This is a genomic window from Streptomyces sp. NPDC052236 (assembly GCF_044548015.1).
GTDB lineage: Bacteria > Actinomycetota > Actinomycetes > Streptomycetales > Streptomycetaceae > Streptomyces.
Genome location: NZ_JBIUBL010000028.1, coordinates 86,663 through 131,840, shown reverse-complemented (window position 1 = coordinate 131,840; position 45,178 = coordinate 86,663). Strand labels below are relative to the sequence as shown.

The window sequence follows — 45,178 nt, the reverse complement described above, 5'->3', positions numbered from 1 at the left end:
AAGCCGACATGTCTGCTTGAGCCGTGTGCCGTGAAAGTGGCAAGCACGGTTCTGAGGGGGGTCCCGCGCAGCGATGCGCGGGACCTACCCGACCGCGCAGCTCACCGGCACAACAACTGCGTACGAGCCGCACGCCGACGCCGAACGCACCGCGGCCCGGGAAGCCGAGCAGCGCCGACGCCATCAGCTCGCGACCGTGCGGACGAGATCGAGCGCCTCGCCCAAGAGGACCGGCTCGCCGACACCGAGCCCCGCCACGGCGACGAAGCCGTACGCGACGAACTCGCGCGGCGCGGCCACTGGCGTCTGGAGCGAAAACTCGACGGGGTGGCCCCGGGCATCCGCCGCGCCGTCGAAGCCTGGGTTCGCACTCTCCTCGACAGCGGCCCGGGGTCCGAGCCTCGCTCCCGGCACACGACATGGGCCTGCCTGGGTGAGACCCAGCCGGTGCCGCTGGAGTGGTCCAGCCGCTACGACCACCTCACCCGCAAACAGCGCGAGAGCGGATCGTCGCGCTGCGGTCACTGTTCCGGCACACGAAGAAGAACGGCCAGATCTTCCGCGATCCCACGATCCGTGTCCGTGGCCCCCGACAGACCGGCGGCGTCCTCCAGGCTCTCGTCCAGGCGGACATGGACGAGCCCATCCTGGACTGGCTCGACCACCGCCGCAGCAGCGGGCCGTACACGGCCGACCCCCCACCCGCTGCTCTGGACCACCCGGGCCACCCGCTACGCGGACTCCGCCCGCCGGCTCCTCGGACCTGAGCCCGAAACCGACCCGGCGCGTTCGCCATGACCCCGCATGTCCTGGAATCGGTTGCTCAGCCGATCAGAGCCTCGGTGATCTGGCGGGTGGTCTGCGCGGCGACCCGCGGGTTGACGGCGGCGTAGGAGATGTAGGCGTTGAGGGCGGTGGTCAAGGCCCAGCCACGGCCTCGGATCCAGGTGGCGTCGCCGATGCCGAGCCCGCCGAAGTCGATGACCGCGCTGAGTCTGCCGTCGACGGTCAGCAGGTTGCCAGTGTGGAAGTCGCCGTGGAACCAGACCGGAGGGCGATCCCATCCGGGGGCGCTCAGTGCCGCGTTCCACAGTTCGGTCATGGCCGCGGCGTCGAACGCGCCGTCGACCTCGGCGATAGCGGCCCGCGTCGCGTGGTCCCGGTCGGCCAGCGGCCGGACGACGAGGTTCTCGCGGGCATCCTCGAACTGTATGTCCTCGGGAGCGAATTCCTGAAGGGCGCTTACTCGAGCGCGCCCTGGCGGCGAAGGTCACCGAGACCGTGCGCGAGGAGGTCGGTGTTGTCGGCCCATTGATCGATGCCTCCGTAAAGTGGTCGGTTGCGCAGGGCGGGGTCGCTGATCGTCTGTGTCAGTGCCTGGGCGAAACGCTCGGCGTGCAGGACCAGGAAGGGCCGGCTGTGGTACGGGCGGCGGCTCGGGTCCACCGCACTGGCCAGGCCCGTGTCGTTCTGGAGCGTGCCGGCGATCTCGTACGCGTCGCACAGGTGGCGCTCGCGTTCCGGGTAGGCCGTGGCGGCCAAGGCGCCCTGCAGGGACGGGGTCAGCGACTCGGCGGCCGGCAGGCGGGCGAAGGCGCTGCCGAGCCACTTGCTGTACGGCGCGTACCGTCGCTCCATCAGCAGGCAGAGTCGCATCAGGTCCCGTACCAGCCGCCCCGCGACCACGGCTGAGCCGGGGTCGTCCCCGACCTCCGCGCAGCGTCCGACGAACGCCTCCTCCTGGGAGATCCGCTGCCACTGGCAGGCCAGCAGGTACCGCCACACATCGTCCGGGTACCAGGCCAGCCGCTCCCGTACGGCGGTCAGTGTGCCAAGACCGTCGTGGAACACCGCGCCGCCCGTGGTCTCGGCCAGCTTCTGCTGCGGCATCCACAGCCAGTCCCGGACCGTCGGGGCGGCGGTCTCGGTGTGGAGGCCGAGCTGTGTGCCGAGCCAGGCGGCGAGGTCGTCGACGGACACCCGGTGGTCGACCGGGCCTTCCGTCAGTTCCATATGGCCCGAGACCCGGTCCAGTGGATTGTCGTGGTGGCGGAAGTGGGTGGGCCAGCCGCGTACTTGCTTGGGCAGCCGTTCGGCCAGGAGGCGGTGCAGATCGGCCGCCTGCTCGGAGGCCGCGTCCCGGCCGAGGAACAGGTTCAGCCTCGGCCCCCACTCGTGATCCGCCGATCGCGGCGTGTCGAACCCGAGCACCTCCGACCCCGACCCGACACGGGCCGCGGCGTACGCAAGGCCGGGGTACTCCTTGTCGAGAAGCGGCCGCACGGCCTCCTCGTAGAAGATCCGCGACAGCTCAAGGCCCGTAAGGAAGCCAGGGGGTTCGGTATGGTCCGTCGTCATACGGGCACTGTGACGTGATCGTGGCCCGGGTGGCCACCGAGTATCGACTCAGCGCGAGCCTCCCGGACAGGAGCGCCCGGCGTTGAGCAGTCACCCACCGCTCGACCTGGTCGACGGAAAGCTGGTGCCCGCCAGCACCGGCTGCCAGATCTCGATCGCCTCGGCGTCCTGGCCCTTGCGGGCTCGGTGCCGGCCCTGGGTGTTGATCTCGCAGGCATGGCAGTCGCTCATCCGGTCACGCGGAGCCGCGGCCCAGCCCGCCATGGCGCGCTCCACCCGCGGATCGTCGCCTGTCGCGTCGGCGAGATGGAACGCGGCCTGGCGCACCGCTCTTTCGCTGTAGCCGGCCAGCCGGTAACGGCGCTCCATGTCCGCCAGCCACCGGTCCACCGCGGTGAGCGGGAACTCCGGGGACTCGACGATGCGCCCGGCCACCCGCTTGAAGCGTCAGAACAGGTTGTGTGCCTCGTGGGGAGTGAAGAAGGCCGGATCGTGGTCGTACTCAACGAGGTTTCCATGACCCGGCGCGGCCGCTGTAATCGGCATACGTTGCCGGCCCGTGGTGCGGGGGTTTTCCTGCGAGTGAGATACGGGGCGTGGTCGTCCTGCGGCGGCGGGTGCCTGCCTGTCGTTGTGCTGGACGGTAAGAGGGAAGAGCAGGCGGACGGGCACCCGTCCCCCGCCCCGACCGTGTCGGCGCCGGAGCATCCGCCTGGTACGCCGTACGGACGAATCTCCGCCCAGCCGGGAATAGCGGGCGCGGGTCGCTGTTGATCACACCATGACTTCTGAGACGCGCGAGGGATTCGGACGGATCGGCATCTGGAGCAGCGCCCTGCACGGGTCGCGGACGGACGACGCGGGCAAGGGTGCGATCGCGGAGGCGGTCGCCGAGCTTGAAGAGCTGAGGTACGGCACTCTCTGGATCGGGGGCAGCCCCTCGCCCGACGACGCTGCGGCTGTCGTCGCCGCCACCCGCACGGTCACCGTGGCCACCGGCATCCTGAGCATCTGGGACCACACCGCCGAGGAGGTGGCGGCGCGGATCGCGGCGATCGACGCGAGCGCGCGCGGGCGATTCGTCCTCGGCCTGGGCGTCAGCCATGGCCCGATGGTGCCGCAGTACGCGAAGCCGTACAGCGCGATGGTGGCCTACCTCGACGCACTCGACGCCGCCACCCCGCCCGTGGACTCCGGACGTCGGGTCCTGGCGGCGCTCGGCCCGAAAATGCTGAAGCTCGCGACCGACCGGGCGCTGGGCGCACACCCTTATCTCGTCACCACCGAGCACACGGCGGAGGCACGCGAGGCGCTCGGCCCCAACGCGTTGCTCGCCCCGGAGCTGTCGGTAGTGCTCGACACCGACCTCGACCGGGCCCGCACCACTGCGCGGAACATGCTGGGGCGATACCTCCAACTGCCCAACTACACCGACAACCTGCTGCGCCTGGGGTTCGCGGAGAGCGACTTCGAAGGCGGCGGCAGCGTCCGTCTCCTCGACGCCCTCTTCGCCCTGGGCGACGCCGAGCGCGTGAGGGCCCGGACGCGGGAGTACCTCGACGCCGGCGCCGACCACGTCGCCCTCCAGGTGCTCACCGCCGACGAGGGCGGCGTCGGTCTGCCGCGGGCCGAATGGCGTGAGCTGGCCGGGGCGTTCGCCGACGAACTGTAGAGGGCGGCTCGCACGGGCAGGCGGGATTGTCGCCGAACAGATAGGTCACGTAGGTCACGCGTCGGACAGTACGGCGGAGACGAAAAGGATCGCATCAGACTTTTCGGACCCCGGGCATCGACTCGGTGAAGCAACCCGCCGACGGCATCGCCTGAGCCGCACCCGGGCGGGCCGCCTCCGGGGCGTACACCTGCCCCAGCACAGCTCGGTAGTCACCAGTCTGGGAGCGTCCCAGCGACACCTTCTCCGCTGTGACCCGCAGACCCGCAGTCGGCGCATCTGGTGCCGGGTTGATGGCGAGTTGTTCTGTCAGCCAGCGCTGATAGAGGAGGATTTGCCGGTCGACGCGTGGCAGGACACCGCTGTCCATCAGCAGGTCGCGCAGGTGGGTAACGGTTCGCCAGGGCGCTTCCTGGTGCGGTCCTTCGTGGGTGAGCGGGATGGTGCCGGTGGTCAGAGCCCGCAGGAGACGGACGACGTTGGGGATGCGGAGCCAGATCAGGCGGCTCTTGGGCCGGTCCATCTTATTCTCTTCTGCCGCTGACCGACCCAGCTCAACGGCGCTGCCCTGCATGTGATTGGCGCCCCTGTGCCAACCGCTGCGGTGATGCGCGTATCGCATCACCGCACAGCACGCGGATGATGAGTCCCCGGCGGTGGCGGACACGCTTGGCGCGCAGGATGGGATTGGGACAGCAGCCTCCATGTCGACGGCTTGCGTGGGTAGTTGGAAGCCCCCACCCAAAACAAGATCCTTTTTTTTGCATCTGCACGTGCATACCCATAGACCGGGTCGACTCTCTCCATCAAGACACTAACCCGTAAGAGTGAATGATGCGATCTTCAACGCGCACACTCTTCCAGGTGACCCGACAATCACACGGCCGCCCTCCCGAAGAAGAGAAGCCAGAAATTGGGCAATTGGCAGCCGAAAATGACCAGCAAAGTCGCAGGAGCGCGCCCTTCTTTGGCTGACCCTGTTCGCACAAGTCTCGATTGGCTGGAACCCGCTGGTACGGGAGCGGAACCGTTGAGGCGGATTTCCATCGCTCTTGCATGCACCATGTCTTTGCATGGCGACTGCCATCGTGGCGTTGAGTCCGGTGGTCTGGTTAATGTGTCGCCGAAGAACAGAGGGCGGCCGAGACGGCCGGCTTCCCGAACTCGCAAAAGCCCCGGAGCGGTTGGGCCACTCCAGGGCTGCGCGATCAAGAAAAGGAGTACGTCTCCCATGCTTGACCGATTCGACCGAGGTGGCTTCAACTCGCCCTCGGTTCCCCGTGAACGTAGCATTCCCCGCCTGGTCGCTCCATATCCGAGCAGCGTCCGTGCCTGGGATGTCAAGGTGTGCCTGAGCCTGGTCTCTGTGGTGCTCATCGTGGTGTGGGTGACCGTCACCGGAGCTACGCCGGCTGCCCTGGGCGGTATTGCCGGTCTTCTTGTCTGCGCCACCGCCGGACGTTCCATCGTCCAGTACCGGCGAATTCAGCTCAGGTAGCAGAACGGGGGCCACTGGTGAGCCTGGCCGGCCCGTTCCTGCGGGTGCGGGCCGCCCAGGCGGGCAGGGCCCCGAGCTGCTGCCTTTTCGTCCCGGAAAGCGGGACGAAAAAGCGCCGACGGGAGAGAGAATCCGACATGGGAGCATCGCCGCGCTTCGGTCGTTGCGCGTTCTGTCAGCGCCAGTTCCGTCACCGGTCCGGCCCCGGACGCCGCCGCGCCTACTGCGACACCAAATGCCGCCGGCGCGCGCAGCGCCGACGTGACGAGGAACGTGCCCCCGCACCCGTTGCGTCACAGCCGTGGGCGCGTTCGCTCGCGGAGCAGCTGCACGCGCTGTCGGCCCAGCTGGTGGAGGCGGAACTGCAGTCGGCGCCGCTCGGGGTACTGATGGAATTCGCGGAACGGCTGAAGGGTGAGCTGGCCTGCTTTACCGCCGCTGCCGTCCACGATGCGCGGATGGACGGCGCGTCATGGACGGATGTGGCGAAAGCGACGGGGACGGGCGCCGAAAGCGCCCGTGCCCGCTGGAGCACGGACAGGGTGAAACGACTCCTGGAGCGCCGCGCGCGTCAGCAGCCCGTGCAGCTGCCGCGCACCTTCCGGCCTTCGCTGCCCGGGCAGGTCGGGGAGACGGGCGCGCTGCCGTCGGGCAGGCTGGCTGCTGCCTTGTCGTATCTGCAGCGGACGTCACAGATCTCGGTGGCCGAGGCGGCGCGCCAGGCGGACCTGTCCTCCTCGTACGTTTCGCGGATCCTGGCCGGGGACCGCCTGCCGGCTTGGCCTGTCGTGCACATGTTGGCGACGATCTTCGGCGGGGACGCGGGTGATCTGCGGGCGCTGTGGGAGCGCGCGCAGGGGCCGGCCGGCGGTGCGCGGCAGTCGGTTGACTCCGCGGCCGAAAAGCTGCACGGTGCGCTGCGCGGCCTGTACCTGGCGGCGGCCTGTCCCGACCCGGCTGTCCTGTGTGCAGGCACCGGCATGGACCCGGAGACGGCGAGCGCGGTCCTTGGTGGTGAGCAGGTTCCGGACTGGCCCACCACGGCGCGTCTGGTGGCTCAGCTCCAAGCCGCACCCGGCGATATCAGGCCGCTGTGGGAGGACGTCCACTACGCCTTCCTCGCCTCGCAGGATGTCTTCCCCGCAGGTGGTCTTGTCCGTCCTGTGGACGGCTGACCCGCACAGCACCGGCATTTTCGTGCCGACTCGGTGCCATTCGAAAGGACTGGTCGTGTACCCGGCTGTGTCGTTGTCCCCTCTCGCTCAGCTGCTGCTGTCCGGTCCTCGCTGCGGTCGGCCGGTAGCCGCGATGCCGTTGGACTACCGGGCGTTTCGTGAACACGTCCGCCACGCCTACGAGAACTATGCCGTGGAGCGCCTCGGCGACCGGCAGGCGGCGGTGGAAGCTGTTGACGCCGCCTTGCATGATTTGGCCGTGATCTGGTGTGAGGCGCTGCGCAGTGCGCGGCCGGCGGCTCTTGCATGGCACCTGCTGCTCCGGGCCGTGTCTGCCCACGTGTCTGTATCCGGTCATTGTCTTCCGGGCGGGGCGGCCAGTGATGCCGAACTCCTCCATCATCGGCTGGATCTGCCCCTTGAGGAGATCGCCGATCTCATGGGAACCGATGCGTTTGTCGTGCAAGGGCTGCTGTCGGCGGGCGGTGCCCTCCAGGTGTCCCGTGGCGGGCTCGGCGTCTGCGCGGGCTGCCCGCGCGGCGGCGAGCAGCGTTCGCTCTGATCGCCTTGGCTGCCCAGGAGCGACTCTCGTGTCGCACGTGGCGTGCGATGCCCTGATTCTCTCCGTGGCGTGACCCGATTTCTCTCTCTGCACTGTGTTTCGCCCGTTCGTGTTCTAGCCCGGCGGTAACCGGCTGTCTAGCATGTCCAGTCACCGCAGCGACGGGCTCTATATGTCTACGGGCACGGGGGAACGCACATGGTCCGGGAGACGGCATCCACCGGTTCTCACATCATTGACGTCGGCACACCGAGCGTGGCGCGGATGTACGACTGGCTTCTGGGGGGCATCGAGAATTACGAGTCCGACCGGAAGGCGTGCGCGGCGCTGCTGAAGGTGGCTCCGAGCAGCAGGGAGCTGGCGCTGAACAATCGTGCTTTCCTGCGGCGTGTGGTGCGGTACCTGGCCAAGGAGCGGGGGATTCGTCAGTTCCTTGACCACGGTTCGGGCCTGCCGACCCAGGACAATGTGCATCAGATCGCTCAGAGCATCGACCCCGCCTCCCGGGTGGTGTACGTCGACAATGATCCGATCGTTCTCGCGCATGGGCGCACCACGCTGGAGGAAAACGGCCGTACCGCGGTGATCCACGCGGACATGCGCCGTACGGACGACATCTTCGGGCATCCAGACGTCGAGCGTCTGATCTCACGCACTGAGCCGACGGCGGCGTTGTTCGTATCGGTCCTGCACTGTCTTCCCGACGGGGACGACCCCGGGGCGCTGGTGCGCGGCGTGGCCGAACGTCTTGCGGAGGGCAGCTTCCTGGTGGTGTGCCAGCTGGTCAGCGACCGCGCCGATGTGCGCCAGGGAGTTACCGACCTGATGGAGAAGGCCACGCACGGGCGCTGGGGCCGGGTCCGTGAGAAACACGAGGTGGCCGCCTACCTTGCGGGCATGGACATCATCGAGCCGGGGCTGGTGGATGTGACTCAGTGGCGCCCGGACAGCGAGGTGCTGCCGCGCCGGCCCGAGGAGTGGGAAGAGTGGGGCGGAGTAGCCCAGTTGTAGCCTCCGGTGTCCGCCGCCCTCATGGTGTGATCGGTCAAGCCTGCGGGCCTGCGGGCACCATCTTGCGGTAGCGCTTCAGCGCGCCACGCAGCAGCTCCTTGCTCCGCTCGCGCGGGGCGGCGACGTACGCCAGCTGGTTCAGTACGTGCCGGTAGCGCTCGACGTCGGAGGGACGGGTCAGATATATCGCGCTGTCGATGTGCTCCACGTACACGACCTCCGAGGGGCCGCCGTCACTGAAGCGCAGATGCGTGATCGGGTAGGTCGGCGATGCCAGTGCCGACGCCTCGAACTCGACGATGCGGATGTTGATCCCCTGGATGTCTGAGGCCTCCAAGAGGTGCTCGAGCTGGCCGCACATCACCTCATAGCCGCCGACGGGCCGCCGCAGAACGCCTTCGTCGAGAAGCGCGACGACCTGGGGACACTGGTCACAGTGGAGAAGCTCTTGCCGGCCCATCCGCAGCTCGACCCGCCGCTCGTTGCCCGGGGCTTGCGGCAGTGCCGCCTCGACCACCGCGCGTGCGTACTGGGGCGTCTGCAACAGGCCGGGCACGACATGGTTCTCGTAGGTGTAGATCGCGTGCGCGGAGCCTTCGAGACCGATCAGACGCTTCAGGTAGGTGGGCGTCACGTCGCTGTACTGCTTGTACCAGGCGCTGTACTGCGCCTGGCGCAGCAGCGCGTCGATCACTCTTTCCTCTTCGGGGCCGAGCTGGAAGAAACGGACGAGGTCGTAGATGTCTCGTTCCCGCGGCGGGTGCATGCCCCGCTCCAAGCGACTGATCTTGGACGCGGACGCGCGGATGACCTTACCCACGGCCTCCAGTGTCAGATTCCGCTCCAGGCGCAGATGCCGCAGTTCCTCACCCAGAAGACGCGCCGCCGCCTCGGGCTTCGCCTGCTTGGGCAGAGGCGTCACTGAAGCCTCGGGAAAAGGATCTTGCGACACGGGGCCGACGGACATGCGGACTCCTGCGGAAGACGGACACCGCTCTCAGTCTTCCAGAACGGTGCCCGCACGTCCGACGGAACAAGTCATCCCTTCACGCCGGTTCAGCCGACCAGGTGGTCGAACTCCCCAGCCTTGGCGCCCGCGAGGAACGCCGCTGCTTCACTGGCGGTGTACACCAGTGCCGGCCCGTCAGGAAACCGGGAGTTGCGGACCGCGACAGCGCCTTCCTCAAGGCGTGCCACCTCCACACAGTTGCCTTCTCCGATACTGGCGCTGCTCTTGGTCCAGACCACGCCCTGGATGTCGTGTGCAGGGACGCCGTTGTCGTACTGCATGTCGAACCCCTCATTCTTCTCGTACTCCGCTTCACCCACGCCCCGTGCCATGCCTATGCAATGCCATATGCAATTGCATGACGGGGTAGTGAGGAGCTTAGCTACGGAGCTCTGGCAGCGAAGTCCCCCGAAAGGGTTCTCTGCAATGTTTAATTGGGCAGGGGCCCGGGCCCTCAGTATCGGGACAAGCGACGCCCTGACCAGGGCAGGAGCAAGGGAGCCGATGATGGGGGCGCACCGCCGGCCCAGTCAGACCGACTGGGGCCTGGCCATGGGGCTCACCACGCCCTACTTCGCCGCCCAGCGCCTCCCGCCCGCCCTCGGCACCCCGCTCCAGGCACGGAAATTCATCCGCCGCACCCTTGGCTCCTGGGGCGGGCAGATCACGATCCCGGACGTTGTCGCGGTCGCCAACGAGCTCGTCACCAACGCCGTATGCCACGCCTTCGCAGACATCACGAACGGCGAAGACGCCTGGCTCGGCCTGTCCAGCACATCTCGCAGCGTGCTCTGCGCCGTCACCGACCCCTCTCCCACTCCCCCACGGCTCCTGCCCAGCACACCCCTCATACTCCGTGGCCGCGGATTGCGCGTCGTCGACGCCCTCAGCCTCAGTTGGGGCTACACGCCCCTTGTGGACAGGCCAGGGAAAGTTGTCTGGGCCCACGTCCCCAGCCGGTCGGTCTCTCCTCGACACGACGGGCCTCATTAGCCGCCCCACCGAGAGGTGTGTGGGGCCATGATCTGGAAATGAGTTTGGCCCCACCTGGCCGCTGCACGCTGACCCGTCGGCCACTGCGGGCTCGGGGTCTCTTACGCGGACAGAATGCCCTTTTTCGGCTGGTGGCCGTACCCTGCACCACATAGTCACTGACACGAGACAGCCGCGGTGACCTGGACGGAAGGGAATCCCGTGACCACGACAGCCAATACGCCAGAAAGCATTACCGCCACAACAGCGTTCCTGGAGGAGGAACTTCCTCGCCTGGAAGAGCACCAGCAGACGCTCGAGAAGGAACTCGCCTCGGTCACCGACCGGCTGAGTTCGGTGCGCACCGCACTCGCGGCACTGCAGGCTCTGTCCGGCACCGCCCAACTGCGAGTGTCCCTCTCTGACACGGAAACCGTGCCTCCGCCCGCCTCCTCGGCCGATGCCGAGACGGTCAGCGATTCTCCCGCACCGCCGGTAACGGCACAGGAGACCAACGCAACCGACGACACGTCCCCAGCCACGCCTGGACGCTCCGGCACCCGCGCGTCAACCACCCGTCGCAGGGCGCCTGCGAAGAAGGGCGGAGGGCAGAAGCAGAGCAGCCGTCCGGCGAAGAAGGCGGCGTCCGCGAAGCCTGCGAAAGCGCCGAAAACAGCGAAGCCGGTGAAGCCAGTGAAGCCGGTGAAGACCACGGCAGCGAAGAGCACCACAGGCGCTGCGGCCCCGGCGGAGAGCGGAGGTCTGACCGAGCAGGTCATGGCCATTCTCTCGAAATCCGGCGGCAAAGCGGTCCGAGCCCGTGATGTCGCCGAGGCCCTGGGCCGCGACGACACACCCAAGGACATCAACACCGTCCGCAGCACACTCGACCGCCTCGTCGCCACATCACGGGCCCAGCGCGCCGGCCGGGGCCTCTACCAAGCACCCGCCAACTGACCTCGCCCACTCTCCTCATCACGGCGGGTCCGGCAACGACACGCCCGGTAGTGCTCCGTAGCATCTCAGCAACGGGAAAATCCTGGGCGGAGGGAGGTGTTCTTCCCGGCGACCCAATCGGGGACCGACCGCGGTGACCCGGACCCGCCTCGTCCTACGTCGGGAGCCACGAGGGGTCATGGCCGGTCTCGCCGAGGTCAGGCTCGTCAGTGAGGAGTTCGTCGACGATCACTGGGCGACGGTCGGCGTTGTGCTCGGTGTCATCCGCGACCAGCTCCGTCGCGTCCGTCTGGCCTGCGGTAAGACCCTGAACGCGGTGCCACCGTGGTCGTCAAGAAGAAGTCACGCGGCTACGACTCCAAGAAGGTAATCAACGGCATCAACGGCATCAACGGCCAGGAAGCGCCAGCTCGTGGTCGACACCCCGGGCACCCCACTGCCAGGGCTTTGCCGCGTGGTTTCTCGGCTACAGCTCGGGCAACCGGTCATCGGGAGTGGGTGACCGTCTCTCGTCCAGCCAGTAGAGGTAGACCCGCAGGTCAGTTGCAAGCCCACCGGCGATGTAGGACTCGAAGTCGCGCACGGCGCCGGCTATGCCCTGGCCCCGTGCGGGATCGATCTCGTCCCACGCGCTCCTCCGGTCGGACAGGTACTGCGTGATCCGGCCACGGTCGCGCCACCACTCCCGGACCGTATCCACAGTCCATCGTGCGTCGCCGTCACAGCCGTACCCGAGGAGCGGGTCGTCGTCTGCGGCTTCGACCAGCAGGGCCGTCTCCGCAGGCGTTCTGGGCTGACGACAGACGTACTCGGTGAGGTACTGGCCCCCGTAGAGAACATGGGCAGGCGCTGAAAGCCGTCCCGTCCAGCAGGTATCGGTCTCGCCGCCGTAGAAGGGCCCCGGCACGTTGAGCCACAAGCGGTCTTCCCAACGGCCCCGAAAGGCCTCGCGGTCGTTGCCGAGGGTCGTCAGGGGATCGAAGTAGAGCGTCACCCACCGGAGCTTAGGTCTTTCGTTCGAGCTATCGGTCTACCGGGAGGTGAAGATGTCGGTACGGAGAAGTCCGGCACGGCAGACGGTGGCTGCCTTCTCGTCGCGGGTGGCCAGGCCCCGCCATCGGTCGCAGTCATCATCGAGTGGCTATGACCAGCACTCACCACGGCGTCACGCGAGCAAGCCCGCATGGTCGTCTTTGTCAATCACCTTGTAGCCGGGGACGGATGGCCAGCGAACTGTCAGCACAACGGATTCCTCTTCCGCGTGCCAGGAGTGGTCCACGCCCCGGCCCCACACGACGTAGTCCCCCTGCCGCGCCAGAACGACACTGCGCTCCGGGAATTCCACCCGGAAGCGACCGCTGATGAGGACCAACAGGGCTGTACGGTCCTCGCCCGTCACCCACTGCGCGCGCTCGTCGCCTTGTGGATGGACGCCCCATTTGATCTCAACGGCCTCGCTGTGCCGTGGGTCGGAGACGTCCTTGAAATGACCGAGCAGCCATCCCCGGTCCAAGGCGGCGTCCCCACCCGCATTGCCCACATACACGCTGTCGTTCATGCATCCGGAAGGTAGCAGTCGGCCGGACGAAACGCATAAGCAGCATGACCAGCACTTTCCGCCCCCTACTACGGGAACATCCATTACGTGGCCCGGGTGCTGGACCGGCTCATGCGCCATCACCCTGATCTCGTGATCACACCCGCCGGTACCGAACCTGCCCGGCGACAGATCGCACCGGGATCTCGTCCAGCCTGGAGCCCTACCTCCGAGGCTGCCACCAGAACGGATGCCGACGGCAGTGCGGACTGTGCGGCAGCGCGCGCCACCGGGTTCATCGCCGAGCAAACCGTGGCCGAGCGGACCGACGGGCAGTGCTGCGGCGGGGGCCCGGCGAGCCGGGTGAAAGCGCGGCTGTACGCAGACCTCCGGAGGCCTCGGAAGCAGCGTCCGAATGGTCGCACTATTCGAACGCATGCCATGGGCACACTCCCATTCCCCGCGATCAAACATTGAGTGAGCTGTCAGGGCAGGCCAAGGAAGTGTGCGCAGTCCGGGCAGCGTCTCTTGGCGCTCAGTCCAGTGTTGCCTGCCGTGGCCTGTGCCGGCTGACGTTCACTGATCCCTGTCCACTGTCCTGGGGGTGGGTTGGGAATCCATCCCCATGCCGCGTCTTCGGGCGACACCACGTAGTGGATGCAGGCACCTGGGATATGTGCGTAGCCCTGAGGCGAGACCAAGATTCTGTCGAGGATGAAGTCCCTTGGGGCGCGCGGAGCGGCAATCGCCCCGTCTGCCTGTCGAGGACTGCTTCCGTCCGCGGGACAGTCGCACCCTTGCCCGATGATCAGTTCGCATCTGTCGCATCGCTGTAAGGCCATGGCAGCAATGATGGCGCAAGGTTCGATGGCACAGGACACTGGTTGTCCCGTGGCAATAAAGATTAAGGGCGTGCCATCGAACCTTGATCAATCTACGCTTCCGGCGTGACGACGACCCACGTGTCGGACGGAACCCGCATCCACACGCTTGAGGACTTCTGGCAGGTGTACGCCGATGCCTTCGGTGATCCTTACGGCTACTTCGGCCGCAGCCTTGACGCCCTCGCCGATGCTCTCGCCGGCGGCCCAGGCGGTCCGGACACGACTACCGAGTCGAGTGGCGCGATCACGCGACCTCCCGCAGTCGGCTCGGCCACCCAGAAACAGTCCGCCAACTCGAACGTAACCTCGCCCGCTACCACCCGGAGAGCCGCGCTTATATCGCGCGGCAAGGTGGAAGCCGCCCGAGGAGAATACGGCCCCACCGTCTCCAACTGGCTCGTCACGGTCTTCGAGGGCCGAGCCCCTGGAAAACTTCTCCTGTGCTGAGCAGCGGCTCGTTCTCAATGTCCGGTGGCACGGATCCAACCTTGCTGTCACCGGACACCGGTGCAGCCCAACGCGACTGGAACCGCGGTACGAGGAACCGACCGATCAACCGATTCACACCACGGCGCTGCGCCGCCGCCCAGGGCAGCTCTCCTCCCGATCGTCTGGCATCCCATTACTGTCAACAACGTTCGTGATCAATACATCTAGGCCGTGTCCGGGGATCAATGAGATTCCACGCCGCGACGAGGCCTACTGCGATACTGTCCCGCCACTGCTGAGCGGAGGGCGGGAGCGTCATGGGTGGGGTATCAGCCGAAGCGGTGGGCTCCTTAGTGGCCGCCCTGGCGCTGGGTGTGTCCGCGTGGTCCGTGTTCTACCTGGCCAAGCAGACGAAAGCATCGGCGGAGCAGACCCATGCCGCTGCCGATCAAACGCACGCGGCCACCGAGCAGACCAAGATCAGCAATGCGGTAGCTGCCGTCTCAGCGAACGACATGGTGCTCCGCTCGCTGCGTGAGGTGCACATCCTGATGCTCGAACGGCCTGGCATCCGCGGGTACTTCTACGCCGACAAGCCACTGCCCGAACAAGCGGATGAGCGCGACGAAATCATAACCATCGCCGAACTGCTGGCTGACGTTATGAGTAGCGGCGTACACGTCCACGAGAAGGTCCCCGACAGCGCCAGCGCCGCGCCCTGGGCTGACTACTGCCGACATACCGTGGAGAACAGCCCGGTCCTGCGTGACCTGCTGCAGGCACACCCCACATGGTGGCCCCACCTCACCGCCGTGCTTCCGGCGAGCCTGGTCCATGCTGGTTCTGGGGGTGGGGGTCGCACTGCGATCCCCACCCCCGTTGGTGAAGGCTGACGGTGGCCGCGGGGCCCGCGTCCCGTAGGCCAACAGAAACGCGACGATCGCGGAAGGCTCAGACCGGGAGCGGACCGGCTGGGACCATCGCGCCCATCTGCGAGGCGCTGGGCAACCCTGCGCGTAGTAGTGCCGTGCGCGAGACGACCGGCAGGCTCGGGCAGGTCCACTCGATGATGCCGGTCTCGTGGCTGCCGTCGGGGAGTTCGTCGTACTCCTGGCGGCAAGCCGGGCGCGGACGCGCCCATTCGGCGAAATAGGACTCGGTTTTGGCGGCGGCGACAATCTCATGCAGCTCCTCCTCCGTCGCACCACTCTCCTGCGCCCACCAGTGCGGCCCAGATCAGTGTGCTGATGAACCGTTCGCGGCCGTCGAACCCGAAGGGGCCTCACGAGCACGGTCATTGCCGAGCGCATCCGCGGTATCAGCTGGGAGACCATCGGCGAGGCTCACCACATGAGCGCTGCGGAGGCGATCCAGCAGGCCCGAGCCCGGGAAGACACCCAGGAGTGGAGAGAGCAGTACACCCTTCGGGCCGGCGTCGAAGGCACCATTTCCCAAGGAGTCCGAGCCTTCGGGCTGCGGCGTTGCCGATATCGCGGCCTGGCCAAGGCCCGGCTCCAGCATCAGTTCACGGCCACCGCGATGAACTTCCACCGCCTCAACGCCTGGTGGACCAAGCCGGCAGCCCTCCGGCCCCGCCAGTAGGAGCCAAGCGTTGCCGCGGCGCACGGTGGGGCATTAGGGTCGGTCAGGTGACTGCCGGGTCGGCCATAGGCCATACACGAGTGAGGCCCCCGGCCTTGGCGTGAGCGCGAGGCGGGCAAGAGCCCCGCCCACTTCTCCCTGTCTTTCCTCCCAGCGCCCACACGCGGCGCTCCCACAGCGGATCCAAGACTCGGAGACACGTCCACACATGCCACATGATGAGCAGCGCCATCACGACGCTGAGCTGCCGACGATCGCCGTCCAGCTGAACCACACTGCCGTCTACGCTACGGACCGGCACCTGTCGGCCGAGTTCATCGCCGCAATCCTGGGTCTGAAGGTCGGCGCACCCTTCGGGCCGTTCTTGCCCGTCGACTTGGGCAACGGCGTGACACTCGACTACTACGAGAAGCGTGACGAGCCGATCCAGCCGCAGCACTACGCGTTCCTGGTGCCCGACGAGCACTTCGACGCCATGATCGCCCGCCTGAAGGCGGTCGGGGTCACCTACTACGCCGACCCCAGCCACACCGAGCCCGGCCAGATCAACCGCCTCTTCGGCGGTCGCGGCGCGTATTTCGACGACCCGGGCGGCCACAACATGGAAATCATGACTCGGCCCTACGTCCGGCCCTGACAAGGCGCCGAGCGGCTCCCCGACTTCCCGCTCCGAGCCAACGCCCGGAGCGGGAAGCTGGGGAGCCGAGGCGGTCGGAAGGACCGCACGACCAAACGACAGACCCAGTCGATGAACTGTCCGCTGAGCGGGAGGAGGCCGTCACACACAAGACGGCAGAGGGAACCTGGTGAACCCCATGCCTGGCAAGTTCGAGCTGGAGTGACGCCGTTGGCAGGACCTCGGTGCGATGGCCCAGTCCGCGGGGTGATCAGGTTGCCTGTGGCAGGTAGTGCGGGCTGATGTCGCGCCGGGTGGCGGCCGGTGCGGTTCAGGCCTCCACGCAGGAGACGACGCAACCAGGCCCGCAGCACCGCGCTCTTCCAACTCGCCACCGAGATCCCGGCCGCGATCCTCGCCCGCACCCTGGGCATCCACACCGACGTCGCCGTCGCCTGGCAACGTCCCTCCGCGGGCGACTGGGCCACCTACGCCGCCGAAGTCAGCCGACGAACCAAAGAGTCTTGATCACAGCGAGCGTGTCAGACCCTTCTGACACGCTCCTTCTCATGCCGCACGAAAACATCCTCGGCCTCGTCCAAATCACCAATCCGCACGACATCGCCCCCGAACTCCGACAAGAGCTGATCGACTGCTGGATCGCAGTCACCAACACGGGCGGCGCCGCCGGATTCCCGTTCCCACCTGTCGGTGAGGACAACGTCGCGCCTGTCGCAGACAAGCTCCTCGGCCGTCTCAACCCACAGCGGAGCCGACTCCTCATCGCCAAGACCGACGGCATCCTCGCCGGATGGGTCATCCTCAACCGTGACCCCAACCGGCTCGTCGGACACTGGGGCACCGTTCACCGTCTCCAGACCCATCCCAACTGGCGTGGACGAGGCATCGGCGTCGCCCTCGCCCACAAGCTCCGGAAGATCGCCCGAGATGAGCTGGGGCTGGAACAGCTGCATCTCGCCGCCAGGGGAGGCGAGGGGTTGGAGAAATTCTACGGACGGCTCGGATGGCGTGAGATCGGTCGCTGGCCCGAAGCCCTCCGGCTCGCACCCGACGACACCCGCGACGAGGTCCTCATGGTCCTCACCCCACTCTGATCACAGAAGCATTCGGACAGTTCCAGTACCCGACGTCACCATTAGTCACGATGAAACGGAAGCGTGAGGCCGTGCACGATGCGCCTCCATGTGGTGGACCGAGCAGGCGATCCCGCCCCGTTTGCGAGCACGACCGCTTATGAGAGTGCGGAACGTAAGCTCTTGTCCGTTTCGTGGTTGAGGTTGGGGAAGGACCGCTGGTCGCGGATGGGGGGTGGCCCTCATGCGTCGGGGCGGGCAAACAAGCCGGGTTCGGGTTCGATGAGGATGCCCCGGCTGACCAGGCGTTTCAGTTTGGAGCGGATGCCTTCGGTGTTCTTCGGGAGGATCGGCAGGTCGAGGGCCTGACAGAGGTCGCGGGCGCGCATCGGCCGGCCGGCGTCGGCCAGGGCGGTGAGGATCTGCTGGTAGGCGGGGTGGTCCGGGATGTCGGGGCGGTCCGGTCCGGTGGCGGGTGAGGGCAGTGGGAGAGTGAGGAGGGTCTTGCGGGTGATGCGCAGGTTCTCGCTCTCCGCGTCGAGTTCGCCGAGTTGCCGGGTGAGTTCTTCGATGCGGGCCCGGAACTGCCCGGCTTGGTCGGCCAGTTCGCGCTCGCGGGTCTCGATGTGTTCCAGGATGGCTTTGACCTGTGGGTTCTCGCTCATGCGGTCCTCCATGAGGCGATGGTGCGGCCGGTGAGGCGGCGGCTCATGACGGAAGTCATCGCCCACAGAACGCGGGAGCGGGAGGAGGCGGGCCGGTGTTCGTAGTCGCGTACGAGACGGCGGTAGAACATCAGGATCCCGTTCGTCTGCTCCACGATCCACCGCTTGGCCTTCGGAACGAAGCCCTTGTCGTCCGGGTTGCGCTCGACAATCTCGACGTCGATGCCCACCTTCTTGCCGTGCTCGACGACCTTCTTCTTGAAGCCCTGGTCGACCAGGGCCTTTTTCACCGTGTCGCACTGCACGGCGACACCGTCCAGCAGGGCGATGCCGGCGGTGTTCTCGTGCGCGGAGGCGGGCAGGACGACGCAGTCAATGACGAGGCCCAACACGTCCACGGCCAGGCATCTCTTCCTGCCCGGCACCCTTTTCGCGGCATCCCGGCCCGTCGTCGTGGCCGGGACTCCGACGGAGGCGTGGATGCTCTGCGTGTCCAGGACCACCAGGCTCGGGTCGGCTAATCGCTTCCGCTTCTCCCGCAACTGCCAGCGCAGCAGATCGTGAACGTCCTGGTCGGTGCCCTCGTCGCGCCAGAGGTAGAAGTAGTACTTCACCGCTCCGGGCGGGGGCATGTCATGGGGCAGGAACTCCCACTGACAACCCGTGCGGTTCTGGTAGAGGATCGCGTTCACGATCTCCCGCATCGCGTACTTCCCCTGATGCCCGCTGACTGACGGATGCCGGGCCTTCCATGCCGTGATCACGGGTTCGACGAGCTCCCACTGCTCATCTGTGAGATCACTCGGGTACGGCTTGAACATGCTCATGCCACAACCCAAGCGAACCCCGAACTCCTGACCGGCAGCGATGCCCCAACGTCACACCATCGAGCGATGACAAGACCGGCAGAACGCCACATCCCGCACTCTCAGAACTCCGCACCGCCGGATTCTCGCCCTCCGGCCTCACCCTGGCCGTCGCCACCAGCAGCGACCTCACTCTCTGGACCCGCCAGAGGCTCCACTACAACGACTGAGTGCAGCTCCGACACCAAGGGCAGGGAGGGGCAGATGAACCGGGCAGACCTGGCCGAGATGCTCAACGGACAGACCACAGCCTGCGAACCAGCGAAGGCAGCACTTCTCGGCGGAGGCGACTTCGTCATCTGGGACGGCAACGTCCCCGGTCAGCAACTTGCCAACATCTACGCGGCTCGCCACCGGCGCGCAAGGAAACGGGGCACCGAGACACTCGCCCTGTCAGCCACCCTCGGCATCCTCACCCAGTACGGCACGGCGCCGTTGCGAATCGGCTGCATCTTCACGCCAGACAGAACCTGGGCCTTCATGCTCTTCCTCGCCGAGGATGCCAGCGTCGTCCTGGCCTGCACGGGAGTCCGCCAAGTCGGCCGATGACAGTTGTCCTGCTCAAGCGACACCGGTTACATGCCTAACGTCCCTTACGCTGCCAGGTCAACCCGACCTGCAGAGAACGCGCCGCAACCGGAGATAACGACGGTGCGCAGCGCGGTGACGAAGTAGATGATCCGGGTGCCGTCGATGTCATCGGTGAAGTCGGTGTGGTCGGTGTAGTCGCGCAGCAGGATGCCGAGGTCGGGGTTGACGGAGGCTGACGGGTGCGGGACAGGGCAGAATCCTGGGCTGTGATGATCACCGCGCCCGAACTCAACCGAGCCACCCTCAGCCGCCAGCTGCTGCTGGACCGCGAGCCGCTGACCGTCCCCGACGGAGTACGGCGCGTGGTCGCGCTCCAGGCACAGCACCCGGCCTCGCCGTACCTCGCCCTGTGGAACCGGCTCACCGGTTTCGCTCCGGCCGAGCTCGACGTCGCCTTCACCGGACGTTCGGTGGTCAAGGCGACCCTGATGCGGATCACCCTGCACGCCGTGCACGCCGAGGACTACCCGGTCTTCCGCGCGGCGATGCAGCCCACGCTGTACGCCTCCCGGCTCGGCGCCCGCTTCGCCCTCGCGGGGCTGACCCCCGCGGACGCCGACGAGCTGGTGCCGGAGCTGCTGGCCTTCGCCCGTCGGCCGCGGACCTCGGCACAGATGCAGGCGTGGGCCGAGGAGCGGCTCGGCGCCGAGAAGAAGGACGCGGCGTGGTGGGGGCTGAAGGCGTACGCGCCGCTGCTCCACGCCCCGACGGACGCGCCATGGTCCTTCGGCCTCCGGCCGTCCTTCGTCGCAGCCGGAACCGGGCCCGTGCCCGCGGACCGGGCGGTGGAGCCTCAGGCGCTGCGGACCCTGATCCTGCGCTATCTGGCGGGGTTCGGGCCCGCGTCGGTCGCGGACGTGGCGCAGTTCGCCATGGTGCAGCGGGCACCCGTCCGCGCGGCGCTCCGTACTCTGGACGGCACCGTCGAGCAGCTCCAAGGCCCGGACGGCGGCACGCTGTTCGACCTCCCGGGCGCCTCCCGGCCGCCCGCCGAAACCCCCGCCCCTCCCCGGCTCATGGCCATGTGGGACAGCATTCTGCTGGCCTACGCCGACCGCAGCCGGGTAATACCCCCGGCCTACCGCCCTCTGGTGATCCGGCGCAACGGCGACGTACTGCCCACCCTGCTGGTGGACGGCCATGTCGCCGGTGTGTGGCGCCCGGTGGACGGCGGCATCGAGGCCACGGCCTTCCACCCTCTGTCACCCGCCACCTGGGACGGACTCGCCGCGGAGGCCCAGTCCCTGATGACCCTCCTCAGCGACCGCGAGGCCGTGGTCTACAGCCGCTACCACCACTGGTGGGGAAAACTCCCCGAGGCCGAGGTACGGATGCTTTGATCGCCCTGGTCCTACCTGCGCTCTGCGAGGCGTTCAGCCTGTCCGCCCGTCCCGCAGCCAGGGTGTTGTGTGCCGCGTTGTCGTCGCGGTCGTGGACGGCCCCGCAGCCTGGCAGGTCCATTCTCGGACATGGAGGGGTTTGGGTCCGTCCCTGAGGCCGCACACGGAGCGGTTGTGGACTGTTGCCGCAGTCGCTGCAACTCGGAAACGGTTCCGGTACCGATCGCCGTGAAGGCCCAGACCGCTCTCTGCCGGGCCTCGGGTTCGGGGGCTTCAGCAGCGGCCCGTACACCCCCGGATCGGCCGCTTTCGGTCGTACCGGTGCCCACCCGACCCTCCTTGCCACTTCCGGTGAGTCCGCCGACGCGGCTGCCTCTGCCAGCGGGAGGAGAGCGGGCTCCCCGATCCTGCACAGCACGTCCGCCGAGACAGTCCAGTCGACGGGTGACCGCTCGTCACAGAGCACGGCAAACGGCCAGGTCCACGGATCTGTTTCCTGACGTTTTCCGGCCAGGAGTGCTGCTCAATGACCACTGACCTGGCTCTCAACGTAGCGGACATGTTCGCGATGACGCCCGCCCTTCTGCGTCGTTCCACTCGATCGGGCGTCCTCGTCGGTGCGTCGTGCGACCAGCAGACTCCTGAAAGGTGAAGTTCTCCGTGCTCAAGTCCTCGGCCGCTGAAGTCGCGGTCGTCACGGGCCGTGGAGGCTGCGATGAGACCCCAAGTAGCTCTGCGTAGTGGGCGATTTCGCCACGCTGCGATCACGTCACAGGCCCGAAGCCCTTAACTGCACGGCCTTGGCCCTTAGGCGAAGGGCTCCGTGGCATCCGGCCACGGAGCCTCCGCGAAACCCGTTGGCAGACCACGGCGACCACTGCTACTTTTCCGGAGGCCGTGCGAGAGAACCAGGAGGTGGTACCCGTGAACGTATCGACATGGGTGCTCTCCTCCGGGGTCACGGTCGGGCGATAGGTCGTCCGGGAGCGCCGTACATGAGCACTCCCGAAAGGCACGACCATGCAATTCACTTCTGAACAGCACCTCGACGACGGCGTCCTCGAGCGCGAATTCACCCTCGGCGAGATTCCCGGCATCCTGTGGACGCCCGCATCCGCATCCGCACCGGCGCCGCTGATCCTGATCGGCCACCCTCCCCTCGGACTGCGCAAGATGTACCCCCGGCTGGCGGGGCGGGCCCGGTACTACGCGGCGGAGTACGGCTGGGCCGCGGCCACCATCGAGCTCCCCGGGAGCGGTGACCGGCCCCGTTGGGCCGCCGCCGAGCAGGCCCGCGCCGACCTGCGCCGGGCGATGGAGGCCGGCGAGCCGGTAGGCGACGAGATCGTCGACGCCCTCGTCCTCCCGCTGGTCGAAAAGGCGGTCCCGGAATGGCAGGCCGCCCTGGACGCGCTCCTTTCGCTGCCGGAGATCGGCGGCCCGGTCGGGTTCGAGGGGGGAGTGATCTCCATCGGCATCCGCCTTGCGGTGGTCGAGCCGCGCATCGCGGTTGCCGGCTTCTTCGCCGGGAGTTTCGTCCCCGCCGCCATCTTTGAGGAGGCCCGCCAAGTCACCATTCCGCTGCGGGTCCTGTTGCAGTGGGACGACGAAGGGAACGACCGGCAGGCGGCCCTCGACCTGTTCGACGCCTTCGGCTCCAAGGAGAAGTCCCTGCACGCCAACCTCGGCGGGCACACCGGCGTCCCGCGGTCCGAGATGGAGGACGGGACCCGGTTCTTCGCCCGGCACCTGAAGTGAGGCCGGGCCGTCAGGCCGGCAGCAGACGGTAGTGGCTGGGGCGGCGTTCAGCGGCCCCACCAAGGCGACTCCAACTGGCCCCAGTTCGCGGGTGTTTTGTGAAGATCAGGCGTTGTGAAGTGGCTCCGGGTGGCGGCTTGTCTTGGGACCACCGGTCTCCAGATCGGTTGCCGGGACTGGCGCAGTTGTCACCGCGCGAGTCCCGGCTCGCAAACCTCGGCGCCCGGGAGCCACCCGCGAAGCCTGCCCGTCTTTGGCCCTGCGGCTGGCCGTCAGGGCCAAAGACGGGTCCGTTTGCGCGGCCTTCGACGAGCACACAGTCATCGTTTTCCCCGTGAGCGCTCCGTCGACTCACAGTTGATGGCTTTCTCAAGATCCGGGCTAGGAGGAGCCGGGACGCCCACAGGGTGTCGATCCGGCAGACCCGCCAGGAGCCCCCGGGCCCTACCGCCCTCGGGCCTGCTCCAGGTTCGACCGGTGAGGGCCGGAGAGCCAGTCCGCATGCGGCCCCAGACGCGCGTCGACCGGTTCCTCTCCTCGCCGGAGCGCGTCGATGTAGGCATGATCGGCGGCGAGGCGGGCCGCCACCTCGGGACCTTCGGCCACGGCGCCGTGGCCGGGGACCACCACATCGACGTGCCCGGCGGCCTCACCCAGCCGGTCGAGCGCGGCTTCGTAGGCTCCCACCTGATCGTCTTGGCGAAAGTCGAAGAGCGGGATCAGGACGTCGGAGAGCATGTCGCCGGCGAGCAGGACGCCACGGTCCGCGAGGAGGACCGCGGCGTGGCCGACAGCGTGCGCCTGATGCTCGATGATCTCGCCCGGCACCGGTCCGCCGTCCGCGGGCAGCGGGGTGACTAGCGCGACCAGGTCGAGAGGGATGCCGGACGCGCTCTCCGCCGCCATCGCCTGCGCCCGCTCTCGGGCTTGACTGGCAACGTGGGCGGCGGCGGGGGTGGCGTAGCGCGGCACGTCGCCGAACCGGGGATGCCAGAGCAGGTGGTCCCAGTGGGGATGGGTGGAGAACCCGCCGACCACCGGAATGCCGAGCCGGTCCACGTCATCGGCGAGTTGGTTCAACTCGGAGCCATCGATGCCGGGATCGATCAGGATCAACCCATCCTCCCCGCGCACCGCGATGGAATTGGCCCAGACCCACTCGCTCTGCCGGACCCAGACGCCGTCGGCCACCTGATTCAGCTTGCCCATCTCCACTCCAATCGGTTGGTTACAGTGCTGAGACTGCGATCCGCAGCCAAATTCATCGCTTTCAGCGCCCGCTGGGCGCGATGTTGTGGTTGAGGTGAAAGACGTTGTCGCCGACGTTCAGGTCATCCGCTGATCGGCCGTCCGCAGGGCGAGTTGGCCCGGATCTTGCATCAAGGTGACCGCCCCGGCCAGGAGGTAGTCCCGAACGCCGCCTTCGGGTCATGGGCGAGCTGATCGAGGAGGAGCTGATCCACCTCTGCGGCCCGAAGGACAAGCACGACCCGGAGCGAGGCGCGAAGCGCCACGGCGCCCGGCAGGCCAAGGTGGTGCTCCGGGGGGCGCAAGGTCAAGGCCCGTCGGCCCAGGGCCCGGACGACCACGGGCGAGGAGGCGAAGCTCCGCACCTGGGAGCTGTTCGCATCCGAGGACCTGCTCAAGGAGCGGACCGTGGAGACGATGCTCGCCGGACTCTCGACCCGGCGTCACAGTTCCTCCGCACCGACCCGCACGCCAACAAGGCGAACATCACGGCCGCGGTCGGAAAACGAGATCGCGATGCTCGCGGTCACTGGCTCGGCGAACATCGCGAACGGGCACGGGCCCAGCCGGAAAACGGCCGGAACACAGACCCGCACCACCGAGACTGTTCCCATCTGTGGAAACGGCCGCTGTTCCCGTTCCGCAACACCCTCACCACCTTTGAGGCTGGAACCCCCGTACAGCGGGGCAAGGACGACGACCCCGGCGGTCATACGCCACCGTATCCAAGGGGATTGCTGTGAACCGTACGCTGCTGACCACGCGGTCGGCCCTGATTCTCCTGCTCGCCGTCCTGTGCGGCATCGGGGCAGGCATCCTGACCACCTTTGCCGGAGTAGGCCCTGCCGAAGCAGTCCTGTCCGGTGTGACGGCCTTCGGTTTCACCGTTCCGTTCTTCAACACTCTCGTCGACTGACCTCGGAGACCGCCAGGAGACGGGCGGCTGTCTCAGCGAGTGGGAACCTTTGTCATCGAACGATACGAAAATGCAGGAGGAACAGTGGGGAAGCACGGGGCCGGCGGTGGGGAAATGCCCTTCGGCGACGCAGAAGACCTCAAGGGCTTCAAACCCCTGTCGCCCAAACTCTCGCCTGAAGTTCGCGATCTGGCTCTCACGATGCGGGGCCTGTTCCAGGCCACGGGGAGGTCGGCGCACCAGTTCGCCGCTTACCACCACCTCAGCACGGCTTCGATCTCCCGCTACCTCGCGGGTGAGCGCATTCCCCAGAAGCAGTTCCTTGATGTCCTGATGAAGTCTGCCTGCAAGATCCATGGGCTGGAGGTCACCGCCGAACTGCAGGGACATGTCTACCAGCGGCACCGAGAGGCGCTGCTGGCCAAGCAACCCGCGAGGTACCGCGAGCAGATGGCCAGCGACCGCCTGGAGGACGCGATCTTGCAGAGGGAGCAGGCCGAGCTGCAGATTCACGATCTTCGGATCAGTGTTTCCGACCAGAAACGCCGGATGCGTGAACTTGAGGGGTGCATTCAGCAGATCGAGGCAGCCAGCGCACGCGACCGGCAGCGCCTCGGAGTGGAGCTGGAACTGCACCGCCGGCAGAAGGCCGACTTCGAAGAGCAGTACGAGCAACTGCGCAAGACGATCGAGGATCTGGAGGCGGCCCTGGAAGAAGCGGTGCGAGAACGCGACGCCGCGCAGAGTTGCTGTGCGGAACTTGAAGCGGAGCTCGCCGCCGCGCATGAGCTGGCCGCGCGTGAAGAACTGAAGCGGCAGGCCCGCGAAGAACGTCTGCGCATGGCCAAGGCGGCGGACGTCGCCGAGCAGCGCCGCGCGGATCTCGAGCGCGTCCACAGAGAAGCGGAGCAAGTGCGCTTGGCCGCCGACCGGGATGTCGCCGCCCAGCTCGAAGAGGCCGAGGCGAAGGCCATAGAAATCATCAAGGAAGCCACTACCAAGGTGACAAAGATCCGGCCCTCGGTGATGAGGAGGCCGGCGGCACTGCGCCAGTTACGGGACGCGACGCTGGCAGTCGCCGAGGAACAGTTGCCCGAACTGATCGCGCAGCTGTGGCGGACCGGCCTGCCAGACGTCGACACCCGCGTCCAGCCGATCCCCATCAACACCAGCGACGAAATCGGCCAGGTGGCCCGCGCCTTCGACCAGGTCCACCGCCACGCCGTCTGGCTCGCCACCGAGCATGCCATGCTCCGTAAGACGCTCACCACCCTCTCGCGCCGCACCCAGGGGCTCATCGAGCGCCAGCTGACCCTGCTCGCCAACCTGGAGAACAACGAGGCCGACCCGGACCAGCTGGCGAACCTCTTCAAGCTGGACCACCTGGCGACCCGTATGCGCCGCAACGGCGAGAACCTCCTCGCCCTCGCCGGTGAGGAGCCCGGCCGCCGCTGGAACCAGCCGGTACCGCTGGTCGACGTCCTGCGCGCCGCGTCGTCCGAGGTGGAGTCGTACGAGCGCATCGAGCTGTCCGGCGTCCCGGAGACGGAGATCCGCGGCCGGGCCGTGACCGACCTCGTGCACCTGCTGGCGGAGCTGCTGGAGAACGCCACGGCGTTCTCCTCGCCGCAGACCAAGGTCCGGGTGACCGCGACCCGGCTGCCCGACGGCCGGGTCATGATCGAGATCCACGACAAGGGCATCGGCCTGAACCCCGAGGACTTCGCGGACATCAACCACAAGCTGGCCGACCCGCCGACAGTGGACGCCGCGGTCTCGCAGCGCATGGGCCTGTTCGTGGTCGGCCGACTGAGCGTCCGGCACGGCATCCGCGTCCGGTTGCTCCCGAACGAACACAGCGGCACCACCGCGCTCGTCCAACTTCCCCTCGATCTTCCCGTCGGGTGGTCACCGTGAAAGTGGTCCTGCGCCGTCCTTGTGGCCCGTGACGAAGATCAGGTGGCTGTCCTCCCCGGGAGCCGGCCGCCCGGGCCGGCGGCGCTGGACGCACACCGGGGTGTGAGGGACCTGTACTTCCTCGACGAGAGCTGGTTTCGCCCGACCATGCCCACCGGATACACCTGGTCACGGGCAGGGCAGCGGGCCGTCGTGCCCTATTCGCTCAACCCCACGATGCCCCAGCCCCGCCGGGCGGCTTCGGTGAGGACGCGGCCCCAGTCCTCCAGCAGGTCCGTGAACTCGTCGAAGTCACCGACCCAGGCCTCGGGAACGGCGGCATGCTCGATGAAGGCCCCACGCAACCTGCCGAGCAGGGGCCGTACCCGCTCCCATGTCGCGGCCAGTTCGCGAACGCTGTCCGGCGACCGTGCGACCAACAGGCCGTACGAGACTCCGGGGTCGTCGTAGAAGAATCCCGGATCCGTGTGCTGCGCCTCACCGTCCGGCCCGTCCCAGATCAGCCCGAGCAACAAGGTGTCCAACCCGGTCCGCACCAGCGGGTCGGCATGGTCGCGGAGGGACTCCCACCGCTGCCCGGCCCAGAAGTGCGCTTTGAACGAGCCGCAGGTACGCAGGAACTCGTAGACGCCGAAGAAGGCGCTGTCAGGCCCCCGCGGCCACTCCCAGTCGCCCTCGACTACCGGAGCGCCGTGGTCCCACAGCCCCGTCTCATCGGCGTACCAGGCATTCCTCAACCGCGACAGCCGCTCCCGGGGCGGCACCTCCCCCAGCCATGACCAGTCAACGGTCATCACAGTGATGTCCAGTCCCATGGGGGTAAGGCTACTGATCGCCCGTACGCATGGCGTCGTGGTCGGTGCCGGGTTCGGCGGTGTTGCTCCAGCGCCGGCGGCCTCGTCCGGGGGCTTAATCGTTGTCCAAGCGGGGCGACGACGTGTGAAGGTCAGTCGATGCACGTAACCCGATGTGATTTGCTGCGCTGGCAGTTTGACCTGACATGGTCACTGTTCGAGTACCACCTGGAGCGACTGGAGCCCGAGGACTTCCTGTGGGAGCCTGCGCCCCTGTGCTGGACGGTACGTCCGGATGCTGAAGGGACGTGGATGCCGGACTGGGCGGAGACTGAGCCCGAGCCCGTTCCCGTCCCGACGATCGGCTGGGTGAGCTGGCATATCGGCTGGTGGTGGAGCGTGGCCATCGATCACGCACAGGGACGGACGCCTCGTGAGAGAGCCGAGATCGCTTGGCCCGGTGAGGGGAAGGCGGCCATCGAGTGGTTGCGTGGCCTGCGTGGGGACTGGCTGACGGTGCTGGACCGGTTCACCGACGCTGACCTGGACGTCACCGCCCCATTTCCATGGCAGAACGACCCCGAGCACACCGTTGCCCATATGGCCGGCTGGGTGAATGCCGAACTCATGAAGAACGTCGCTGAGATCGGCCAGCTCAGGCTGCTGCGTGCGGTGTCCTCAGGGTGAATAGTCCGCCGGGGGTCGCCGGCTCCCATCTGGTTTCCCTGAAAGATCCAGCTGTGACGACGTTGTTCCTGACGGTCGGCCTGCCGGGGGCCGGAAAGACCACGAGGGCCCGGCAGCTGGCCAAGGAGCACAGCGCGCTGCGGCTGACGCCGGATGAGTGGATGATGCCGCTGTTCGGCGAGCCGGAGGCGGACGGGAAGCGCGATGTCCTGGAAGGACGGCTGCTCTCGCTGGCTCTGGAGGCACTGAGGCTTGGAACCAACGTCGTCCTGGATTTCGGCTGCTGGTCTCGTGACGAGAGGTCCGCGATCCGCTGGTTGGTGGAGTCTGTGGGTGCGTCCTGTCGCCTTGTGTACGTGCCGGTGGACCATGAGACCCAACGCGCTCGGATCGCCCATCGCCGGTCGACCACCCCGGATCGGACCTTCCCGATGAGCGAGGCGGACCTCGTGCACTGGAGAACGTTGTTCGAGGAGCCCGACGCCGCGGAACTCGATGGGCAGGAGGTTGGCGGTCCGCCTCCTGGGTGGTCGGGCTGGCTGGAGTGGGCCGCCGACCGGTGGCCGTCGCTCGCATGACTGTCCGGTCGACAACCTGGCCGTGCCAGACGGTCAATTTTCCCGTTGCGACCTCCAGAGCGGCGAACAGGCTCTAGTCGACGGCGAATGTTCGAGTGGTCAGATCGTCATCTGTGATGGGACGGAGTGCTCTGCAGGGCGTCCCGACCGCGACCACCATGGGCGGGATATCCCTGCTGACAACGCTGCCGGCGCCGATGACCGATCCGTAACCGATACGGACCCCCGGCAGGACGACGACGTTGCTGCCGATCCACACCTTGTCTTCGATGAAGATCGGTTCCGAGAACCGCGCGAAGTCAACGCGACGCGCCGGGTGGACAGGGTGCCCCGTCGTGGTAAGCGTCACGTTGGGGGCGATCATGACATCATCCCCGATGCGGATATCGACATCGTCGACGAATGCGAGGTTGACGTTCCCGAAGAAGTCATTGCCGATGTGGACGTTGCTTCCGAAGCCGGCGCTGAACGGCGAATGCAGCACAGTGCGCTCTCCGACCGACCCGAGGATCGCGACAAGCAGCGACCTCCGCGTGTCAGCGTCGCTCGGCGGGGTGTGGTTGTACTCGAAGATGAGATCGGTTCGTCGCCGCGAGGCCTGAAACGCTGCCTCGGACTCGGTATAGATGAGGCCTTGCCGTATTCGGTCCAAGACATCTTGCTCGTCACTCCCCGGCACGTCAGCGCTCTCCCTCCGCACCGGACCCGACGCAGTTGGGGACCAGTTCAGACGCCAAGCATACGTACGCACCATCAGCGAGTAGACGATCACCGCCAGGTGACCGCGAGGGTGTCCCGACGCGTCGCGGCTCAGCGACGCATTGAACGGTCAGAAGAAGACACCGCAGCGCAGAAGCACGTTCGCGTACGGGCGTGCCTCGCCGCTGCGGACCACCAGGCGGGCGCCCGCCGAGAGCGTCTTCAGTTCCTCGTGAGAGACCAGGACCAGCCCGGGGAACGACGACTCCAGCAGTCGCGCCGCCTCCGGATTGGCCTCCCGGATCTCCGCCGCCGCCGTCGCTCCCTCCACCGCCAGCTCGGCCAGCAGGCCGTCCAGCACCTCCGCGAAGGACGGCACCCCGGCCACGAAGGCGAGGTCGACGACGCGCGGGCCAGCCGGGATCGGCATGCCGGCGTCGCAGATCAGTACGCCGTCGCCATGGCCCAGTTCGGCGAGGGCGCCCGCCAGATGGCGGTTCAGAATTCCGGCCTTCTTCACAGGGCCCTGGTCTCCTCAGTGGTCGGGAAGGACGTCTGCGCGCCCTCCTTGGTGACGGTCGCCGCACCCACGCGGACCGCGAAGGCCGCGGCCGTCGGCAGGTCCTCGCCGAGGCCGAGGCGCCAGGCCAGGGCCGCAGTGAAGGCGTCGCCCGCGCCCGTGGTGTCGATGGCGGCGACCTTGACGGACGGCACTGTGACGCTCCCGGATCCGGAGGCGACCAGGGCGCCCTCCGCGCCCAGGGTGATCACCACCGATCGCGGACCGAGGGCCAGCAGGGCACTCGCCCATTCCTCCGCCGAATCATGGGTGGTGCCGAGGATGACGCGCGCCTCGTGCTCGTTGACGACCAGCGGGTCGCAGGCGGAAAGGATCTCCGCCGGAAGGGGCACCGGCGGAGAGGGATTCAGTACGAACCGGGTTCCGGGAGCCAGGTTCCGTACCACCTCGGCGACCGTCTCCAGCGGGATCTCCAGCTGGGCCGAGACCACCCGGGAGGCCGCGAAGAGGCCGGCCGCCGCCCGTACGTCCCCGGGGGTCAGCCGGGCGTTGGCGCCCGGCGAGACCACGATGCTGTTGTCGCCGGACGGGTCCACCGTGATCAGGGCAACCCCGGTGGGCGCGCCGCCGACAAGGACGCCGATGGTGTCGACGCCGGCCGAGCGCTGGGACTCCAGCAACAGCCGTCCGTGGCCGTCGTCGCCGACCCGGGCCAGCAGGGCCGTACGGGCCCCCAGGCGGGCGGCGGCGACCGCCTGGTTCGCGCCCTTGCCACCCGGGTGGACGGCCAGGTCGGAGCCGAGGACCGTCTCACCGGCCTCGGGGCGGCGGTCGACGCCGATCACCAGGTCGGCGTTGGCCGACCCTACGACCAGCAGGTCGTAGTCGTGCATCCTTGTCCTGCTTTCCCTGGATGGGCCTCAATGGCCCTGGATGGTGGTCAGGAGAAGTCGGCGACGTTCGCGGCGGTGACGACCTTCACCGGGACCTTGATCGTCTTCTCCACCTTCTCGCCCTTCGCGGCCTTCACCGCGTTCTGCACGGCGATCTTGCCGAGTTCCTTCGGCTGCTGCGCCACCGACGCGTACAGCGTCCCCGCCGTGATCGCCTTCAGCCCGTCCGGCGTACCGTCGAAGCCGACCACCTGGACGGACTTCCCGGCCTTGCTGCCCAGCGCCTTGATCGCGCCGAGTGCCATCTCGTCGTTCTCGGCGAAGACGCCGTTCACGTCCCCGTTGGACTGCAGCAGGTTCGTCATGACGTCCAGGCCCTTGGTGCGGTCGAAGTCCGCCGGCTGCTTGGCGGCGATCTTTATGCCCGGGTACGCCTTGAGCCCTTCGGTGAAGCCCTGACCGCGCTCGCGGCTGGCCGACGTACCGGCGGTGCCCTGCAGGATGACGACCTTGCCCTTGCCGCCCAGCTTCTCGGCCAGCGCCTTCGCGGCGAGCTGGCCGCCCTCGATGTTGTCGGAGGCGACGGTGGCGGCGAGTTCGGCGCCGTTGACGGTCCGGTCGGCGGCGACGACCGGTATGCCGGCCTTGTCGGCGGCCTTCACCGACGGCGCGGCGGCGTCCGAGTCCACCGGGTTGATGATGATGGACTTCATGCTCTGGCCGGTGAAGTTCTGCAACTGGTTGGCCTGCTGCGAGGCGTCGTTCTGCGCGTCGCTGACGGTCAGGTCCACGTTCTGGGCCTTGGCCTCCGCCTCGGCGCCCTCCTTCAGCTGCACGAAGAAGGGGTTGTTGAGCGTTGAGATCGACATGCCGATCTTGGTGCCGGAGCCGGAGGACCCGGAGGCCGAGTTGCAGGCGGTGGAGGTGAGGGCGAGGGCGGCGACGGTCGCGGCGACGGCGACAAGCTTCTTCGTACGCATGGCTGCTTCCTTGCAGTGAGCGGGGATTGGGGAGCGGGGAATGGGGGGTGGAGAGCGGGGAATGGGGATTGGGGAGCGGGGACTTGCGCGACGTTCGGTTGGGGGTCAGGAGGCAGTGCGGCGGCGCAGCGTGTCCAGCAGGACCGCGAGCGCGATGACCACACCGATGACGACCTGCTGCCAGAAGGCGGACACCGACAGCAGGTTGAGGCCGTTACGGAGCACGGCCAGGATCAGGGCGCCGATGAAGGTGCCCGATGCCTTGCCGACGCCGCCGGAGAGGCTGGCACCGCCGATCACGACGGCGGCGATGGCGTCGAGTTCGTAGCCGAGAGCGGCCTGCGGCTGGGCGGAGACCAGGCGGGAGGCGAGGACGATGCCCGCGACGGCCGCGAAACCGCCGGAGAGCGCGTAGATGGCGAGCTTCTGCTTCTTGACGCGCAGCCCGGACAGCCGCGCCGCCTCCTCGTTGCCGCCGATCGCGTACATCGAGCGCCCGAGGTACGTACGGGCGAGGATCACGGCGGTGACGATGCCCATCGCGATCATCACCAGGACGGGGACCGGCAGCCAGCCGCCGAGGGTGTTGCCGAGCGTGGAGACCGAGTCGGGGAAGGCGATGGGGCTGCCCTGGGAGATGACCAGCGCCAGGCCGCGGCCGACCGAGAGCATGGCCAGCGTGGCGATGAACGGCGGCAGTCTGCCGTACGAGACGAGGGCGCCGTTGACGAAGCCGCAGGCGATGCCGGTGGCGACGGCGAGGATCACCGCGAGCCACACCGGCAGGCCTTCGGAGGTCGCCGTCCACGCCAGCACGGTGGCGGAGAGCGCGGCCACCGAGCCGACCGACAGGTCGATACCGGCCGAGACGATGACGAACGTCACGCCGAAGGCCAGGATCGCCGTCACGGCGGCCTGGACGCCGACGTTGAGCAGGTTCTGGGTGGTCAGGAAGTCGCCGGAGAGCAGCGACATCGAGACGGTGAGGACGATGAGGGCGCTCAGCGCGCCGTTGTCGAGCAGGACGCGGCGGACCGCGGTCGCGGCCCTCGTCTTGCCCATGTCGCTCTTGCCCATATCGCTCTTGAGCGTGTCAGTGGCCACGGCCGGCCGCCCCTTCCTTGAGTTCCTTCATTGCGGATGTGTTGACCGCCAGTGCCATGACGGCGTCCTGCGTTGCTTCGTGCGCGGCGAGTTCGCCCGCGATCCGGCCCTGGGCCATGACCAGCACCCGGTCGCTCATGCCGAGCACCTCGGGCAGATCGCTGGAGATCATGAGCACCGCATGGCCCGCGGCCGTCAGTTCATTGATGAGCTGGTAGATCTCGACCTTGGCGCCCACGTCGATACCGCGGGTCGGCTCGTCGAGGATCAGCACCTTGGTGTCGGCCAGCAGCCATTTGCCGATGACGACCTTCTGCTGGTTGCCACCCGACAGGGTGCGTACATGCTGGTCGAGGCCGGCCATCCGGACGCCGAGCTGCTCGGCGATCCGGGCGGCGGCCCTGCGCTGGGCCCCGCGGTCGACCAGTCCGGCGCGGGTGGCCGCGCGCAGGGTGACCAGGCCGAGGTTCTCCTGTACCGAGGCGTCGAGGACGAGGCCCTGGCCCTTGCGGTCCTCGGGGACCAGGCCGATTCCCGCGGTCATCGCGGCGCCCACGTCGTGGCGCGGGAGCCTGCGTCCCGCCACCTCGACCGTGCCCGCGTCATAGGGGTCGGCGCCGAAGACGGCCCGTGCGACCTCTGTGCGGCCCGCGCCGACCAGACCCGCGATGCCGACGACTTCTCCGGCCCGTACCTCGAAACCGACATCGTGGAAGACGCCGTCGCGGGTCAGGCCCCGCACGGTGAGCAGGGGAACTCCGGCGTCGGCCGGCTCGCGCGGGTACTGCTGCTCGATGGACCGGCCCACCATGAGCCGTACGAGATCGTCCTCGGGAGTCGAGGCGGGTACCTGGCCGACGCTCTTGCCGTCGCGCAGTACGGTCACCCGGTCGCCGAGGGCGGCTATCTCCTCCAGATGGTGGGTGATGAAGACGATCCCGACGCCGTCCTCGCGCAGCTTGCGCACGATACCGAAGAGCTTCTCCACCTCCTCGGAGGTGAGTACGGCCGTCGGCTCGTCCATGATGAGGACCTGGGCGTTCAGGCTCAGCGCCTTGGCGATCTCCACCATCTGGAGCCGGGCAATGCCCAGTTCACGGACCTTGGCCCTGGGTGAGACAGTCAGGCCGACCCTGTGCAGCAGCTCTGAGGCCGCGGCCTCCATCCGCTTCCGGTCGATCATCCCGAAGCGGCGTGGCTGGCGGCCGAGGAAGATGTTCTCGGCGACCGTGAGGTCGGGTACGAGGTTGAACTCCTGGTAGATGGTGGCGATGCCGAGCCGTTCCGCGTCCTGCGCCCCGTGGATACGTACCTCACGGCCGGCGGCGAGAACGCGGCCGGAGTCGGGGCGGTAGGCGCCGGAGAGCATCTTGATCAGAGTGCTCTTGCCCGCGCCGTTCTCACCGAGCAGGACATGCACCTCGCCCCGCCGGAGGTCGAAGTCGACGCCGTCGAGCGCGACCACACCGGGGAAGGTCTTGCGTATCCCCTCGATACGCAGCAACTCGTCCGGGTTGCTCACGGGTTGCTCCTCTGGTCCTTGGAGGCGGGTTCGTGGTCCCTGGAGGCGGGTTCGCCGCAGGAACGGCGTACGACGAGACGGGCGGCCAGGGTCACGGACTGCGGCGGACGGCCCTCGATGAGGTCGACCAGCGCCCGTACCGCCGCGCCGCCCAGCTCGCCCGTGGGCTGAGCGATCGCGGTGATCGGCGGGTCGGTGTGCGTGAACCACGGGATGTCGTCGAAGACGGCGAGCGCGATGTCGTCCGGGACATGCAGGCCGTGCGCGCGCATCGCGTCGAGTGCGCCGAGCGCCATCAGGTTGTCGGCGGCGAAGACGACTTCGGGCGGCTCGGGGAGAGCGAGGAAACGTTCGGTGGCCCGTCGGCCGCTGGCGGTCTGGAAGTCGCCCTGGCCGATGTACGCCTCGGGCAGCGGCAGTCCGTGCTCGCCTATCGCCTGGCGGAAGGCCTCGACACGCTCGCTGCCGGTGGTGGTGGTCGCGGGGCCGGTGATGATGGCGAGCCTGCGGTGGCCGAGAGCGTGCAGATGGGCGACCAGATCGCGGATGGCCCGGCGGCCGTCGGCCCGTACCACCGGCACATCCACGCCGGGGATCCAGCGGTCCACGAAGACCATCGGGGTGCCTGTGCGCGCCGTGTCCAGCATCAGCGGCGAGCCGCCCTCGGTCGGCGATACGAGGAGTCCGTCCACGCGGCGGTCGAGGAGCGTACGGACGTGATGGTCCTGCAACTCGGGCCGCTCGTTGGCGTTGCCGAAGATGACGCTGTAGCCGAGGGCGCGGGCCTCCTCCTCGACGGAGCGGGCCAGTTCGGTGAAGTACGGGTTGAGCACATCGCTGATGACGAGGCCGAGGGTGCGGGTCTGGTCGGTGCGCAGCGAGCGGGCGACGGCGTTGGGGCGGTAGCCGAGGGCCGCGACGGCTGCGAGGACGCGCGTCCGGGCCTCGGCGCTGACCGAAGGGTGGCTGTTGAGGACGCGCGACACCGTGGCGACGGACATGCCCGCCTCGGCCGCGACGTCCTTTATGCTCGCCATGGTCCGGACCCACCTCCTTGTGGAATCGATTACACGGAGCATTGGAATCGATTACACCTGGAAGAGCAAGACCCCGAGACCGGATTGTGATAAGGGCACGAACCTGTGGACGCGGCGGATACCGGGCCCGATACGGCCGCCCTGGGCCGGGCGCCGGGATGTGGGCCGTGAGACGTCGGTCCGCACCGCGAACAGGGGCGGCGGAGCTGACCGCCCCTTCCGCTCGCTCTTCCGCGCCGCCGCCGTCCGTAAAACCCTTGCTCGGACACTGCTCCGTCCTGTTACGGTCCTCCCAGTCGCCCGGTCCCGCCTTGGTCCGGGCCCCATGTTTCCTCCGCCTGGTGATCAGGGGTGGCGGCGAGGGCGCGTGTCCCGTCCTTCCGCAGTCCTGGACGTCCCTGGCGGGCCACGGGTCGCGCCATTTTCTTCAACGCACCCCCGACGGGGTGTTCAGGCGCCGGCGACCTGGGGTGGCCCGTCGCACCCGGCGGCGACGAAGGTCCTCATGTCGTCCGCCACATCCGGATACCGCCCACTGCTGCGCATCCCCGGCGCCCCTGCCTTCTTCCTCACCGCCGCCGTGGGTCGTGTCGGCATCGCCATGACCGGCCTCGGCCTGGTCTGGCTGCTCCACGCCCGCACCGGCTCCTACGGCACCGCCGGCCTCGCCACTGCCGGGTTCGCCCTCGCCGAGGCGCTGATCGGCCCTCACCTGGCCCGCTTGGTCGACCGGTTCGGCCAGACCTGCGTCCTGCCGTTCTGCCTTCTCGCCCACGGCACCGCCATCGCCGGCGTCCTCGCGTCCACCACCCCGGCCGCTGCGATCGCCTCCACCACCTGCGCCGGCGCGGCCATCCCCCAACTCGGAGCCCTCTCCGCGGCCCGCTGGGCCCACCTGCTGCGCGGGCAGCGGGCCGACGAACTGCCCACCGCCTTCTCCTGGCCGGCGCCATCGCTGCGGCCCTGCTCCTGGGCGGAGGAGGGGCCCTGGCTGCCCAGCGCCGTACCGCGCCCCCGCCCGCCCGCGGGCACGCCGAGCGCGCCCGCCGCGAACAGAGCCTGTTGCGACCGGACTTCCTTCTCCTTGCCATGCTCAACGTGGCCATCGGGCTGTACTTCGGCACCATGGGCGTCTCGGTGAGTGCCTTCGCCACGGAGCACGGCGTGCCCGATGCGGCCGCGCCGATCATCGCCGCCTCCAGCCTCAGCGGGCTGCTCTCCGGGTGGCTCTACGGGCTGCGCCGGCACCGCGCCCCGGCGCATCTCCAACTCGTCATCGCCACCGCGTACCTGACAGGCACAGCACTGCTGCTTCCCCTGGCCCCGTCCGCGATCTGGCTCGGCGCGGCCGTGGTAGTCACGGAGGCGGCGGTGCCGCCCACGCTCGTCCTGCTGAACGTCCTCACCGAGAAATCCGTCCACCCGACGGTCCTCACCCAGGCGTTCACCTGGAACAATTCCACCAGCGCGGCCGGTTCGGCACTGGCGGCGTTCCTCGCCGGCCGCACCGCCGACGGGCTGGGCGCTTCCGCCGCGTTCGCACTGGCCCCCGCGGCTGGACTCGCTCTCCTCGTCCTCTCCGTCACCGCCCGGCACCGGTTTGCATCAAGCCACTAGTGTCAACAGCCCATCAAGGCAGCCCATCAAGGCAACCGAGCAAGCTGTCCCGCTCTTGCCCGGACACGTCCCTGTACCGGCACACAGCCGCGCGACTCTGCCACCGGAGGCGGGCCGTCGCCCGGTGCGCGGGGCGGAGATCCGTGGTCAGCGCCCGACCTCCAGGATGGCACCGTCGGACACCCGCCGTATCAGGTCGAGTACCGCCTCCTGGACTCGCGCGAACTCCGGCACCGACCCTGCCTCCGACACCCACAGTTCGACCCGGGCCCGCCGGACGCCGTCGCCGGCCTCCAGGAACGCCGGCGCGTCGTCGTCGGCCTGCGTTGGCCGCACGTGCCGGACGGTCCACAGCCGCTCCCGCGTAACCAGCTCGACGAGCCCGCGGACCTCATCCGGATCGAGCCGCCCGGAGAACTCCAGCCGCTCCCGGCCCTGGGTGACGGTCGACCACAGCACATAGCGCCCGTTGTCCTCGAAGCGCGCGTCCGTCTCGCCGTAGAACTCCGAGCCGATGTGGTAGGCGATCCAGAATCCGCCGGCCTCGCCCTGCGCCGGCCACTCGGCGGCGATGGCCTGCAGATCCCCGGCGGCGTGAGCGTTCATGGAACGATACTAATCGTGCGGCCGGGGAACCACCCGGCGGCGACGGTGACAAGGAACTTCAGGTGGCGCGCCTTGAGTTCGGCGGCGGCGATGCCCTGGGTGTAGAAGTTGCCCATCAGGCTGTGGTCATTGGTGATCACGCGGCCCGGCAACTGGGCGTTGGCGTACTCGTCGGACGCGCCGAGGATCATGTGCCCGCATTCGTGCGCGAGGACGATATCGGGGACGCTCGTCTCGCCGGAGTAGCCGAGCTGGTACATGTTGCCGCCGGCCGCCGACGCCATGGAACGGCCGTGCAGCCCGCCGTGCAAGGTCACCGGGTAGGTCGCCGACGGGTTGGGCACGACCCGTACCGTAATCGGGTAGTCGCCGTCGCCGGTGGTCGGACCGCCGCCGGGCGGCCCGACCCGCAGCTTGTACTTACCGGTCATGTAGGAGGTCACGGCCGTGATCATCCGGTTCTGCAAGGCCTCGAACCCGCCGACCGCGAACGTTCCGGCCGAGATGAACTTGACCTCCTTGGTGATCAGCACCCCGTTGCGGAGCACCAACGCGTTGGAGGTGTAGGCGTTTCCGGTGTCGGTCGTGTTGGTGAACGGCGCCGACCCGATCTCGATCAGGGGTGCCAGCCGGGGGAAGGCAGTGGCCGCCCCGCGCAGTGCCAGGATCTGGTCCATCGTCAGCGCCCGCAGCCGGGCCTTGACGTCGTCGTCGCTGAAGCCGTTGAGCACCTGCGCCGCCGCCGCCCACTGCCCCGCGCTCACTGCCGCCCGCCACTTGACGTCCAGCAGGGCGCTCCGGACGCGGGCCAAGGCCTCGGGCGTCGCGGCCAGCATCAGGTCCACCTGGGGCGGGCCGAGCGCCCTGGTCCGCACGGCAATGCCGGGATCGTTGAACCCATGGAGCACTGTGGCGGCCTCGGCCCAGTGGGCGGTGCGTACACAAGCCTGGAAGGCGGCGTCGCGATCGCGGTGTTCGATCGGTCCCAGGAGCCGCTCCGTACCGGCACCACTCATCGAGCCGAGCACAGCGGTGTACAGCCAGATCAACTGATCGTGGTTGAGACCGGCCACCCTCGTGACGATGCCGCCGTTGTCCAAGCCGTTGAGCACCCGCGCCGCCGCCGCCCACTCCCCCGCGCCCACTGCCGCCCGCCACTTGACGTCCAGCTGCTCCGCCGATTCCGGGGGCGACTGACGCTGCACATACGCGGAGGCGACCAGGCCCGTGACCGCCTTATTGCCAACGGCCCGTTGCAGACGCAGACATGCGGCGGCCCTGGTGGCCGGGTCCGATCGGCCGCCGCGCAGCAGCGCCGCGCCGGCCGGGGTCCCGTGGACGGCTGCCCCCAGCGGCGCCGGCGCGATCTCCGGACGGGTCCTCGCCGGGGCGCGCGGTCGCCGGAGCGCGGCGGCGTCTGACCGTTCGCCCCGCCCCGCCCGCCGCGCCGTCGTCGAGTCCACCGCTCCAGCATCGACCTGTCCGGCGCCATCACAATGTCCGCAAGGGCAGCGGAACGGGCACTCCCCCATGCCCCGGCTCCGAGACCCGCGCGCCGGTCGGGACGGCCGGACGGTCGGCAGCGAGTCCAGAACCGCCCGCCGGCCGTCCCCGCCATGCGAGGCTGGTGGATTTCGGTGGCGAAGGTGCGGGGCGCTCGGCCGAGGACCCGCTCGGCGTCGGGGCTGATCCGCTGCTCGGCGGGGTCGGGCTCGCCGATCGCATCGAGGGTGGTCTCGACCACGGGCTCGGGCATGAACCGCAGCATCTGCGCGCGGGCCTCCTCGCGGGTTTGCTCGATGAACAGGACCGGCTCGCCGAGCTGGCACGCCGGATCACCGCGATCACACCGAAGGTGACCCAGCGGCCGAAGCCTCGCCTCGCTGTTCCACGTCGTACGGGACGGCGACCAGCACCGCTGTACCCTCTTCCCCGTGCCAGCCTCCCGCCTGTATCGCGTCGCCGTCCTTGTGCTGGAGGGCGCGAAACCGCTCGATGTCGGCATTCCCGCACAGGTGTTCACGACCCGCGCGAGCATGCCGTACGAGGTACGAGTGTGCGGCGCGGCACCCGGGCTCGTGACCGGCGGCGACGGCCTGTCGTACTACGTCGCCCATGGCCTCGACGCGCTTGCGTGGGCTGACATCGTCTTCGTCCCCGGCTACCGGTTCCCGGACCGCGACGATCCGCCGCAGGCCGTCGTTGACGCGCTGATCGCCGCCCACGACCGGGGCGCGCGGCTCGCCGCCATCTCGACGGGCGCCTTCGCGCTCGCTGCCACGGGCCTGCTCGACGGCAAGCGCGCCACGACCCACTGGCATTACACGCGGGCGCTCGCGGCGAAGCGTCCGCTCGTTCAGGTCGACGAGAACGTTCTGTTCGTCGACGAGGGCAGCGTGCTGACGTCGGCCGGCGCTGCCTCCGGCATCGATCTGTGCCTGCACATTCTGCGCGGCGACCTCGGGGTGGCCGCGTCAAACCACGTGGCCCGGCGCCTGGTCGCGGCCCCCTACCGTAGCGGCGGGCAGGCGCAGTACGTGCCGCGCAGCGTGCCCGAGCCGCTCGGCGAGCGGTTCGCCGCCACCCGCGAGTGGGCGCTGCACCGGCTCGACGCGCCCCTCACCCTCGCGGTACTCGCCCGGCATGCGACAGTGTCGCCGCGCACGTTCTCGCGTCGCTTCGTCGAAGACACCGGGTACACGCCGATGCAATGGGTCATGCGCGCCCGTATCGACGTGGCCCGTGAGCTGCTCGAGCGTTCGGAGCGGAGCGTCGAGCAGATCGCCGCCGACGTCGGTCTCGGCACCGGTGCGAATCTGCGGCTGCACTTCCAGCGCATCCTCGGCACCACGCCGAGCGAGTACCGGTACACCTTCGCCCAGGGCGAGTAGCCCGCCGCCACGTGGCCGCCATGCGGCCGCCACGTGGCGCGATCCTTTCGGACCATGGCACTCACGCCGCTGTCACGGGCGGATGCCGCGCGCGAACCTGATGACAACCGAAGGGACACCGCTCATGACTCGTATCGCCATCAACGGATTCGGCCGCATCGGACGCAATGTGCTGCGCGCACTGCTCGAACGCGACAGCGACCTGAAGGTCGTCGCCGTCAACGACCTCACGGAGCCCGCCACCCTCGCGCGGCTGCTCGCCTTCGACACGACGGCCGGCCGGCTCGGTCGCCCGGTGACCGCCGACGGGGACACCCTCGTCGTCGACGGCCGTCGCATCACGGTGCTCGCGGAGCGCGAACCGGCGAAGCTGCCGTGGGCCGAGCTCGGCGTCGACATCGTGCTCGAGGCGACCGGCCGCTTCACGTCGGCTACGGCCGCCCGCGCGCACCTCGACGCGGGCGCGAAGAAGGTGCTCGTCAGTGCGCCGTCGGACGGCGCCGACGTCACGCTCGCGTTCGGGGTCAACACCGACGCGTACGACCCGGCCGCGCACACGATCATCTCGAATGCCTCGTGCACGACCAACGCGCTTGCGCCGCTGGCCGCGGTGCTCGACGAGCTCGCCGGCATCGAGCACGGCTTCATGACGACGGTGCACGCCTACACGCAGGAGCAGAACCTTCAGGACGGTCCGCACCGCGACCCCCGCCGCGCTCGCGCCGCCGCTGCCAACATCGTGCCGACCACGACGGGCGCTGCCAAGGCGATCGGCCGCGTGCTGCCGAACCTCGACGGCAAGCTGTCGGGCGACTCGATCCGAGTACCGGTTCCGGTGGGCTCGATCGTCGAACTCAACACGACCGTCGCCCGCGACGTGACACGCGAGGACGTGCTGGCGGCGTACCGCGCCGCGGCGGAGGGGCCGCTCGCCGGCATCCTCGAGTACTCGGACGACCCGCTCGTGTCGTCCGACATCACGGGCAACCCGGCATCGTCGATCTTCGACTCGGCCCTCACCCGCGTCGACGGCCGCCACATCAAGGTGGTCGCCTGGTACGACAACGAGTGGGGCTTCTCCAACCGCGTGATCGATACGCTCGAGCTCCTCGCCACCCCCTGATCCAGCCGGCCGGCTACGGCTGGCCGACTACGCCACAGGGCCGGGGCCCAGGGTGCCTTCAACAACGGTCTGGATGATCCGGGGCCGGTCCCAGAGAGCGAGGAGTTCGTTGGCGATGGCCACGATGGTCAGGGGGTTGTGGTTGCCGTGCACCTCGATGGCCGCCGCCGACAGGCTGCGGGGGACGGCTCCGGCATCGAGGAGGACGCGCCATTCCGCCGGGCCGAGCTCCAGGAACTCCAGTCCGGTGAGCTCGGCGATCTCCAAAGGATCGGCGAGCGTGCCGGGGTAGGCGGTAAGGGTACGCAGGCGGGGCAGTCCGGTGACGGGGGCAAGGCTGAGCGGCGCACCGTCCCACACGCCGATGGACAGGACTTCCAAGCCGGGGTGGGCAGCGGCCTGGATGCTCTTCAGACTGGCGATGTTGACCCTGGCCACGACCGGTGGCTGATCCCTGCGACGATCACGGCGCTCTTCCCTCCTCCGGCTCATCACCAGGTCCGTGAGGGAATCGGCCAGGATTTCGGCGCCGATATTCTGTTCATGGTCGAGCATGATGATCTGCCCCGTGTGTCCGCGCGGACCGGGTGTCAGATCGACCGCCAGCCGGTCCCCACCGCCGTTGTCCCCGAATGCGATCCAGCCGGGTGAGCCGACCAGGCCCTGCACCACGGCGTCGGGCGGGGTGACGACCGCCACCATCGCCGCGAACTCCCAGCGACAGTGACGGGACGACGCGTCGGCAACGTACAGCTCCTCCAACGCGAAAAGCTCGCAGCCGACCGCCGCGGAGACGCGTTCCGCTGCCTCGTAGTCGTCGCCCCAGTCCTCCCACCGTGCCCGTGTCACCCGGTAGAGAGCCTTGAGCTCGTCGGGCAGGGTGACGCCGAGGCGGGCTTCCGCGGCGGCGATCTCCGCCTCCGTCGCGCCGATGGCGTCGGGCAACCGCTCGCGGAGCGTCTGCTCCAGCAGCTCCGGATTCGCCGAAGGGGCCTGCACCGCCCCGGGTACCGAATCGGGGAGGCGGTGCCAGGGCTCGGGAAGGGAGCCCTCGACCAGGATGAGCGCTCCCGGGTGCGGGTTGCCGATGCCGGGCTCCACGGCGGGGCTGGGCCCGAGCAGGTGGAGCGCGGTCTTCCCGGTCGGCGAGATCTCCGCTGTGAACGAGATGTCGTCGACGCCTGCGTCCGCCAGCGCGCTCTGCACCCGCTTCACCGCGTCGAGCTCGTCCTGCATGTCTTCAATCTGGGCGGCTCGACCGGGGGGCGGCAGCCGTCGCTGCAGGGCCAGACTCCAGCCATGTCGGCCGATGCGTCCCTCCACGCGGGCGGACGGGGCAGCAGCATGCTTCTCCGCGTCGCCGGCCCGCAGGAGCCGCAGCACGGGCTCCCAGGTCGCGAAGTCGTGTATGGAGGGCAAGGAGGGTTTCTGATCAACCATGCACAGACCGTACGCGGGCCCTCGGGCCCTGCGTATCGGCGGATCTCTCGCCTCGCCTGCGGCGCACGCCCGTGATGCGATGAAACGGGGGGTTCGGGAAGGAGAGAGCAATGAGCCTACCCGCAGGGGAGCGCAAGAGTGGCGCGGGCCTTGTGTCAGTCCGCCCGCTGGGTGAGGCGGACCTGGATCAGGCCGACGAGATCTTCAGGGTCGCCTTCGGGACGTTCCTCGGTGCTCCCGAGCCGAAGACGTTCTTCGGGACTGCCGACTATGTCCGCACCCGCTGGGCGGCCGATCCGCAGGCGGCCTTCGCAGCGACGGTCGAGGGCGAAGTCGTCGGATCCAACTTCGCCGTCAACTGGGGCAGCGTCGGGTACTTCGGCCCGCTGACCGTACGTCCGGATCTGTGGGACCAGGGTATCGGCAGGCGCCTCATGGAGCCGGTCATGGACTGCTTCGACACCTGGGAGAACCGCCACCTGGGCCTGTTCACCTTCTCGCACAGTCCCAAGCACCTTGAGCTCTACCGCCGGTACGGTTTCTGGCCCAGATTCCTCACAGCCATCATGAAGAAGCAGGTCGCAGACAGTGCCGCGGTCCCCGGCCGAGTGCTCTACGGCGATCTGCCCGCCGCCGAGCGGCCCGACGCCCTGAGCCTCTGCCGCGGCCTGACCGGGGCCGTGTACGAGGGCCTGAGCGTGGAACGCGAGATCGTGGCCACGCATGCGCAGGGACTCGGTGACACCATCCTCCTCCAGGGCGCCGGCTCCGAGCTCGATGGCCTGGCTGTCTGCCACTGCGGAGCCGGGTCGGAGGCCGGCGAGGATGTGTGCTTCGTCAAATTCGGCGCCGTACGCCCTGGCCCGGAGGCCGCCGACCGGTTCGAGCGCCTGCTCAGCGCGTGCGAGCGGCTGGCCGCCGAGGGTGGACTGGGGCAACTGGACGCCGGAACGAATCTGGCTCGGCAGGATGCCTACCGGCTAATGATCGACTGCGGTTTCCGCACGTGGTTGCAGGGCGTGGCCATGCACAGGCCCAACGAACCCGGCTACAGCCACCCCGACGCCTATGTGATCGACGACTGGCGCTGAGACTGTCCTTCTCAGGCCCTGGCTTACTTTCCGTGGAGCAAGCACGCCCGAGTGAGACGGAGAGTTGTCTCTCCGCCATGCCGGCGTGATGAACGATGCCGCGGGTGCGCTGGTCAAGGTGTGGTTCGCCCTTGACCAAGAGGAAGGCGGCTGGCCGCCGGTCGGTGGCGAGAGCCTTTGGGCAGTAGACGTCGGCGACGGATTGGTCCGCGTCGACAACGTGCCGTTCTTCGTTCGCGATCTGGCGTACGGCGACATCGTGCGGACCCAGCTCGAAGGAGATGGACGTCCCCACTTCCACGAGCGCGTGCGCGTGCGCGTGCGCGTGCGCGTGCGCGTGCGATGGTCGCGGACCCTCGCGGCTGGAACGCCAAGGCGTGCTCGACGTGTTCGCGCCGCTGGGTGTTTCCGGTGAGGAACTGGATCAGTTCGCTGTTGGCTCAGGGATCGGCCGACGGCCGGTGGGATTACGAGAAGGTGGCGCCAGTCCCTGCAGGCGCCAGGCAGCCGTGAGCACGCCGGCAGGAACGAAGCCGCGCCAGCCGGTCAGGTGGTGGGGTGTGCCTGCTCCACCAGGTCCTTGAACTGGTGGAGATCCGCCCGGACGGTCCGCTCGATGGCGGAGGACTGGGCAAACCCCTTGGGGCCCCCGAAGGCGTCGTGCGCCTCGGCGGGGTCGTAATCGATGCGTAGCTGCATCCTCGTGTGGGTCGCGTCGATGGGGAGGAGCGATACGGAGCCACTCAGGTGCGGGCCCTCCGTGGTCCTCCAGGTCATCGTCTCGTTGGGGCGGAGATCCTCGGTGGCGGCGTCGAGCCCGCGGGCTGTGCCGCCTCTGGTCCCCAGGTCGACGTGTACGCCGGAAGCGCCTTCGCGCCGGGCTTCCCGTACGCCTCCGACAAACCGTGGATATTCCTCA

At 68.4% G+C, this 45,178-nt stretch carries 47 protein-coding genes and 7 pseudogenes (1 of these 54 only partly in view); 27 read left to right on the top strand and 27 right to left on the bottom strand.

What is annotated here, in order from left to right; translation table 11 throughout:
* Nucleotides 1-183: 183 nt before the first annotated feature.
* Entirely contained in the window at nt 184-414 is a 231-nt protein-coding gene (locus ACIHCQ_RS35340; RefSeq protein WP_399671992.1) for a hypothetical protein, read from the bottom strand.
* Nucleotides 415-458: 44 nt separating this feature from the next.
* Between ACIHCQ_RS35340 and ACIHCQ_RS35335 the strand changes: the two genes are divergently transcribed.
* On the top strand, nt 459-767 hold the full coding sequence (locus ACIHCQ_RS35335) for a hypothetical protein (protein WP_399671990.1): 309 nt from the start codon (nt 459-461) through the stop codon (nt 765-767).
* 56 nt (nt 768-823) lie between these two features.
* Here the strand turns inward: ACIHCQ_RS35335 and ACIHCQ_RS35330 are convergent.
* The 3 genes and pseudogenes from ACIHCQ_RS35330 to ACIHCQ_RS35320 form a co-directional block, all read right to left on the bottom strand.
* A pseudogene (locus ACIHCQ_RS35330) lies at nt 824-1,246 on the bottom strand (phosphotransferase); the annotation flags it as partial.
* A complete protein-coding gene (locus ACIHCQ_RS35325) occupies nt 1,243-2,358 on the bottom strand; it encodes a DUF4037 domain-containing protein (RefSeq protein ID WP_399671988.1) in 1,116 nt (371 codons plus the stop codon). The gene ACIHCQ_RS35325 and the pseudogene ACIHCQ_RS35330, both read right to left, overlap by 4 nt.
* Before the next feature lie 90 nt (nt 2,359-2,448).
* Nucleotides 2,449-2,793 carry a hypothetical protein gene (locus ACIHCQ_RS35320; protein ID WP_399671986.1) on the bottom strand — a complete coding sequence of 115 codons (345 nt, stop codon included), beginning with the start codon at nt 2,791-2,793 and terminating at the stop codon, nt 2,449-2,451.
* A 346-nt stretch (nt 2,794-3,139) separates the two neighbouring features.
* On the opposite strand from ACIHCQ_RS35320, the gene ACIHCQ_RS35315 reads away from it, so the two are divergent.
* Entirely contained in the window at nt 3,140-4,030 is an 891-nt protein-coding gene (locus ACIHCQ_RS35315; RefSeq protein ID WP_399671984.1) for a TIGR03620 family F420-dependent LLM class oxidoreductase, read from the top strand.
* Between the two features lie 94 nt (nt 4,031-4,124).
* Here the strand turns inward: ACIHCQ_RS35315 and ACIHCQ_RS35310 are convergent, their stop codons facing one another.
* The gene (locus tag ACIHCQ_RS35310; RefSeq protein WP_399671982.1) at nt 4,125-4,553 is read right to left on the bottom strand and encodes a hypothetical protein; all 429 of its coding nucleotides are present in this window, start codon (nt 4,551-4,553) and stop codon (nt 4,125-4,127) included.
* 708 nt (nt 4,554-5,261) lie between these two features.
* Between ACIHCQ_RS35310 and ACIHCQ_RS35305 the strand changes: the two genes are divergently transcribed.
* From ACIHCQ_RS35305 to ACIHCQ_RS35290, 4 genes are all read left to right on the top strand, one after another.
* A complete protein-coding gene (locus ACIHCQ_RS35305; RefSeq protein WP_399671980.1) occupies nt 5,262-5,528 on the top strand; it encodes a hypothetical protein in 267 nt (88 codons plus the stop codon).
* A gap of 137 nt (nt 5,529-5,665) precedes the next feature.
* On the top strand, nt 5,666-6,703 hold the full coding sequence (locus tag ACIHCQ_RS35300) for a helix-turn-helix domain-containing protein (protein ID WP_399671978.1): 1,038 nt from the start codon (nt 5,666-5,668) through the stop codon (nt 6,701-6,703).
* 133 nt (nt 6,704-6,836) lie between these two features.
* Nucleotides 6,837-7,265 carry a hypothetical protein gene (locus tag ACIHCQ_RS35295; RefSeq protein ID WP_399671976.1) on the top strand — a complete coding sequence of 143 codons (429 nt, stop codon included), beginning with the start codon at nt 6,837-6,839 and terminating at the stop codon, nt 7,263-7,265.
* A gap of 198 nt (nt 7,266-7,463) precedes the next feature.
* Complete coding sequence (locus ACIHCQ_RS35290) at nt 7,464-8,276, top strand: SAM-dependent methyltransferase (RefSeq protein ID WP_399671974.1); 813 nt, start codon at nt 7,464-7,466, stop codon at nt 8,274-8,276.
* Nucleotides 8,277-8,310: 34 nt separating this feature from the next.
* Here ACIHCQ_RS35290 and ACIHCQ_RS35285 read toward each other — a convergent pair whose 3' ends face one another.
* Nucleotides 8,311-9,243 (bottom strand): helix-turn-helix domain-containing protein, encoded by a 933-nt coding sequence (locus ACIHCQ_RS35285; RefSeq protein ID WP_399671972.1) that lies wholly within the window; start codon nt 9,241-9,243, stop codon nt 8,311-8,313.
* An 89-nt stretch (nt 9,244-9,332) separates the two neighbouring features.
* On the bottom strand, nt 9,333-9,566 hold the full coding sequence (locus ACIHCQ_RS35280) for a DUF397 domain-containing protein (RefSeq protein ID WP_399672000.1): 234 nt from the start codon (nt 9,564-9,566) through the stop codon (nt 9,333-9,335).
* Between the two features lie 226 nt (nt 9,567-9,792).
* Here ACIHCQ_RS35280 and ACIHCQ_RS35275 point away from each other — a divergent pair, with 226 nt between their 5' ends.
* Both ACIHCQ_RS35275 and ACIHCQ_RS35270 read left to right on the top strand, forming a co-directional pair.
* Nucleotides 9,793-10,278: an ATP-binding protein gene (locus ACIHCQ_RS35275; protein WP_399671970.1), complete on the top strand. Its 486-nt coding sequence runs from the start codon at nt 9,793-9,795 to the stop codon at nt 10,276-10,278.
* Nucleotides 10,279-10,479: 201 nt separating this feature from the next.
* Nucleotides 10,480-11,214, top strand: coding sequence for a hypothetical protein (locus ACIHCQ_RS35270; protein ID WP_399671968.1), 735 nt, complete (start codon nt 10,480-10,482; stop codon nt 11,212-11,214).
* A 466-nt stretch (nt 11,215-11,680) separates the two neighbouring features.
* Here ACIHCQ_RS35270 and ACIHCQ_RS35265 read toward each other — a convergent pair whose 3' ends face one another.
* Complete coding sequence (locus ACIHCQ_RS35265) at nt 11,681-12,208, bottom strand: ferredoxin (protein ID WP_399671966.1); 528 nt, start codon at nt 12,206-12,208, stop codon at nt 11,681-11,683.
* Nucleotides 12,209-12,379: 171 nt separating this feature from the next.
* Nucleotides 12,380-12,772, bottom strand: a complete 393-nt coding sequence (locus ACIHCQ_RS35260) for a signal peptidase I (protein WP_399671964.1) — start codon at nt 12,770-12,772, stop codon at nt 12,380-12,382.
* A gap of 926 nt (nt 12,773-13,698) precedes the next feature.
* On the opposite strand from ACIHCQ_RS35260, the gene ACIHCQ_RS35255 reads away from it, so the two are divergent.
* From ACIHCQ_RS35255 to ACIHCQ_RS35230, 6 genes and pseudogenes are all read left to right on the top strand, one after another.
* Nucleotides 13,699-14,082: a barstar family protein gene (locus tag ACIHCQ_RS35255; protein ID WP_399671962.1), complete on the top strand. Its 384-nt coding sequence runs from the start codon at nt 13,699-13,701 to the stop codon at nt 14,080-14,082.
* Between the two features lie 371 nt (nt 14,083-14,453).
* Nucleotides 14,454-14,957: a hypothetical protein gene (locus ACIHCQ_RS35250; protein WP_399671960.1), complete on the top strand. Its 504-nt coding sequence runs from the start codon at nt 14,454-14,456 to the stop codon at nt 14,955-14,957.
* Between the two features lie 403 nt (nt 14,958-15,360).
* Nucleotides 15,361-15,633 (top strand): annotated as a pseudogene (locus ACIHCQ_RS35245) (transposase); the annotation flags it as partial.
* A 241-nt stretch (nt 15,634-15,874) separates the two neighbouring features.
* Nucleotides 15,875-16,303 carry a VOC family protein gene (locus ACIHCQ_RS35240; RefSeq protein WP_399671958.1) on the top strand — a complete coding sequence of 143 codons (429 nt, stop codon included), beginning with the start codon at nt 15,875-15,877 and terminating at the stop codon, nt 16,301-16,303.
* A gap of 303 nt (nt 16,304-16,606) precedes the next feature.
* On the top strand, nt 16,607-16,810 hold the full coding sequence (locus tag ACIHCQ_RS35235; RefSeq protein ID WP_399671956.1) for a hypothetical protein: 204 nt from the start codon (nt 16,607-16,609) through the stop codon (nt 16,808-16,810).
* Nucleotides 16,811-16,851: 41 nt separating this feature from the next.
* A complete protein-coding gene (locus ACIHCQ_RS35230) occupies nt 16,852-17,397 on the top strand; it encodes a GNAT family N-acetyltransferase (RefSeq protein WP_399671954.1) in 546 nt (181 codons plus the stop codon).
* A gap of 221 nt (nt 17,398-17,618) precedes the next feature.
* Here ACIHCQ_RS35230 and ACIHCQ_RS35225 read toward each other — a convergent pair whose 3' ends face one another.
* Both ACIHCQ_RS35225 and ACIHCQ_RS35220 read right to left on the bottom strand, forming a co-directional pair.
* A complete protein-coding gene (locus tag ACIHCQ_RS35225) occupies nt 17,619-18,041 on the bottom strand; it encodes a hypothetical protein (RefSeq protein ID WP_331760168.1) in 423 nt (140 codons plus the stop codon).
* Entirely contained in the window at nt 18,038-18,868 is an 831-nt protein-coding gene (locus ACIHCQ_RS35220; RefSeq protein WP_399671952.1) for an IS5 family transposase, read from the bottom strand. Before ACIHCQ_RS35220 ends, ACIHCQ_RS35225 begins: the two co-directional genes overlap by 4 nt.
* Before the next feature lie 243 nt (nt 18,869-19,111).
* On the opposite strand from ACIHCQ_RS35220, the gene ACIHCQ_RS35215 reads away from it, so the two are divergent.
* Nucleotides 19,112-19,456: a hypothetical protein gene (locus ACIHCQ_RS35215; protein WP_399671950.1), complete on the top strand. Its 345-nt coding sequence runs from the start codon at nt 19,112-19,114 to the stop codon at nt 19,454-19,456.
* A gap of 251 nt (nt 19,457-19,707) precedes the next feature.
* Nucleotides 19,708-20,838 carry a winged helix DNA-binding domain-containing protein gene (locus ACIHCQ_RS35210; protein WP_399671948.1) on the top strand — a complete coding sequence of 377 codons (1,131 nt, stop codon included), beginning with the start codon at nt 19,708-19,710 and terminating at the stop codon, nt 20,836-20,838.
* On the opposite strand, the pseudogene ACIHCQ_RS35205 reads toward ACIHCQ_RS35210, so the two are convergent.
* Nucleotides 20,756-21,006: pseudogene (locus ACIHCQ_RS35205) on the bottom strand (zinc ribbon domain-containing protein); the annotation flags it as partial. The gene ACIHCQ_RS35210 and the pseudogene ACIHCQ_RS35205 overlap by 83 nt on opposite strands.
* An 852-nt stretch (nt 21,007-21,858) precedes the next feature.
* Between ACIHCQ_RS35205 and ACIHCQ_RS35200 the strand changes: the two are divergent.
* On the top strand, nt 21,859-22,596 hold the full coding sequence (locus ACIHCQ_RS35200; RefSeq protein ID WP_399671947.1) for an alpha/beta hydrolase: 738 nt from the start codon (nt 21,859-21,861) through the stop codon (nt 22,594-22,596).
* Between the two features lie 444 nt (nt 22,597-23,040).
* Here the strand turns inward: ACIHCQ_RS35200 and ACIHCQ_RS35195 are convergent, their stop codons facing one another.
* Nucleotides 23,041-23,805 (bottom strand): MBL fold metallo-hydrolase, encoded by a 765-nt coding sequence (locus tag ACIHCQ_RS35195; RefSeq protein ID WP_399671945.1) that lies wholly within the window; start codon nt 23,803-23,805, stop codon nt 23,041-23,043.
* A gap of 482 nt (nt 23,806-24,287) precedes the next feature.
* Nucleotides 24,288-24,557 carry a hypothetical protein gene (locus ACIHCQ_RS35190; RefSeq protein ID WP_399671943.1) on the bottom strand — a complete coding sequence of 90 codons (270 nt, stop codon included), beginning with the start codon at nt 24,555-24,557 and terminating at the stop codon, nt 24,288-24,290.
* Between the two features lie 26 nt (nt 24,558-24,583).
* On the opposite strand from ACIHCQ_RS35190, the gene ACIHCQ_RS35185 reads away from it, so the two are divergent.
* On the top strand, nt 24,584-24,760 hold the full coding sequence (locus tag ACIHCQ_RS35185; protein ID WP_399671940.1) for a hypothetical protein: 177 nt from the start codon (nt 24,584-24,586) through the stop codon (nt 24,758-24,760).
* Nucleotides 24,761-25,801: 1,041 nt separating this feature from the next.
* Nucleotides 25,802-26,647: pseudogene (locus ACIHCQ_RS35180) on the top strand (ATP-binding protein); the annotation flags it as partial.
* 227 nt (nt 26,648-26,874) lie between these two features.
* Here the strand turns inward: ACIHCQ_RS35180 and ACIHCQ_RS35175 are convergent.
* The gene (locus tag ACIHCQ_RS35175) at nt 26,875-27,492 is read right to left on the bottom strand and encodes a hypothetical protein (protein WP_399671938.1); all 618 of its coding nucleotides are present in this window, start codon (nt 27,490-27,492) and stop codon (nt 26,875-26,877) included.
* Nucleotides 27,493-27,630: 138 nt separating this feature from the next.
* Between ACIHCQ_RS35175 and ACIHCQ_RS35170 the strand changes: the two genes are divergently transcribed.
* Together ACIHCQ_RS35170 and ACIHCQ_RS35165 are read left to right on the top strand one after the other, a co-directional pair.
* The gene (locus tag ACIHCQ_RS35170; protein WP_399671935.1) at nt 27,631-28,158 is read left to right on the top strand and encodes a DinB family protein; all 528 of its coding nucleotides are present in this window, start codon (nt 27,631-27,633) and stop codon (nt 28,156-28,158) included.
* 53 nt (nt 28,159-28,211) lie between these two features.
* Nucleotides 28,212-28,736, top strand: a complete 525-nt coding sequence (locus tag ACIHCQ_RS35165) for an AAA family ATPase (RefSeq protein ID WP_399671932.1) — start codon at nt 28,212-28,214, stop codon at nt 28,734-28,736.
* 73 nt (nt 28,737-28,809) lie between these two features.
* Here ACIHCQ_RS35165 and ACIHCQ_RS35160 read toward each other — a convergent pair whose 3' ends face one another.
* From ACIHCQ_RS35160 to ACIHCQ_RS35130, 7 genes and pseudogenes are all read right to left on the bottom strand, one after another.
* Nucleotides 28,810-29,415: a sugar O-acetyltransferase gene (locus tag ACIHCQ_RS35160; RefSeq protein ID WP_399671929.1), complete on the bottom strand. Its 606-nt coding sequence runs from the start codon at nt 29,413-29,415 to the stop codon at nt 28,810-28,812.
* Between the two features lie 150 nt (nt 29,416-29,565).
* A complete protein-coding gene (rbsD, locus tag ACIHCQ_RS35155; RefSeq protein WP_399671926.1) occupies nt 29,566-29,955 on the bottom strand; it encodes a D-ribose pyranase in 390 nt (129 codons plus the stop codon).
* The gene (locus ACIHCQ_RS35150) at nt 29,952-30,848 is read right to left on the bottom strand and encodes a ribokinase (RefSeq protein ID WP_399671923.1); all 897 of its coding nucleotides are present in this window, start codon (nt 30,846-30,848) and stop codon (nt 29,952-29,954) included. Before ACIHCQ_RS35150 ends, rbsD begins: the two co-directional genes overlap by 4 nt.
* Before the next feature lie 47 nt (nt 30,849-30,895).
* A pseudogene (locus ACIHCQ_RS35145) lies at nt 30,896-31,801 on the bottom strand (D-ribose ABC transporter substrate-binding protein); the annotation flags it as partial.
* A gap of 140 nt (nt 31,802-31,941) precedes the next feature.
* Nucleotides 31,942-32,932 (bottom strand): annotated as a pseudogene (locus tag ACIHCQ_RS35140) (ABC transporter permease); the annotation flags it as partial.
* Nucleotides 32,922-34,454, bottom strand: coding sequence for a sugar ABC transporter ATP-binding protein (locus ACIHCQ_RS35135; RefSeq protein WP_399671920.1), 1,533 nt, complete (start codon nt 34,452-34,454; stop codon nt 32,922-32,924). The gene ACIHCQ_RS35135 and the pseudogene ACIHCQ_RS35140, both read right to left, overlap by 11 nt.
* Complete coding sequence (locus ACIHCQ_RS35130) at nt 34,451-35,491, bottom strand: LacI family DNA-binding transcriptional regulator (protein ID WP_399671917.1); 1,041 nt, start codon at nt 35,489-35,491, stop codon at nt 34,451-34,453. The genes ACIHCQ_RS35135 and ACIHCQ_RS35130 overlap by 4 nt, the downstream gene beginning before the upstream one ends.
* A gap of 505 nt (nt 35,492-35,996) precedes the next feature.
* On the opposite strand from ACIHCQ_RS35130, the gene ACIHCQ_RS35125 reads away from it, so the two are divergent.
* Both ACIHCQ_RS35125 and ACIHCQ_RS35120 read left to right on the top strand, forming a co-directional pair.
* Nucleotides 35,997-36,632 (top strand): hypothetical protein, encoded by a 636-nt coding sequence (locus ACIHCQ_RS35125; protein WP_399671914.1) that lies wholly within the window; start codon nt 35,997-35,999, stop codon nt 36,630-36,632.
* A complete protein-coding gene (locus ACIHCQ_RS35120; RefSeq protein WP_399671911.1) occupies nt 36,590-37,108 on the top strand; it encodes a hypothetical protein in 519 nt (172 codons plus the stop codon). The genes ACIHCQ_RS35125 and ACIHCQ_RS35120 overlap by 43 nt, the downstream gene beginning before the upstream one ends.
* A 147-nt stretch (nt 37,109-37,255) precedes the next feature.
* Here ACIHCQ_RS35120 and ACIHCQ_RS35115 read toward each other — a convergent pair whose 3' ends face one another.
* From ACIHCQ_RS35115 to ACIHCQ_RS35105, 3 genes and pseudogenes are all read right to left on the bottom strand, one after another.
* A complete protein-coding gene (locus ACIHCQ_RS35115; protein WP_399671908.1) occupies nt 37,256-37,714 on the bottom strand; it encodes a hypothetical protein in 459 nt (152 codons plus the stop codon).
* Nucleotides 37,711-39,177, bottom strand: coding sequence for a hypothetical protein (locus ACIHCQ_RS35110; RefSeq protein ID WP_399672002.1), 1,467 nt, complete (start codon nt 39,175-39,177; stop codon nt 37,711-37,713). Before ACIHCQ_RS35110 ends, ACIHCQ_RS35115 begins: the two co-directional genes overlap by 4 nt.
* A 176-nt stretch (nt 39,178-39,353) precedes the next feature.
* Nucleotides 39,354-39,536, bottom strand: a pseudogene (locus ACIHCQ_RS35105) (NmrA family transcriptional regulator); the annotation flags it as partial.
* A gap of 112 nt (nt 39,537-39,648) precedes the next feature.
* Between ACIHCQ_RS35105 and ACIHCQ_RS35100 the strand changes: the two are divergent.
* The gene (locus ACIHCQ_RS35100) at nt 39,649-40,605 is read left to right on the top strand and encodes a GlxA family transcriptional regulator (RefSeq protein ID WP_399671905.1); all 957 of its coding nucleotides are present in this window, start codon (nt 39,649-39,651) and stop codon (nt 40,603-40,605) included.
* Between the two features lie 124 nt (nt 40,606-40,729).
* Nucleotides 40,730-41,728: a type I glyceraldehyde-3-phosphate dehydrogenase gene (gene gap / locus ACIHCQ_RS35095; protein ID WP_399671902.1), complete on the top strand. Its 999-nt coding sequence runs from the start codon at nt 40,730-40,732 to the stop codon at nt 41,726-41,728.
* Between the two features lie 27 nt (nt 41,729-41,755).
* On the opposite strand, the gene ACIHCQ_RS35090 is transcribed toward gap, so the two are convergent.
* Nucleotides 41,756-43,168: an SMI1/KNR4 family protein gene (locus tag ACIHCQ_RS35090; protein ID WP_399671898.1), complete on the bottom strand. Its 1,413-nt coding sequence runs from the start codon at nt 43,166-43,168 to the stop codon at nt 41,756-41,758.
* 110 nt (nt 43,169-43,278) lie between these two features.
* Between ACIHCQ_RS35090 and ACIHCQ_RS35085 the strand changes: the two genes are divergently transcribed.
* The gene (locus ACIHCQ_RS35085; RefSeq protein ID WP_399671895.1) at nt 43,279-44,259 is read left to right on the top strand and encodes a GNAT family N-acetyltransferase; all 981 of its coding nucleotides are present in this window, start codon (nt 43,279-43,281) and stop codon (nt 44,257-44,259) included.
* Nucleotides 44,260-44,347: 88 nt separating this feature from the next.
* Nucleotides 44,348-44,674, top strand: a complete 327-nt coding sequence (locus ACIHCQ_RS35080) for a DUF4265 domain-containing protein (RefSeq protein ID WP_399671891.1) — start codon at nt 44,348-44,350, stop codon at nt 44,672-44,674.
* A gap of 131 nt (nt 44,675-44,805) precedes the next feature.
* Here ACIHCQ_RS35080 and ACIHCQ_RS35075 read toward each other — a convergent pair whose 3' ends face one another.
* Nucleotides 44,806-45,178, bottom strand: partial view of an SRPBCC family protein gene (locus tag ACIHCQ_RS35075; protein WP_399671888.1) — the 3' portion only. 71 nt of this gene lie beyond the right edge of the window; 373 of the gene's 444 nt are visible here — the last part of the coding sequence; its start codon lies off the right edge, out of view — the gene reads right to left on this strand; its stop codon occupies nt 44,806-44,808.

What these genes read in the sequence shown, in the direction of transcription:
- ACIHCQ_RS35325 (WP_399671988.1), bottom strand. Translation starts at nt 2,358, where the DNA reads ATGACGACGGACCATACCGAACCCCCTGGCTTCCTTACGGGCCTTGAG.
- ACIHCQ_RS35315 (WP_399671984.1), top strand. Translation starts at nt 3,140, where the DNA reads ATGACTTCTGAGACGCGCGAGGGATTCGGACGGATCGGCATCTGGAGC.
- ACIHCQ_RS35310 (WP_399671982.1), bottom strand. Translation starts at nt 4,553, where the DNA reads ATGGACCGGCCCAAGAGCCGCCTGATCTGGCTCCGCATCCCCAACGTC.
- ACIHCQ_RS35305 (WP_399671980.1), top strand. Translation starts at nt 5,262, where the DNA reads ATGCTTGACCGATTCGACCGAGGTGGCTTCAACTCGCCCTCGGTTCCC.
- ACIHCQ_RS35300 (WP_399671978.1), top strand. Translation starts at nt 5,666, where the DNA reads ATGGGAGCATCGCCGCGCTTCGGTCGTTGCGCGTTCTGTCAGCGCCAG.
- ACIHCQ_RS35295 (WP_399671976.1), top strand. Translation starts at nt 6,837, where the DNA reads ATGCCGTTGGACTACCGGGCGTTTCGTGAACACGTCCGCCACGCCTAC.
- ACIHCQ_RS35290 (WP_399671974.1), top strand. Translation starts at nt 7,464, where the DNA reads ATGGTCCGGGAGACGGCATCCACCGGTTCTCACATCATTGACGTCGGC.
- ACIHCQ_RS35285 (WP_399671972.1), bottom strand. Translation starts at nt 9,243, where the DNA reads ATGTCCGTCGGCCCCGTGTCGCAAGATCCTTTTCCCGAGGCTTCAGTG.
- ACIHCQ_RS35280 (WP_399672000.1), bottom strand. Translation starts at nt 9,566, where the DNA reads ATGCAGTACGACAACGGCGTCCCTGCACACGACATCCAGGGCGTGGTC.
- ACIHCQ_RS35275 (WP_399671970.1), top strand. Translation starts at nt 9,793, where the DNA reads ATGGGGGCGCACCGCCGGCCCAGTCAGACCGACTGGGGCCTGGCCATG.
- ACIHCQ_RS35260 (WP_399671964.1), bottom strand. Translation starts at nt 12,772, where the DNA reads ATGAACGACAGCGTGTATGTGGGCAATGCGGGTGGGGACGCCGCCTTG.
- ACIHCQ_RS35240 (WP_399671958.1), top strand. Translation starts at nt 15,875, where the DNA reads ATGCCACATGATGAGCAGCGCCATCACGACGCTGAGCTGCCGACGATC.
- ACIHCQ_RS35230 (WP_399671954.1), top strand. Translation starts at nt 16,852, where the DNA reads ATGCCGCACGAAAACATCCTCGGCCTCGTCCAAATCACCAATCCGCAC.
- ACIHCQ_RS35225 (WP_331760168.1), bottom strand. Translation starts at nt 18,041, where the DNA reads ATGAGCGAGAACCCACAGGTCAAAGCCATCCTGGAACACATCGAGACC.
- ACIHCQ_RS35220 (WP_399671952.1), bottom strand. Translation starts at nt 18,868, where the DNA reads ATGAGCATGTTCAAGCCGTACCCGAGTGATCTCACAGATGAGCAGTGG.
- ACIHCQ_RS35215 (WP_399671950.1), top strand. Translation starts at nt 19,112, where the DNA reads ATGAACCGGGCAGACCTGGCCGAGATGCTCAACGGACAGACCACAGCC.
- ACIHCQ_RS35210 (WP_399671948.1), top strand. Translation starts at nt 19,708, where the DNA reads ATGATCACCGCGCCCGAACTCAACCGAGCCACCCTCAGCCGCCAGCTG.
- ACIHCQ_RS35200 (WP_399671947.1), top strand. Translation starts at nt 21,859, where the DNA reads ATGCAATTCACTTCTGAACAGCACCTCGACGACGGCGTCCTCGAGCGC.
- ACIHCQ_RS35195 (WP_399671945.1), bottom strand. Translation starts at nt 23,805, where the DNA reads ATGGGCAAGCTGAATCAGGTGGCCGACGGCGTCTGGGTCCGGCAGAGC.
- ACIHCQ_RS35190 (WP_399671943.1), bottom strand. Translation starts at nt 24,557, where the DNA reads ATGACCGCCGGGGTCGTCGTCCTTGCCCCGCTGTACGGGGGTTCCAGC.
- ACIHCQ_RS35175 (WP_399671938.1), bottom strand. Translation starts at nt 27,492, where the DNA reads ATGGGACTGGACATCACTGTGATGACCGTTGACTGGTCATGGCTGGGG.
- ACIHCQ_RS35170 (WP_399671935.1), top strand. Translation starts at nt 27,631, where the DNA reads ATGCACGTAACCCGATGTGATTTGCTGCGCTGGCAGTTTGACCTGACA.
- ACIHCQ_RS35150 (WP_399671923.1), bottom strand. Translation starts at nt 30,848, where the DNA reads ATGCACGACTACGACCTGCTGGTCGTAGGGTCGGCCAACGCCGACCTG.
- ACIHCQ_RS35130 (WP_399671917.1), bottom strand. Translation starts at nt 35,491, where the DNA reads ATGGCGAGCATAAAGGACGTCGCGGCCGAGGCGGGCATGTCCGTCGCC.
- ACIHCQ_RS35125 (WP_399671914.1), top strand. Translation starts at nt 35,997, where the DNA reads ATGTCGTCCGCCACATCCGGATACCGCCCACTGCTGCGCATCCCCGGC.
- ACIHCQ_RS35115 (WP_399671908.1), bottom strand. Translation starts at nt 37,714, where the DNA reads ATGAACGCTCACGCCGCCGGGGATCTGCAGGCCATCGCCGCCGAGTGG.
- gap (WP_399671902.1), top strand. Translation starts at nt 40,730, where the DNA reads ATGACTCGTATCGCCATCAACGGATTCGGCCGCATCGGACGCAATGTG.
- ACIHCQ_RS35090 (WP_399671898.1), bottom strand. Translation starts at nt 43,168, where the DNA reads ATGGTTGATCAGAAACCCTCCTTGCCCTCCATACACGACTTCGCGACC.
- ACIHCQ_RS35085 (WP_399671895.1), top strand. Translation starts at nt 43,279, where the DNA reads ATGAGCCTACCCGCAGGGGAGCGCAAGAGTGGCGCGGGCCTTGTGTCA.
- ACIHCQ_RS35080 (WP_399671891.1), top strand. Translation starts at nt 44,348, where the DNA reads ATGAACGATGCCGCGGGTGCGCTGGTCAAGGTGTGGTTCGCCCTTGAC.